Here is a 57,671-nt window from a genome sequence, read left to right on the forward strand (position 1 = left end):
GATAATGCTTGGAAAAGTCCAAAAAATGAAGGATCTTTAACTGTCCCTGTCTTAAATACCGCAACACCCATAATCAATAACAACGAATTAACTATAAATGCAAGTGAAAGCTGGATATTCGAATCCCACGCTGAAAATTTAACTGCTTGTGCTACTTCTTCATCATTATCATGATCAATTTTTCTAGTCTGTGAAACAGCCGAATGAAGATATAAATTATGTGGCATGACGGTGGCTCCAATAATTCCGAGTGCACCAGTCAATGGTGTTTGACTCCCGATACTTGGTGAATTTGCAAATGTCTTTGTAGTTGGTACAAATCCCTTCAAAATATCAACCCATGATGGATTTGAAAGAGCAACCTGATACACGAAGACAAACAAAATCACAAAAATTAAACAAACAACGATTGCTTCTATTTTTCTAAATCCAATCTTAGTTAAAAGTAATAATAACAAAACATCAAAAACAGTAATAAAAACAGATACAACTAATGGAATATGGAATAAAAGGTACAACGCAATTGCTGCTCCAATAACTTCTGCAATATCAGTTGCCATAATAGCTAATTCTGTTAAAAGCCATAAAACAATACCTAATGATTTACTTGTACGTGCGCGAATTGCTTGTGCTAAATCCATCTGGCTCACAATACCAAGTTTGGCGGCCATGTATTGCAACAACATCGCAATCAAACTTGACATTAAGATAACGGAGATTAATAAATATTGAAAATTTTGTCCACCAGTGATGGAAGTCGACCAATTACCAGGATCCATGTACCCGACAGCAACTAATGCCCCAGGTCCTGAATATGCAAAAAGCGTTTTGACAAATCCTTTACCTTTAGGTACCTCAACAGTACCATTTATTTCTTCTAACGAAGGACCATTAGCATATTCAACTAACTTATGCCTTCTACCTTGAGTGTTATTATCGCTCAAAATTATTACCACCTTTCAGATATTAAATAGAACCAAAATGTATTATACACCTTAGTTTGATTATTTTGAACTTTTTTTTAGGCTAACCATAAAATTTGTTTAAATATAAGACAAGTCCTTTTATTACAACCCTAGATCCCCTTTTCCGCATAAAAAAAGTTACAAATTATATAGAAAATTTGCAACTTTAATCAAAATTATTTCTCTTTTATATCACTGCTACTAAACCTGCAGCCAAAATACCACCTACTAATGGACCTACCATTGGAATCCATGCATATCCCCAATTAGGATTAGTTTTGTTTGGTACAGGCAAAATAGTATACGCCAAACGCGGCCCCCAATCACGAGCAGGATTAAGTGCAAACCCAGTTGTTCCACCAAGTGCCTGACCAACTACCGTAATTAATAATCCAACTATCAATGGTTTCAATCCTTGCGTGAAGTTCCCCAGATTCAATAATGTAAATATAAAAATAAATGTCGCGATAATCTCACTTAGAAGATTAAAAAGTGGATTTATAATTGCAGGTGCAGTTGCAAAAATTCCAACAGTATTTCCTTCTTCAACATTTTTGGAGTCCTTAAAGTGTGGATAATATTGCAAAATAACAATTGCTGCTCCTAAAAATGCCCCAATAAATTGCCCTAATAAATATGGTAAAACCTCATTCCACGGGAAAAAGCCAAATATAGCAAAACCAATTGTAACTGCTGGATTAAGATGTCCCAAAGAACCAAATGCTCCAGCAACATACACACCAAATGTTACGGCAAGTCCCCATGCAATCGAAATATACCACCAATTTTGACCATTAGCATAGGATTTCTTTAAGTTAACTCCTGCACCACACCCAACTCCAAAAACAATCAACACAGCTGTTCCAAAAAGTTCTCCCCAAAATCCGCTCATAATTATTCCCCCTTACTTGATTTTTAATGCTTCAAGTTGTTGTTCAATATCTTTAAGCAAGACATCTGCTTCTAACAAAGTTGCTGCCGTATATGCACCTTCCACTAATGCAGTATCGTACAAATTGACCTTTTTTTCTGACATCTCCATAGCTAGCTCAAGGTTCATCTTTGCGCTACCCAAATCATAAAAGGCTAGTAATTTTTTTGCTTCATTTGATTCAAATGCTTCCATTATCTTGTTAGCACTCGTTCCAATCTCATTATCATCAGTTCCACCAGCAAAAGTTATTGACACATTTTTAGCCACTTGTTCCAATAACTTTGGAATTCCTTGTGCAACTTCTGGCACGTGAGAAACAATAACAATTCCATATTCTTTTTTCATTTGATCCCTCCAGCTTCAATAAAACTTTCAAACAGATAGCAACTCGAAACTGCACCCGGATCTAAATGTCCAGCAGAGCGCTCACCTAAATATGATGCTCGCCCTTTTTTAGCAACTAAGTTCTTGGTCCCTTCTGCTGCTTTTTGGACAACTTCTACCACTAATTCATCTTTCCCAAGGTTATCAACTACCGGAGTCCAAACATCAACTAATGTCTTATCGCCCACTGAGGCACCACCGCGTTTTTTAATTCCATCTAATGCATACCTAAACAAATCAGCAGGAGCTTGCGATTCTTCACAATTTTTAGCCATTTCTAAAAATGCAGTACCATATAATGGACCAGCAGCTCCACCAACTTTACTAATCAAAGCCATTGCAATTGCCTTAAACGTCTCTTTTAAGTCTGGGTTCTCTAATTTTTCAAGTCCATCTTTGACACCTTGCATTCCTCGCATCATATTATTGCCATGATCTCCATCACCAATTGGAGTATCCAACTCACTCAAATACGCCTTTTTCTCACTAATCTTTTCATAAAATAATTCCATCCACTTATTTACAATTTCAACTGTTAACATATCCATTTTCTCCTTTACCATGCAATTGTTTCTACCGGATAATTCAAGTATTCAAGCCATTTTTCTTTCTTCAAATCAAATATTGTGAGTGAAATTCCAGCCATATCAATTGAGGTCATATAATTACCAACTTTCATAAATTTTGGTTCAATATCTTTAACTTTAAGTTGATTCAACAAGTCATGACTAAAAATATATTGCTCCATCAATGGTGTTGCTCCCATTCCGTTAACCAACACTGCATATTTATGCGTAACGTCCAACTTCAATTTTTTATCAATCTTCGACAACAATTCCTTAACAAGTTCTTTTGAAGTCTTAATTTTCTCTCTACGATAACCAGGTTCACTATGAATCCCAACCCCATACTCAATTTCATCGTCTGGAAGCTCAAATCCTGGTTTGCCAACTTCCGGAACCGTTGCTGCCGATAGAGCAACTGCAATCGTACTAATATTTGGAAGTGCTTCCTTAGCTAATTGCTCAATCTCATCCAATGATGCCCCTTGATCTGCTGCAGCTCCAACAAGTTTATGAATTAACACAGTACCTGCGACTCCTCTTTTACCTTGCGTATATAAACTATTTTCGACTGCTATATCATCATCAACAACTATCGACTTAACCCTAATATCATCTAATTCCGCCATATCCTTTGCCATATCAAAGTTCATAACATCGCCAGAATAGTTTTTTATAACAAGAAACACTCCTTTTCCCGCATCAACTGCTTTAATTGCCTCATAAATTTGATCTGGTGTGGGTGATGTGAATACTTGTCCGGCTACAGCTGCACTCAACATTCCCTTCCCTACAAAGCCTGGATGAGAAGGCTCGTGTCCACTTCCCCCACCACTAATAATTCCAACCTTACCAATCATTGATTCTTTATCGCTTCTCATAACAGCTTGTGTCTCAGGAATTCTTGCTACAATCTGCGGATAAGACCTTACTAATCCATCAATCATTTCTGGAACAACATCCCCTGGATTATTAATTATTTTCTTCAATTATTCCAACTCCCTTTCAACCACATTCATAAATGTATTCGCTTTCAAAAACATATGTTTTAACCATTCTCCACAATTTAATTATTACCATAAAAGCAGTAATAGTTGTAGTGAAAAGGCTTACTTTTTAAAAATAAAAGGCGGCTTTCCCAACTACAATATTTAAAAACTTACTTTTTGTTAACATATGTTGTATATTGTAACTAGCATAATCTAAGTGAGGTAATAATAATGAGAGTTGAAATATGGACAGATATAGCGTGCCCTTTTTGTTACATTGGTAAACATAATTTTGAAAAAGCATTAACAAAATTTGATAAGGAAGTTGAAATCATCCATCACAGTTTCGAACTAGATCCATCAATCACATCTAACCCAACAGTCTTAGCCCTTGAAGATCTTGCAGCAAAATATAAGATTTCACTAGAAAAAGCTCATGAAATGAATGAACATGTCACTCAAATGGCCAAAACTGCTGGATTAGACTATCGTATGGACAATATTAGAGCTGTTAACACTTTTGACGCTCATCGTCTAGCGCATTTTGCCAAAGAAAAAGGAAAAATGGGGGAGTTACTCGAAAAATTTTTTGATGCTCACTTCACCAAAGAAACTTACCTAGGAGATTCTCGTGAATTGATCAAAATCGCGGTTTCCGTTGGACTTGACAAAGATGAAGCAGCTACCATCTTGAATAATGATAATTTTTCAAAAGATGTACGTGCTGACGAAAAGAAGGCCCAACAAATTGGAATTCAAGGTGTTCCCTTCTTTCTTTTTAACCAAAAATATGCTATTAGTGGTGCTCAACAACCAGAAGCTTTTTTAAAAACACTTCAAAAAGTTAGCGCTGAAGAGAACATTATTATTGAAGCTAATGGAGATTCATGTTCAACAGATGGTTGCATTTAATTTTTATTTATTAATAAATTTATTGAGAGACTAGATCAGAAATTATATTTTGATTTAGTCTCTCTTTGCATTCACATAAACATATTCAAGCCAAACTATATTATTTTATATTTATAACATTTACGTTCTCATATTTCTTACATATACCAAAAAATTACATTTTTCACATAATGCTTTTACATCAAAAAACTACACTGAAATTGTTCCAAATTAAAAATACTAAGGAGTACACTATGTCAATTGAATTATCTAATATTTCAAAAACTTATAACGGTTCTGATTTTGTACTTTCCGATATTTCAGTCAAGATAGAAACAGGAGAATTTTTTGCGATTGTTGGTCCCTCAGGATGTGGAAAAAGTACCCTTTTACGTATGATAGCTGGACTCATTCCAATTACAAGTGGAGAACTAAAAATCAATGATAAAGACGTTACAAATCTACCACCCCAGGAACGATCCCTAACTATGGTCTTTCAAAATTATGCACTATTCCCCTTTTTAAGTGTTAAAGATAATGTCGCATTTGGTTTGAAGGCTCGAAAAATGGAAAAATCTGAAATTGATAGTCGCGTAATTAATGCATTGGAATTAGTTAATCTTTCTGAATACAAAGAACGTAAACCAGGTGAACTTTCTGGTGGACAAAGACAAAGGGTCGCTTTGGCCCGAGCAATTGCGAGTGATGCTAAAATTTGTCTCATGGATGAGCCGCTTTCTAATTTAGATGCCCAATTACGCAACAAAATGCGTTCCGAAATTCGAGAGTTACAACAAAAATTGGGACTTACTCTTATTTATGTCACACATGATCAAGTTGAGGCAATGACCATGGCTGACAGAATCATGGTACTTAATGAGGCAAAAACTCAACAAATCGATTCAGCTTCTGATATTTATGATACCCCTTCAAATACTTTTGTTGCCGGATTCTTTGGAACACCACAAATGAATCTAATTCCCGTAACTTTACACGCCAACAGTCAATCATTAAACAATGAAAGTGGCTTGAATTTTCCTAATAATCATCAATTAAGCAAAGGAAAATATCTCGTTGGAGTACGTCCAAATGCATTATCTATTGATGACAGTGCAACCGTAAATAATGGACTCATAACCACAATTGAATACTTAGGAACCCATTCAATCGTTCACGTAATATTAGACAACTCCTTAGAAGTTTTAGTTGAGACTAAGAGTGCCGAACATTTGACAACAAATCAGCAAATAACAGTAAATGTAACTGGGAAATACTATATATTTAGTGAAGATGGACAAAGTTTATTACTCACAAACGGAGGCTACATTAATGATGGAAAATCAAGCAAAGAGCCAAAACTTCAAGCTCTCTTCTGAAAAAGAAAAAAGTAACATTTCCCTTGGATACAATCCATACGCTAAAGATAAACTATATGCTTTGTTATTCTTAGGCCCCTCACTTTTAATTCTTGCCATTTTTGTTTTTTATCCGATGTTGCGTACAATTTATCTAAGTCTCTTTTTAACAAATAACCTTGGCAATCCAACTGTCTTTGTTGGTATCAAGAACTATCTTACACTTTTAACCTCAAGCTCATATATTAATAGTTTGATTGCAACCTTAATCTATGTCATTGCAGTTTCAATATTAACAATAATAATCGGGCTTATTTTAGCTCAAGCAGCCACTAAAAAAGTTGCAGGCATCAGCTTTTTTAGAACAATTTTTTCTGCCACAATGGGTGTTTCAGTCTCCGTAGCAGCAATTTTTTGGTTATTTATTTTTAACCCTTCAGTTGGTTTGTTAAGTCAATTATTTACTGCGTTAAACCTGACACCTATTAATTGGTTAACTGAACCCGGATGGGCAATGACTGCAATCGTAATTTCAACTGTTTGGATGAATCTTGGCTTTACTTTTCTAATCTTTTTTGGAGCATTACAATCTGTCCCATACACACTTTATGAAGCCGCACAAATTGAGGGAGCTTCTAAAAGTTATCAATTTTTCCATATTACACTACCTATGATTTCGCCAACAATTTTCTTTGTCTCAATTATCACACTAATCGAATCATTTAAAAGTTTTGGTTTAATTGATTTAATGACTGCCGGTGGACCTAATAATGCAACTAATTTACTTGTATACCGTATTTATCAAGATGCTTTTTTAAATGGTAATTATGGTCTATCAAGTACTGAGTCAGTTATTTTAGCTGTTATTATTGCAATTTTCACATTCATTCAATTCAAAGTTCTTGAAAAGCGAGTGACTTACTAATGACACAATACAATAAAAAAGCAAAAATCCAACAATTTATGCATTATTTACTATTAATTATTTTAACTCTATTTATCTTAATACCCTTTATTTTGGGATTTTGGACTAGCTTACTACCAACAGCCGATATCTCTAAAGGTGCATTGTGGAGTAGTCATATTTCACTAGATAATTATGTAACTGCAGTAACACAAACACCTATCATCCGTTATCTTTTTAATAGCCTTATAATTTCAATAATAACAATGTTGGCTCAAATTATTTTCTGTTCATTGAGTGCATATTCCTTTGTTTTTTTAAAGTTCAAAGGCCGTGATTTATTATTTTATGTATTCCTTGCAACAATGATGCTTCCATTTGAAGCTGAAGTAATTCCCAACTTTACAACTGTCCGTACTTTAGGCTTACTTAATCATTATGCTGTCATGATTGTTCCTTTTTTAACTTCAGCATTTGGAACATTCATGTTACGCCAATCTTTTCTTCAGATACCTGGAGAGCTTAAAGAAGCAGGCGACATTGAAGGCCTATCACACTGGCAATATTATTACAAAGTAGTAATGCCCTATTCAAAAATAAGTATTTATACACTAGCAGCCTACAGTTTCCTTTCAAGTTGGAATCAGTACCTTTGGCCAATGTTAACTACATTCAGTGATAACTTTCGTCCTGTCCAAGATGGCCTGAGACAACTTCAATCACAAGAATCATTTAATAATTGGGGAATGATTCAAGCAAGCGCTGCAATTATTATTATCCCTACTTTGATTGCTTTATTTTTCGGCCAACATTACTTCAAGTCTGGGCTTAATGAAGGTGCAATTAAATGAAAAACAAAAAATATATATATTCAATTATAGTAGTTCTTATTCTTGCTATCCTTGGGTTCACTGCTATTCAAAAAAATAGCGTACAAGCAAATTCACGCATAAAAATTGTTTTCTGGCATGAAATGACAGGACTTGGTCAAACACAGCTAAATGAGTTTGTTAAAGAATTCAACAGTTCGCAAAACAAGTATGTAGTTGTACCGCAATTTGAAGGAAACTACAACGAAGCAGTTCAAAAAATTCTAAATACTCACGGAACCGATGCATCCCCCGCTTTGTTCCAGTCAATGGACGTTTCTACAAGTCAGATTTACAATTCTGGGTATATCACACCTGTTCAGAAGTTTATAGATCAAGATAATTATGATACTAGTAAAATATCTGCAGTAGCTCGGGCATTTTATTCAAAAAATGGGAAACAACTTTCCATGCCATTTAACACATCACAACCCGTTTTGTATTACAATGCTACATTGCTCAAAAAATACGGGATAACACCACCACCAGTAAATCCTAGTTATAGTGATATTACGCGTGTTGCTACCGAGTTATATCAAAAGTCAGGAAAAAAAGTAAAAGGTATCAGTGTTGAAATTTATGGTTGGCTTTTTGAACAGTTCTTGGCGAATGGTGGTGAATCGCTAGCAAACAATAACGATGGCCATTCTGGTACTCCAACCTCAGTTAACTTCACCGGCAAGGTTGCTACCAAAACTATGACTTGGATACAATCATTAATCAAAAATGGTACTTTTATGAACTTTGGAGCTGGTTCGAGCGCAGCAGCAAATGAAATGGCAGCTTTTCTCTCAGGAAAAATTGGAATGTTCTTACAATCTTCTGCAGATATTAGCCAACTAACATCTGGAACAAAGGATAAATTAGGCATCACTTACTATCCACATCCTGATAATCAAAAATCTAATGGCGTATCCATTGGTGGTGCTTCTCTTTGGATTTCAAATGACAAATCTAGCAAAGTTCAACAAGGTGCTTGGCAGTTTGTCAAATTCTTAATGACTGCCAAAAGTCAAGCAGCCTGGCAAGTTGCAACTGGCTATTTAGCATTAAATGAAGATTCACAAGATGAATCCATCTTGAAGAATTATTATAAAAAATACCCCGCAGCAAAAATTCCTGGGCAACAGTTAAGAAGAACAAAACCAAACAACACTAACTCTGGGATCTTTATGCAAGGCTTGATTCAAGAAAGAACACTTACACAGACCGCAATGGAACAAATCTACAATGGAAGTAATATCAAAAATTCACTTACTGAAGCACAAAAAGCCATGAATAGTTATGTAACATCAAATAATTTGGCGAATAAAATTAGCCAAAAATAGTTTGCAAATCATTAAAACAAGTATATCGTGCTAAAAGCATCCAGCCTTATTAATTAATAATTTAAAATTACTCTTGATATATTTCATTACAACTAATAATAGTTTTACCATTTACCCTGTTGATAGCTTGCAAAAATTCTAACTATCAACAGGGTTTTTGAATTATAACGCGCAATTTTTGCTCACTATTGAAGGCTAAAATATATCTCACCTAAGCCCTTTCCTAATTTGCTTCCAAGTTATTTTTTATACCCGACGTGAAGTACTACTGCGCCAAAGCTAAACTGTATATAAGTTACATTTCTAATCCCGACATGTTCAAACATTTCCTTCAGTTTTTTGGCAGATACAAATTCCTTCGTTGTCCTTTGTAAATAGTCATAATCTGCATAACTATTTCCTCTGAACTTAGCAATTAGGGGCACGAACTTAAAGAAAACGTTCCAAACACATCTAATAATTGCATTTTGCGGTTGTGACGTTTCTAGACACGCAATAAATCCACCAGACTTTACTACTCTTAACATCTCACATAATACTTGGTTTGCATCTGGTACATTCCTAAGCCCAAAGCCAATTGTTGCCCCATCAAAGGAATCATCTTCAAAAGGTAGAGACATTGCATTACCTTGAACAAAATCTATTTTTTTATTGATTTTTAACTGTTTTTTCTTTTTTTCTGCGCGTCTTAGCATTTCTTTACTAAAATCAATTCCAGTTACATGTCCCTTATCGCCTAATTCATTCTCTAAATCAAAAGTCCATACCCCGGTTCCACAACAAACATCCAGTAACTGGGCATTATCTTTAAAAAATAATTTATTCATTGTTTTTTTTCGCCATTTCTTTTGCGATCCCATACTTATCCAGTTATTCATCGAATCATATTCAGGAGCAACACGATCAAATAAAGAATTCACTTTTTCTTCAGGTGTTTTATTTGTGAGTACCAAGCACTAAACCCCTCTTTTTTCAATAGATTTTGAAACTAATGTTATCACATTTTTAAAAATCAACAAAGAACTGGTCTCTATAATTTTAAAATGTTGACAAATAAAAAATATATATTATCATTCTTGTAACAAATAAAGTAACAAAAAGGAGACGGATATTATGGATTATTCATTATCAACTAAATTAGCCGCTGAATTTTTTGGAACTGCAATCATGGTTGCCTTAGGTAATGGATCAGTTGCAACAGTTGATCTTGAGAAAACTAAAGGTAGTCGTAGCGGTTGGATTATAATTTCTGTTGGCTACGGTTTTGCAGTTATGATTCCAGCCTTAATGTTTGGCAGTATTTCAGGTAGCCAAATCAATCCTGCCTTCACAATTGGCTTAGCTACAGCAGGTCTTTTCCCTTGGGTAGAGGTTCTCCCATATATTGGAGCGCAATTTTTAGGTGCTATAGTTGGGCAGTTAATTGTTGTCGCAGCCTTCAAACCCCACTATGACTTAACAAACAATGCCGATCATATTCTTGGGACTTTTTCAACATCAGATGCTACCCAAAACTACTGGAATGGCTTTATCAATGAATTTTTAGGAACCTTCGTCTTAGTTTTTGGAGCACTTGGAATAACCAATTCTCCTGATTTTTCTAGTGGAAATCAACTTTCCGGTTTTATTGGTGTTGGTCTGCTTGTAATGGTTATTGTTGCTTCTTTTGGTGGGCCAACTGGTCCTGCACTAAATCCAGCTAGAGATTTGGGACCTCGCATATTACATCAAATTCTTCCTTTAAAATATAAAGGAAGCTCAAATTGGAAATATTCATGGATTCCCGTTACAGCACCTATTTTCGCCGGAATAATAGCTTCGTTACTTTATACAAAAATTTTTCTATCAAAATAATTTAAAAACACTTGACATTGAAAAAAAAAAGACCTATTATGACCATGTAATAAAAAAAGTAACAATCAGGAGGAAATTATTATGACAATATTTAATGGATATGAGCAAAGTGACCGTGAACAAAAACTGGATATTTTAAATTTACCTTCACTCGAAGAAGAAGCAAAAAAAATTATTCCAACAGGCGGTTTCGGATACATTAGTGGTGGTTCTGAGGATGAATGGACACTACATGAAAACACAAGTGCGTTTAATCATATACAAATTATACCTCGGGCACTTACCGACGTCGATCAACCTTCAACTGATACTGAAGTTTTCGGACTAAAGTTTAAAACACCTATTATGATGGCACCTGCTGCTGCTCAAGGATTAGCTCATTCACGTGGTGAGGAAGCAACTGCTGAAGGATTAGCTGAAGTTGGGGCACTAATGGCCCAAAGCACTTATTCTTCAACTTCAATTGCTGATACTGCTGCCGCAGGCAAAGGAGCGCCACAATTTTTCCAACTGTACATGAGTAAAGATTGGGAATTTAACTATAGCTTACTTGACGAAGCTGTTAAAGCTGGTGCTAAAGGAATTATTCTTACTGTAGATGCCACTGTTGATGGTTATAGGGAATCCGATATTATTAATAACTTCCAATTTCCTATTCCAATGGCTAACTTAGCTAAGTTTTCAGAAGGCGATGGTAAAGGTAAAGGAATTATGGAAATTTACGCTGCTGCTGCTCAAAAAATTAGCCCTGCTGATGTTCGTCGTATAGCAGAATATACTAAGTTACCTGTTATCGTTAAGGGGATTGAAAGTGCCGAAGATGCATTACTCGCAATTGGTGCCGGTGCTAAAGGAATTTATGTTTCAAACCATGGTGGCCGTCAATTAAATGGTGGTCCAGCTTCAATTGATGTTTTACATGAAGTAGCTGTGGCTGTTAATCATCAAGTGCCTGTTATCTTTGATAGTGGCGTTCGTCGTGGATCACATGTCTTCAAAGCTCTTGCTAGTGGTGCTGATTTAGTAGCTCTTGCACGTCCTATAATTTATGGACTTGCTCTTGGTGGTGCTCAAGGTGTTGCTTCTGTAATTAACCATCTTAATGATGAATTGAAAATTGATATGCAATTGGCTGGTACAAAAACAATTGAAGATGTTAAAAAGGCTAAAGTTATCAGAAAATAATTTTAGAATTTCAGAGCTTCTCTTAGATTGGGATTCCCGTTTATTGACATATGATAAATAAACAAGTACTCTTAGTGCATATCAAGATGCACGGGGGGATTTCTATGACATTGATGAATAATTCAAAAATGCGTATGTATCGCAAAAAATGAACATGCCTGTTTTGATTTATTTCATGATTATAGAAAACTCTGCGTTTTAATTAACTTATATTTAATAGCAGTCTCTAGTCATGAATAATGGCTAGAGACTTTTTTTTAACACTTTATAAACTTTGGGGGCTTACATATGAAAAGAAATAAATTTTGGCTACTTGGAACATTAATATTAACTGTAACTTTTATCTTATCGGCTTGTGGCAATCAAAATTCTTCAAATTCTTCAAATAAACAAGTCTTGACAGTCGCAACAAGTGCTGAGATGGCAACTCTGAGCACAACAAAATATAGTGACACAACAAGTCTTGAGGCATTACAAAATACTTTTGAAGGTTTATATCGGTTTAATTCCCAAAATAAGCCTGTTCTTGCTGGAGCATCAAAAGTCTCAATTAGTTCTAACAAAAAAGTCTATACCTTTACACTTCGAAAAAACGCAAGATGGTCTAATGGTGACCCTGTGACTGCTAAAGATTATGTTTTTGCTTGGCGAAAAATGGTTGACCCAACGGCAGCCTCACCAAATTCTCAACGCTTTGAATCCATAAAAAATGGTGTTGCCATTGCTTCTGGGAAAATGGCTTCTACTAAGTTAGGAATTAAAGCACTTGGAACTTATAAATTACAAATTACTCTTGAATCACCAATTAGCTACTTCTCAGAGTTAATGACAGGTGCTCCTTTCTATCCTCAAGATGAAAAAATCGTGAAAAAATACGGCAATCAATATGGAACAACTGCTAAAAAAACAGTTTTTAATGGGCCGTTTGTTGTAACAAATTGGAATGGCACTAACCTTAAATGGAATTATGTAAAAAACAAAAAATATTGGGACAAAAAAGCGATTAAGCTACAAAAAGTTAATGTGCAGGTTATAAAAGATGCCTCGACTGCAGCCAATCTTTACAAAACAAATAAATTAGATTATGCAATGTTAACGACCGATTACATCAAACAGTATCAAAAGACATCCGGTTTTCACTCAAAAACAATTCCTTTGATTGGTTATATGTCTTTTAACACCCATCGTAAAACTACTGCAAATATTCATTTCAGAAAAGCGATAGCTATGGCGTTTAACAAAGAATCTTTAGTCAAAAATGTTTTGCATACTGGTTCAACTCTTAACGGAATTGTTCCAAAGAATTTTGCATATAATACAACGACAGGTGACGACTATCGTAAAGATGCAGGTAATATGTTAACTTACAATTTAAAAGAAGCCAAAAAACAATGGGCTGAAGCTCGAAAAGAATTAGGTAAAAGAAAAATATCGATTGAATTACTGACTTCTGATACAACTGATTCAAAACAAATTGGGGAATATCTCCAAAGTCAACTTGAAACAAACTTACCTGGTTTATCAGTTAGCCTTCGTTCGATTCCTTTAAAGTCTCGTCTAGCTGCAACCACTGACTATGATTTTGATATTGTCTATGGCACATGGCAACCAGATTATGCTGATCCAGTTAATTTCATTAGTGATGGCGGTCAATATCATTTAGATGATGATTACAATAACCGAAATTTCCGTAATCTTTTGAATGAAGCTGCAACAAAATACGCTACAAATCCTACAAAACGTTGGTCTACACTGATTAAAGCTGAAAAACAGCTAATCAAAACTGATGCATTTACAGCTCCTGTCTACCAAGGAGGAACAGCTTATCTGCTTAAAAATAAAGTCAAGGGACTTCAACTCTCACCATATGGAACAGTTCTTTTTTATAGAAATGTTTCAATTAAGTAAGCTCTAAAAAGCTAACTGAATCATGGCGCTACTACGCTGTAATACATGACCGCTAAAAGTTCTTTGTCATTTACTTGTTGATAGTTAAATTTTTCCATTCAGAATCGGAGGTTAATTACTTTCGATTCTTTTTTTAATTCCACTTCCAGCACCTATTTTCTTGTAATTCACCAACACTATCAAATTGATGAATTTTAACGCACAAATAACTATTAGCAACATTTAAGCAATTTTAACTTGTAAAAAATTAATCAGCAAGATACTTAACTGCTGTCCCATAAGCAGCAACCGACTGCATATCCTGTCCAATAGAACCCGAATCAAATCGCATCATCACAACAGCATCTGCACCAATCTTTGCTGCATTTGCACGCAATCTTTCAACTGAAACTTGTCGTGATTCCTCAAGCATTTTCGTATAATCCTTAATCTCACCGCCAACAATATTTTTTAAGCCAGCACCAATATTGCGAAAGACATTTTTTGACTGTGTTGTCACTCCAAATACCTCACCAAGTACTTCATATTTCTTTCCAGGTATATTTTCCGTTGTAACCACTAACATCTGATTCATTTTCATTTCCCCTTTCTTAGCTACCTTACATTGTATCATCTTAAAGTAATCTTTCATTAATTAAACATATTCTGGCAAACAAAAAAGAGCCGTTTTATAAGCCCTTTAATCAAAAATCACTCTTATTTATAAATGCAACCAAACATTCAATTATTTACTATAGTTTGGTGATTCTTTTGTAATTTGAACATCATGCGGATGCGACTCCCGCAATCCTGCATTGGAAATTTGAATAAATTGAGCATCATCTTGTAATTCCTGTAAGTGAGCTGCACCAACGTATCCCATTCCTGCACGTAAACCGCCAACAATTTGATATACAATATCAGAAAGTGCCCCTTTGTAAGCCACACGGCCTTCGATTCCTTCTGGTACTAACTTATTCGCCTCATTTACGCTGCCTTGGAAGTAACGATCCGAAGATCCATGTTTACTATCCATAGCGCCAAGACTTCCCATCCCACGATAAGTTTTAAAGCGACGGCCTTGGTATATTTCTGTCTCACCTGGTGCTTCGTCAGTTCCAGCCAACATACTACCCAACATGACTGCACTCCCACCAGCGGCTAAAGCCTTAACGACATCACCAGAATACTTAATTCCACCATCGGCAATAATTGTCTTACCATATTCACGCGCTACACTTGCTGCATCGTAAATTGCCGTCAATTGTGGCACGCCGACTCCGGCAACAATACGAGTCGTACAAATTGATCCAGGCCCAATTCCGACTTTAACAACATCAACACCAACATCATAAAGCGCCCTTGTTGCTTCCGCTGTCGCAACATTTCCAGCGATTAATGTAGCTTTCGGGAAATGTTCACGAATTTCACTAATTTTACGAATTACCCCTGCTGAATGTCCATGAGCTGTATCAATCACAATCGCATCAACCCCTGCTTCAAGCAAAGCAGCAGCACGATCAAATGTATCACTTGTCACACCAACTGCAGCCGCAACAAGTAAACGTCCATGTTCATCCTTAGCAGCATTAGGAAACTCAACAACCTTTTCAATATCCTTAATAGTGATTAAACCTGTCAGATTTCCATCTTGATCGACCATTGGCAACTTTTCAATCTTATGCTCTTGCAAAATTGCTTCAGCCTTCTTCAAAGAAGTCCCCTCTGGAGCAGTGACAAGATTTTCTTTTGTCATAACACTATCAATTATAACAGTACGATCTGTAACAAAACGCAAGTCACGATTTGTAATAATACCAACGAATTTACGATTTTGCAATGTCTCTACTATTGGTACGCCGCTAATACGATAACGTCTCATTAATTCCTCAGCTTCAGCAACGGTATTCGAAGGTGTTAGGAAAAATGGATCAATAATAACACCACTCTCAGAACGCTTAACTTTGCGAACTTCCTCAGCTTGTTGTTCAATGGTCATATTCTTATGAATAACTCCCAAACCACCTTGGCGTGCCATTGCAATTGCTGTTGCCGATTCAGTAACTGTATCCATTCCTGCACTAATAATCGGGATATTCAGTTTAATTTTTTCTGTAAGCTTAACCTTCAAATCAACATCATTTGGTAAAACATGACTTTCAGCCGGAATTAATAGAACATCATCAAACGTGAACCCTTTTTTCGCGAACTTGGTATCCCAATTAGACATTACAAAAACGCTCCTTTAAATTTATTTTTATTTTCTAAAATACAAAATATTCTTACTAAAATCAAGTATTCTCATTCATTTATTAGAAAACCATTGAAAAATAATTGAAAAATTATCATTGTTTTAAAAATTTCAAACGTCGAAAAATAACTCATACTGATTTATCCTAAATAAAAAAGGTGTCCAGCCAATTTTTGAACTCAACACCCTACCACGATATTATGCTATTCTTTATCTAACTTTGAATGCCTTGATGTTTCCAACATTCTGATATATACAATTAGACTTACAAACACCGCTGCTGAAACATAATAGAAGAACCAACTCTCATGTCCAATTGTTTTCAACCACAATGCAACATATTCAACTGTACCACCAAAAATAGCAACAGTTAGCCCATAAGGTAATCCAACACCCAAAGCTCTGATTTCTGTTGGAAAAAGTTCTGCTTTAACAACCGCATTAATTGAGGTATATCCACTGACAATCAGTAAACCTGCTAACATCAATATGAAAGCACTAAATGGACTATCAAATGTTTGTAAACCCTTAAAAATAGGGACTGTCAACAGTGTTCCCATAATACCAAACCAATATAATAATGGCTTACGCCCAATTTTATCTGATAAATGTCCAAATACCGGTTGCATTACCATAAAAATGAAAAGTGCACAAAAATTAATTTCAGTTGTTAACCGTGTTGGTAATCCTAATGTATTAATCATAAACTTTTGCATATAGGTTGTATAAGTATAGAATGCAATTGTTCCCCCAAACGTTAACCCGATAACCGTCAATACTTGTCCAGGATACTTAGCTAATTGCTTTAAAGTTCCCTTCTTCTTACCATTTTTAGCAGATTCTTTAAATTGATTAGTTTCATCCATAGAAAGTCTGAGATACAAAACAATAATCGCACCTAAAGCACCTACTACAAATGGAATTCTCCACGCCCAAGCTCGTAATTGCGCATCATTAAAGAAAAACTGTAACAAGATTTGGACAATCAATGCCAATAATTGCCCACTTATTAAAGTAACATACTGAAAAGATGCATAGTAACCACGTCGATTTGAACTAGCCATTTCGGATAAATAGGTTGCTGAAATTCCATATTCACCACCTAGAGAAATTCCTTGCACTAATCGTACTAAAATTAAAATAATAGGTGAAAGAATCCCAATTGTCTCATATGATGGAACAATTGCAATGAGAAGTGAACCACAAGCCATAATCACGACGGATAGTGTCAAAGCAGATCTTCGACCATGTTGATCCGCAAATTTTCCCATTATAAAACTACCAAATGGTCTCATCAAAAAGCCTACTGCAAAAACAGCTGCAGCACTCAATAATTCCACCGTCTGATTATTACTTGGGAAAAATGAATCAGCAAAATAAATAGCAAAAGACGCATAGATATACCAATCAAACCATTCAATCATGTTACCAAGAGAACCCTTAATTATGTTACTTGCAATTTTTCTTTCTTTTTTCTTATCCAAACTTATCCCTCCTATGTAAGTTATGAATTACTTATAATGTGACTAATTATCGCACGTAACATCATGTTTTGCACCCCATAATACTATCACCACTATTAACCTTGTCATGTCAATAAAAGCTTATCTTATAACGTTTTACCAAAAAAAAGTGATTATCCCATCACTCAAGCTTTGGTTTTTAAATTAAATTAGTATTTTTAATGTTCTTTTTATTAATAATCAGCTGAAAAAAGTTACTTTATTAAACTAGAATTATAAAATTTTGAGTATTCAATTATAGAAATTGGGAATTTGAAACAAATAAAGTGTGATCTGCATCAATAAATCTTGGATACAACTACCCAATTTTACTAATCCACATCACACTTTTAATATAATTTATAAACAATAATGTTCCTAAATATTATTTTCTTGATCTAGCATCTTCTTGATAACTGGAACCTGACCCAAAGTCGTAACTTCATCTTTTGATAGGACCACTAAATTAGTTTTCGATTGAGCTAACTCAGTAAATGCATGAATACTTTGATCTTTAAAGTAATTTTCATTGACAACTTTTAGACTTTCTTGAATTTTATTAATACGATAATTCTCGGCATCTGCCTGTGTCCTTGTTGCTTGCGCTTGTGCCTGTGCAGTCTCAACAAGTGCACGATTGCGTGCATCAGTTGTCAGTTTAATGTTTTGCGCCTCGCCTTGTGCTCGTGCAATTGTAGCAATTCGTTCACGATCGGCAGTCAACTGTTTATCCATCGCTTCTTGAATTGAGGTTGAAGGCGTCAATTCATCTATATTTACCCGATCTACATTGATTCCGTAAACATTTGTCAAATCCCCAATTGCGGCTGCTAAATCAGCATTAATTTTAGAAGTAGATCCTAGCGCGTCAGTTAGTTCAAGACGCCCAATAATATCTCGCAAATGTCCTCTCACTAATTGTGCCATTGATTCTACTGAATCTGTATTTTCATAGACATATTTCTTTGCATCAGTGACATGATAATTAAGCGTCACACTTGCTTGGATATCTGCATTATCTTTAGTTATAACCGAATATTGTGATAATTGAAGTGGTCTCATTGCTAAGTTAACGGTTTGTATTCTTTGAAAGACTGGAACGTAAAAATGTAATCCTGCATCTACATTGCGGCTGTATTTCCCTAATGTTTCGACAAGTCCCTGACAGTTTTGTTGCACAATTTTAATTCCAAACATTTGAATTCCCCCATTTTATAATGTAAATTATTAATTTATCGGTCTTAAAGTCAAAATATTTCCATTGGCCTCAATTACAATATAGTTTTTTTTTGAATCAAAATCCAGATTACTTTCGATTAAGTAGCGGTAAAAAATACCCTTTACTTGAACCAAACCATTGTCCGAATCAATTTGCCGACTACTTACCACCTGTCCAACAAATTGACGATTCTCTAACGAGACAGCAACAGATTGCTTTTTGCCATCCAAAAAATCTTCAATAATTGTTTGCATCAAACTATTTACACTCCTATTTTGTTCCTTTGCTTTTTCTTCAAGTCTATTCTTCAATTCTTTTGGTAATCTCAATAAGAAAGTCGTCATCTTATCCACTGGACTTCACCTCACAATCTTAATTCTTTCAACAACATTATGATATCACATTGATATCAAATTGCAATGACTTTCTATCTTTTTGTAATATCTATAAAATGACCATATTTTATTGGTTCATTTATTTTTAAATTCATTGAAACAACCGCTCTTGGCTTTTTACCCACTTGCTGAATCAATTGTTCTCTTACTGAATCCAAATCAACTTGTGCATCTCCTAAATAATAAAACTTCTTACCTTCCGCATCACTTTTTTTTAGAAATAGCCGGATTTTCACCTTGAAATTCATATTACAATCATGGGCTAATAATTGTTGGACTTCTTTGGAATCAATATGTCGTGGGCTTCTGGTATACCATTTAATTAGTCCTGTATTAAAAAATTCATTTTCATATCGGGCACTACGATTCTTTTCTGGATTATCCTTTTCATACGTAATAAAAATAGGACACTCATCTTCTCCAACACGATACCCATACATTGGAGCACTCACATCTTTGCTCCAATTCAGCAAACGGCAAACATCTTTACGTGAATATTTTTGGTAATAGGTAAACGGTTGTTTTGCATTAAAATTATTAGCCTTATTGAGTCCTGTTGCAACAACATCAATAAATAATTTGTAAAAAATATCTGAGTTTTTAAGACTCTCTTCGATCTTTGAATTAAATCTATACTCCCCATTTTCATGTTTGACAATCGGTCTTTTTCCGTATTTTTCTGCCTTATTGTCCTTACCCGACTTGATATCAAAAAAATTCAAACTTAAAATATTAGTAACCGATTCTATTACCTCAAGATTCAAATAACAATTATTTTCTTGAAGAATTTGCAAAAAATCTTGATCTTTTACTTTTTTCTTCAACAATAATTTCAATAATAACAGTTCATGTCTTCTCATCCCGTTAATCAATTCTTTTGTAACAAAGCTCAATACTTGGCCTTCATATTCGGATAAATCAACCTGCTCTTTCATTTTCTTCAAAAATGTTGCATAGCTATCAAGTTGACTATTATCAGCAAATACTTCTGCATCAATCCCACCAACTCGCTGAAAATCTAGTAATAAAGGAATTCTTCCTAATTTTTGCTTTAATTCTTGATAATCGGCACGTAAAGTTGCAAATGAATCTAGCTTTGCAACTTGAATAGCCTCATATATTTTTTGCCTAGCAACTTCAGTAAAATTAATGGTTGATAAGCCTAATATTGGTTGTAATGCTAAATCAGCACGCGCATTGTCTTTGCTCCGCGAAATATCTCCGGTTAATGCTGTTGGAATTAAATAATTATTCTTATAGTTACCAATAAAATCTATAATAGTTAAAAATTCCTTACCTTTATACTTACGTAATCCCCGTCCTAGTTGCTGGATAAAAACAATACTTGATTGTGTATTTCTAAGCATCACCACTTGATTTATACAGGGAATATCAATTCCTTCATTAAATATATCTACCGTTACTATATATTCTAGTTGTCCTTGTTCCAGTTGTGAAACTACTTGGTTACGCTGCTTAATTGAATCACTGCCATCTAATTTAACTGCTGGATGTCCATTTTTTGTTAAATATTGTGCAACCTCATCAGCTTCTATTACATTGCTACAAAAAACAAGTCCATGAACCTGCGTTCCAGAATACCCATAGTATTCAAGTTGTTTTAAAACATAGTTAACTCTTTGCTTTGTAACTAATAGTCTGAGTGGTGTTTTATCATCAATCATCCGTCCCTCAAACTCATAATCTTGAATTCCAACGTAATGAAATGGCGTCAGCATTTTCTCTTTTAATGCATCATGTAAACGAATTTCATAAGCAATATTATAATCAAACAATTGATAGATACTGTAATCATCGGTTCTTTCAGGTGTTGCAGTCATTCCTAGACAAAAAATTGGTGTAAAATAATTCAAAATTCTACGATAGGATACCGAGCCACTTCGATGAGCTTCGTCAATTAGAAGATAGTCAAATTGATTGGGTGTAAAACTTTCTAGAACCTCTTTTTTAGAAATTGTTTGCAGGGTTGCAAATAAATATTTAGCATGCTCTTCATGGCGATTCCCCGATAAAATTCCATAGTCGCTATCTTTTCCACCCAACACACGTTTAAATCCATCTAACGCTTTTTGTAAAATTTGTTCACGGTGAACCACAAAAAGCATTCGTTTTGGTTGTACCTGTCTAACATCCAAGGCAGCCAAATATGTTTTCCCGGTCCCAGTTGCAGAAATTACCAAGCCTTTTTTCTCACCGATTTTACGTAAGTCAGCCAATTCTTTCAATGCAGCTGATTGCATTCTATTAGGAACAATTTTGTTTACAAATTTATTTTCAATAGTCACCCGTGACTTAGCCATTTGATTAGCTTCAAATAATCTACGGTATTCTTCAATCCATTGTTCAGTGAGCATTGTCGCTTGTTGCCACTCATTGTTAAATTGATTCAAAATTTGTTTTGTCACCGCACCTGTTTTGAGTGCAGAAAAATGCAGGTTCCATTCTACGTTTCTTAACAAGGCTGCACGTGTTAAATTTGAACTTCCAATAATTAACGAATAATAATCATGATGTTCAAAAAAATAGCCTTTTGCATGAAACCCTTCACGAGTAACAACTCTGACAGTGATATTTGGAATTTTGAGTAATTCTGTAAACACTTTTGGTTGATTAAACATCAAATAATTTGAAGTTAGAATCATCCCCGTAATTTTTTTAGTTGCCAAATCTGCCAAAATAACCTTTAACGGTGTTAATGCATCTTCAGTGATGAAAGCAATTGCAAAAGAGAAACTTTGACACGTTTGCAATTCATACCGAATGTGTTCCCACAATGTATCATTAGGTTCATTGCTTACTAGCTGTGGCAATAGTTCACTAGTAGCTCCACTTTGGTGATTATCTAAAAAGCCAAAAGTTGTTGCTAATGAAAGTTCCCTTTTAATATCTTCATTTTCCATCATATTCCACCTTACTCAAATCCCACTCGCTCAATTTTGCTAAAACTCTCTGATTTGCAGGTAGCCAATCTAATTTTTGGAGAGCTTGCTGGTTTACCCAAAAAAACTCATGGTAAATTTGGGGCCGCAAGATTTTTGTCTTCAACTTGGCAAAATAAAAGTACAATAGTACATCTGCAAATTGATAATGATAGGTATAGGGTTCAATGACACTTTGACCGATTATTACCTCTACACCAAGTTCTTCGAAAATTTCTCTTTTTAAAGCTTGCAATATCGACTCATTGGTCTTCACCTTTCCACCCGGGAACTCCCAATGTCCACCTAATATTGTGGATAATCTCTTTCCGACAAAAATTTTTTCGTCTTGATCTAAGATTACCGCACAAGCCACTTTTTTCAGCATTACTATCCCCTTCAAATTACATATAATTAACTTCATAATACTTTACTGTTATCCTGGAGACAACCCATGTGAGTCACATCCGTAAGCTTAAATTAACTAATATTCCCTAATTGGTAACATTTGACTAATATTAAAACGAATATTATATTTAGGTATATATTTTAAAAATACATTAACTATTTTTAGGAGGGGATTCCTTTGCCAATTTTAAAAAATATACTAAGCTGGCTTTGGCCCATTCTAATTGGGATTTTTCTTGCATTTATCATTAAAACCTTTTTACTAAGTTTTGTAACAGTTAATGGAAATTCGATGTATCCCAATCTTAAGTCCGGTGAATATGTACTTCTATTAAAAAGAGCAACAATTAAACATAATTCAGTTATAGTATTTAACGCTTATGGTGTGGACAAACAAGAACCAAACGTTACTACAAAGACAAACTATATTAAACGGGTGATTGGTCTACCCGGTGATATAGTCGAATATAAAGATAGCGGTAAATTATATATAAATAACCAGTTAATTTCTCAATCATACATTACAAAAAAGCAACAAACTAACGGGACTTTGAAACTTTCATCAAATCTCAAAGCTTCTGCCAATGTGACTTTGGGAACTAATAAAAAATTTACAGTCCCACGTGGAAAGTACTTGGTACTAGGTGATAATCGTAAAATTTCAAATGACAGCCGTTATTATGGATTCGTACCCAAAAATAAAATTATGGGTGTAGCTAAAGCATTCATTTGGAATAACAAGCACCAATTAATTAATTCTTTCAAATAGCAGTTAATATTTCCTCGGTTATAACTTTTTCTTGTCCCGTTCTTTTTTCTAAAAATATTAATTTTTATTATTGTCTTTCATCTATCTTAAACATAAAACACATAGGAGTAATCTAATGTTACCTTGGAAAAAAATGATTACACATCCCACGAGGTACACCAAATTTATAAAATTTGAAACAATTGTATCATGGCCATTTAATCTCTTATTGTTTTTCATCAATTTTATGGTTGCTAAATTGGCAATCATCATTATTATTTTATTTGTCCTGAATTGTCTGTTAACGATAATATTTTATTGGTTAGACTTTAAAGACAGACATAATAAGAATTCCGCTATGAAATACTGGAAGTAGGAGCTTTATATAAATCTAGCCTATAAAAAATAGGTTAAAGACATATCTTTAACCTAACTTTTTTATGATTATTTCTGCATATTATCTTTGGCTTTCATTTTTTCTAATTCCTTTTGTGCTTTTATCTTGCGCGCTTCAAGCACCTGCATCCAGATTCCATTTAATATTGCTTCTCCCACAACTAAAACTACTAAGATTTCGATTATCTGCCCTTTTCCTTTAACTACAAATACATAAATCATCAAAATTAAAAATAAAATTCCAGGAACAGCCCCAAACCACTTGGGCAAATATCGTTCTAATACATAAATAACCGCCACAACAATCATTCCAAATATTAATCCTTTTAAGTCAGTCATCTTTTTCCTCCTGATAATCAGCTATAATTTGCTTGGCCAAGTCCAATGATAATTTATCATCTATTACCATTTGCATTATTTTTGTCTCAAAAAAGCCAGATTTATTTTGCTCAATTAAATTAATTTTCTGAATAATATTATTTAATCGTATCCTTATAGTTGGATAACTAACTTGATATACTTTAGCTAATTGTTTCAAAGAGCCTGAAGCTAATACAAGCTGCTTAATAAATTCTTGGTCTTCATGTTCTAGATTAATGAACCAATTCATTTTTCTCCTCCTCTTTTTAATAATGTTTATTATATATTAACATTGTTAAAGCTAAAGTCAAGCTTATATTAATTTTATAAAAAAAGATGAGCATTCTTTATCTCATTTTCTCAATTTAATATTAAAGGGATTTCGAACCACATTTCCAATTAAAAGTAATGTTTATTCATTTATATGCTATAATATCAATATAAAATGAATATAAAGGGTATTGTGGTGGGATTAATGGATAAAAAAACAAAAATTGAAATACTAAAGACGATCCTTGCAATTGAATCAATCAATAATAATGAAGCACTTGTAGCAGATTACATTGCTTCTCTTTTTAGTGAATATCCTGTAACTGTTGAAAAAGTAACTTATGCACACAATCGCGATAATCTTGTTATTACAATTGGTTCGTCAGGACCTATCCTTGGCTTTTCAGGACACATGGATGTTGTTGCTCCAGGTAATCTCACAGACTGGGTTACTCCCCCATTTGAGCCTACAATCATTGATAATCGTATGTTTGGACGTGGCGCTGCAGATATGAAAGGTGGTCTTGCTGCACTAGTTGTCGCTTTACTTGAATTACTCGAAAAAAATATTAAATTAAAGGGTAGAGTTCGTCTTCTTGCAACTGTTGGAGAAGAGACTGGAGAATATGGAGCCGCACAATTAACTAAACTTGGATATGCAGATAATCTTGCTGGCTTAGTGATTGCCGAACCAACAGATAATATGCAAAGAATTGTTTATACTTCCCGTGGAGTTATTGATTATAAGGTTATTTCAAAGGGAAAATCTGCGCATAGTGCGCGCCCACAATATGGTATCAATGCTATCGATAATCTTTTAGCATTCTACGAACTCGCAAAAAAAAGATTGTCTGCTTTTACTGAAACAGATACAATCCTTGGTGGAATAACTCATAATATTACTGTTATTAATGGTGGCGAACAGATTAATAGCATCCCTTCATCAGCTGAATTAATGGGCAACATTCGGACCATTCCGCAATACCCTAACCAAATTTTTTTCGAGGCGTTAGAAAAAATAATAGTTGAATTAAATGAAAAAAAAGACTTCGATTTAAGTATCAGTTATAGCTTTCCTGAAGAGGCAATTCCAGGAGAACCTGATTCAAATATCATTCAAATTGCCCAAAAAGTTCATCAACAATATTGGAAAATCCCCGTTAAAGTAACTGGCAGTTTAGGTGCAAATGATGGTGCGGAATTTCTTCAAGCAAAGGGAGACTTTGCCAGTATTGTATTGGGTCCTGGGTCGCACACATCACATCAAAGCAATGAATATATTGAACTTGATACTTATTTAAAAGCAATAAAATTCTATCAAAACTTTGCAGTCACCTTTTTAAATGAACAATCACAGGTGATTTAAAAAATAATAAGCATTTTTTTTGTTAAAGCTCTCTTGCTACGATATTGTTATATTAAGTAACAATATCAATCACCCAAGGAGGGCTTTTTATGACTACAAATTCTTATGATTTTGACGTTTTATATTTAGGGAGTGGACATGGTACTTTTGATGGTGCAATTCCGCTTGCAGCTCAAGGAATTAAAGTTGCTGTAGTTGAAAGTGGTTTGATTGGTGGGACTTGCCCTAACCGTGGCTGCAATGCAAAAATCACGCTAGAATCACCCGTTGCTTTGGCACAACAAGTTGATGAGATGCAAGAGCTTGTTGGCAATTCTCTAAAACTTGATTGGGCAGCAACTGTTGCACACAAAACAGAAGTAATCGCTGAACTGCCCAATTTTATTGCAACCTTAATGGAGAATAATGGTATTACAATTATTAGGGGACGCGGTCATTTTATAGATACGCACACAATCATTGTAAATGGTCAAAAAATTTCAGCTGCAAAATTTGTCATTGCAACAGGTTTGCATCCTCATCAACTCGATTTACCAGGGCGACAAATTATAAATGATAGTAGTGCCTTCATGAACCTAAAACAATTGCCTAAACGGATTGCAATTATTGGGGCCGGATATATTGGTATGGAATTTGCAACAATTGCCACAGCATTTGGCTCTGAGGTCACTGTTTTGATGCGTTCTGATACAGCATTACGTAGTTTCCACCAACCATTTGTTAAAAAAATTATCGACAAGCTAAGAGCAGATGGTGTTACGTTCATTAAAAATGCTAAAATAAATTCATTTTCAGATGATCAAGGTGATAAAATCATTCATTACAATGATGTAGAAAAAGTAAAAGTAGATTGGATTTTAGATGCGACTGGCAGAATTCCTAATACTACTGGCTTAGGTCTGGAAAAAATCGGAGTAGATTACGATGATTCAGGAATTATCGTCAACGAATTTTTACAAACTACTGTTCCTCATATCTATGCTAGTGGAGATGTTATCAAAAAGAAACAACCCAAGCTAACCCCAACTGCAATTTTTGAATCGCTCTATCTTATGAAAACATTCACTGGTAATACAAAAGAAGCAATTGTATATCCAGCAATTCCTTCAACCGTTTTTACAATTCCACGAATTGCAAAAGTTGGTATTTCGCCTAAAGATGCAGCAAACAATTCCGAACTAACCATCGTTTCAAATGATATCCTAGACAACTGGTACCGCCATGTAGAAAAAGAATCATTTGGTGAAAACAAATTGATTTTCGATCAACAAAAACGTTTGGTTGGCGCAACAGAAATAAGTAACCATGCAGAAGATGTAATCAACACACTTTTACCAGCAATAGAATTCAAGTTAACTCCGACACAAATTGCAAAAGTTGTTCATATTTTCCCGACAATTGGGTCTGCCTCCTGGGAACTACTCTAAAAAGAAGATAAACTTAATATATAATGATTGGCTCAAATTTGAGCCTAAGAATTGGAGCAAAAGTTTCATTTTGGTCCTTTTTACAGTGTCTATATACATCCGCTAAATTTGTTGGATTTAAAAATCATTTTGGCTTGTCAATATAAGTAAAATAATATAAAATAAGATACAATAATTAATTTAACTTAATTGGAGACTGACACTATGACCACTAATCAGCTACACTTTGACTGGAAATATGGACTTTATTCGAATATTCCGTTTTTTTTAATCATTTTTCTTTTTTTATTCTCAGCTTTTAAAATTCTGATTCTATTAATATTGCTATTAGTAAGCTACTATTTCTTTTCTCATTTATTTGAAAAAAAACATGATGATTATATTCGGAAAAATCGAACCTTCCACTCAAAAATTTCTTTCCTAAGTTTGATATTTTTAATAATTGGTGAATTACTATTAATCTTTTATTCCAACAATTACAATACTTGGCACTTCATAGCAGTGTATACTTATGGCCTTTTTTGGTCATTTATTAAAGATTCATTTTCAATTGCCAAACAATAATTAATCTTCTTTCACACCTCTTGTCAGTCAATATTGCGTCCTAAAATACTTTATTAACTTCTTTACAAAAAGACTCCACGAAGCATGCCTTCAATATTCCAATATTTTTTTTATTCTATAGTCAGCTACTTGAAGATGATTTATCCCTTCCAAATTCAATAAAGCAATTTTCCTTTCAATCCCACCAGCATAACCCGTCAATGAACCATTGCTTCCAATAACACGATGACAAGGAATAATAATCGAAATTGGATTATGCCCCACAGCTCCTCCAACTGCTCGAGCAAAGCTGCCTGTTTGACTATCAGTATCTAACATTTGTGCGATATCTTTATAACTTGCAACTCTTCCGTAGGGAATTTGTTCCAATTTTGTAAGCACATTCTTTCTAAATACCGTAACTTCCGGTTTTAATGGCACTTCTTCAACTGCAGGTACTTCTTTGTTGAAAAAACTCTTTAACCAAGCCTCGGCCAATTTTAGTGGCTTTACCTTTCTCGTTGATGCTTCATTCAAATTATACTTAGCACCATAATATTTCTGATCCTCAAACCAAACACCTAATACATATTCATCATCACTTAACAGTAATACTTTACCTAACGGGGATAAAAATTCGCTTTTATACAGCAATACTCAGCTCCTCCATTCTACTAATCTTTAAATCCAAAATAATACAATTATGTGGTATTTTATCACTTTTAAATATACCAATTCTTTTTTTGCTTAAAAATACCATTAATTCAGTTTTCAACCGATAATCCATTATAGCAATTAAAAAACCAGACAATTATAAATTTGTCTGGCTTTTTAATTTGATTATCATCATACAAAAAATTTTAGTTACACTTCATTAATACCTACTTTTTCTGGTTAAAAAAGCGATAACACAAAAAAATCACTTAAATTTAAAATATTTCTTCTTGAAACTTCAACTTAATTCCATTAGGATCAACCAGTACAATTTTTGTATCATCAATCTCATAACTATACTTCTTTTCGTCTAAATGTGATTTTATCCTATCTAATTCGAGATTATCTGGTACAAAAAAAGTGTAGTAATCTAATCCTAGATCGTTGTCTTCCATAGCTGGAATATCTCTACCCATCCAGATGTTTGAACCAATATGATGATGGTAACCTCCGGTAGCAAAAAATTTTGCTTGTTGTCCAAAGTCAGTTTTTAATGACAATCCTAAAATATCAGTGTAAAACTCCTGCGTTTTATCTAAATCTGCAACTTTCAAATGTACATGTCCAACAATTGTACCTTCAGGAAAGCCTGACCATTTACGATCTGCTTCTTTAATTACGCCTTCAGCATCCATTTCAATCGTAATCGCTGGAATTTCACCATCTGGACCGATATCCCATTTTTCCCTAGGTTTATCATGATACACTTCAATCCCGTTACCTTCTGGATCTGTAAGGTAAATGGCTTCACTATATCCATGATCACTTGCTCCAATAATTGGGGCCTTGCCTGTTATATATTTTATCAATGCATTTCCCAAATCGCGCCTTGTAGGTAAATGAAATGCTACATGATATAATCCTGTTTTTCTAGTAATCGGCAATGGATTATCAATCTTTCTTAATATTAATAGGGGTGTTCTCTCATCGCGAGCACCTAATACACTAATTGCTTCATTGCTTGAAATAATACTCAAACCAATAACCTCTTTATAAAACTCAGTTTGACTCTTCAAGTTAGCAACTTTTAACGCAACCGTACCTGTATGTGTTTTTTCTGATAATTGAAATGCTGGAATAATTGCTGCCATTTTCTTTTCCTCCATTTGTATAAATTATAAAGTTATTTCTCATTATACATACTTATCAAAAGTAAGCAATTGTTTATTCCTATATTCTTTATAATTACTTGAATAAGCGTAATTTCTATTCTGTTTTACACCTAACATTCCACTAAGATAAGCTTACAACTGTATTAACATAACCTATTAGGTAGTATTTTATAGTTGAGTAACTACTACTTTTCAAGTATAACAATCCATCAAAAGTATCTTATATCTTTTCCCAAATTATTTGAATTACATACAAACTTAATTCTCTGCAATTAATTCTTTCTTTTAGTAAGAGAACAATATAATATGTTATATGGATACTATATTAATTTATTCTTATGTATAGAGAGGTTTCATTCGTGAAAAGTTTTAAATTTAGAGCAATCGTTTTAGTCTTAATTGCTTTTGTCCTAGGGTGTAGTGAATTTATTGTTGTTGGGATACTCAACGATTTATCTCATCAATTCAATAAATCTGTCACCTCAGTTGGTTATCTTGTAACAATTTTTGCCTTCGTCTACGCCCTATCGACTCCCATTTTGACTGCATTAATTGGTAAGTTTAGATACTATTGGTCACTTTTTTGGTTTATGATCATTTTCATTTTAAGTAACATTTTAAGTGCATTTTCTCCCAATTATACCGTATTGACTGTCTCACGTATCATGACCGCATTAGTTTCAGGGATTATCATTTCTTTAGCTTTGACCTTTGCAAACTTAATTGCTCCACTTGAAAAAAGAGCATGGCTTGTTTCGTGGGTATTTTCTGGTTTTAGCATTGCATCAGTTTTTGGTGTTCCCTTAGGCACTTGGATTAGTACCACTTTTAATTGGCGTGTTTCCTTCATTGTAATAACAATTGCAAGTATTCTCACGCTACTTCTTTTTGCATTAAGCATGCCAAAAGACCCACGTGCAACTTCTAGTAAACTACTCACACAACTTCTTTTAATGCGTGATTCTCGAATATTGCTTGGTTGTTTATTGGTAATGCTAAGTGCTAGTGGAATCTATGTTTTTTACACTTATTTACGACCTATCTTAACTTCCGAACTCGGATTTCCCATAGACAGCCTTAGCATTTTACTATTCGTATTTGGGATAATGTCTATTATCAGTAATCAAGCTAGTGGAAGACTCGCAGAAAATAATGGTTTATTAAAGATGCCCACAGTCTATCTCCTAGAAGTGATTTTGTTTGGGCTAATGGCTATCACCACACATGAAAGATGGATTGGTTTAATTATCATTTTGCTACTAGGCATCACTATGTACTTATTAAATGCCCCCGTACAAGTTCATTTTTTTGGAGTTGCTGAACGCGATTATCCACAATCCTTAGTGCTTGCATCATCCTTAAATTCAATCTTTTTCAATTTTGGAATATCACTTGGTTCCGCAACAGGCGGCTTTTTGGTTGCTAACCACGGATTGAGGGCAATTGGCCCAGGTGGAGCATCCTTTGCAATCTTAGCAATTATTACCGCTATTTTTCTAAATAGAGCAAACAAAAAATTTTTAAACGTCTAATACATCAAAAAAATAAATTTTAGATATAGTCAGGTTATATTATATTAAATCGACAATTACAAAAAAACGAGTAACTTTTAAAATTACTCGTTTTTTTGTACTTTTATTTTAGAATGGTGTACTTTTTATATCATACTTCTTTTTTAAGAAATACCTTAATCCAAACACCAAAGCAGCTAATATAACATAAACAATGGGTTCAAGCGATTGATTGATAACTCCAGGAACATTAACAACAATTGTATACGCGGATACCCAGACAATCACCAAGACAAGTGTCAATAACATTGTCTTCCAAAAAGGAATTTTTTTCTTATTGGTTCTTCGATCTCCTGCAACACGGTAGAAATAAGCCATCGCTATACCCGCAATTACAGAAGTTACAATAAGTGTCAAAAAGCCACCATTAATTTGTGATGATTTTGGTGAGAACTGTTGTAAAATTGCATACATAATACAAAACATCATGAACATCATCAACCCATTATCAAGTGCTATTTTCCAAAATGGGGTTGCAACAGGTTCTTTTTTGGGTCCTTTTATTATTTCATCTGCTTTTTCATTTACCGGACCATATAATTTAGTTGCCGTAATTCCTTGATGTTGCTTTTGCACAAGTTCTTCTGTTAGTGATTGCAAAGCCTCTTCAATTTTTTGGTCCGTAACTTTTTTTTCTTCGAGTGTTTTTTTGAGCTTGAAAAGATACTCCGCATTACGTTTTGTTAGCCCAAGTGCACTCTTATTCTCAACTTTTTCAACTACATCTGTTGTTTCAACTGTAGTTTGACTATTTTCATTGCTATTTTCCGTCACAGTAATCGCCATCCTTTTTATAAGCCTATACATTAAACCTGAATTCAACAATGTCGCCATCTTGGACCACATATTCTTTTCCTTCAGATCGTAATCTTCCTGCATCACGAACTGCAGCCACACTACCATATTGGTCCAAGTCTTCAAATGAGAAAGTCTCTGCTCGAATAAAACCCCGTTCAAAGTCAGAATGGATAACACCCGCAACTTGAGGTGCCTTCATCCCTTGCTTGAATGTCCAAGCACGAGTTTCCTTCCCACCAGCTGTGAAAAACGTTGCTAGTCCCAACAACTTATATGATGCTTTAATCAGTCGATCTAATCCTGACTCTTCCACACCTTCTGCTTCGAGAAAATCTTTCTTATCTTCTTCATCTAATTGTGCAATTTCTTCTTCTGTTTTGGCACTAACAGCCAACATTTCCGAACCTTCATCTGTTGCAAATTTTTTAATTTGTTGAACATATTCATTTTCATCTGGATTAGCCATATCATCTTCTGCTATATTAGCAACATAGAGCACTGGCTTTGACGTTAATAAAAATAACCCTTTTACAATTTTTCGTTCATCGTCTTCAAAATCCAGCGACCGTACAGGCTCTCCTGCCTCTAAAACAGGTTTAATTTTCTGTAAGACATTAAATTCTGCAACTGCTTCTTTATCTTTAGTACGTGCAACTTTTTCAACACGCGCATAACGTTTATTGATACTTTCTAAATCTGCCAAAATCAATTCTAAATTGATTGTGTCAATATCATCCAACGGATCCACTTTGTTGCTGACATGAGTGATGTTATCATCATCAAACGCCCGTACCACATGAACAATTGCATCAACTTGGCGAATATTTTCAAGGAACTTATTACCCAAGCCTTCTCCTTTACTTGCACCTTTTACAATACCCGCAATATCAGTAAATTCAAAGGTGGTCCGAATAATTTTCTTTGCAGGGATAAGCTCATCAATTCTTGCTAAACGCTGATCTGGCACCTCAACCATTCCAACATTTGGGTCAATTGTTGCAAATGGGTAATTGGCCATTTCTGCACCAGCTTTTGTAATAGCATTGAATAGCGTTGACTTTCCAACATTAGGTAATCCCACAATTCCAGCTGTTAATGACATAATTATTTCACTCTTTCTTATTCTTCAATATTTGCTTTTTTCAATATTTTTTTCAGTTTACGATTAAATTCTCGGCGAGGTAACATTACTAAATGACCACAACCTGTACATTTTATCTTGATGTCCATACCTAACCTAACAATTTCCCAATTATTAGTTCCACATGGATGTGGCTTCTTCATCTCAACAACATCATGCAGTTCATATTCATTTTGCATTTTCATACCTCCATCTTATCCAGATATCAATCAAAATTTATTCCAAGTATGTCCATGATTCTGTTAAAATCTGCCGTCGACAAATAATCAATTTCAATTTTGCCTTTTCCTTGTTTAGAGCTAGTTTTGACAGCAACTTTTGTCCCAAATTTTTCACGCAGTGCATTCGCACTTTGCTCATAATAAATAGCATTGGGATCCTTCTTTATTTTCTTCACAGTCTTTTGCTCTTCACCGTTTATCTTAGCAACCAATTGTTCCAACAGCCGAACTGTTAGATTTTCTGCCAAAGTTTTCTTTGCGACCGGAATAACTTGTTTTTTATCCTTCAAGGCTAATAACGTCCTAGCTTGTCCCATCGATAACTCTTCTTTTTGTAACATTTCCTTAACTTCTTTTGGTAATCCTAACAATCGTAAATAATTAGCAATATACGGTCTGCTCTTACCCAATTTCTCTGAGACTTGTGTTTGTGTTAATTTTAACTTATCCATCAACGTATTGTATGCTTGAGCCTCTTCAAGCGGTGTTAAATCTTCACGTTGTAAATTCTCTAAAATTGCAATTTCCATCATACTTGCTTCATCAATTGCACGAATAATAGCTGGGATTTTCTCCTTTTGTGCAATTTTCGAGGCTCTAAATCGGCGTTCACCAGAAATTATTTCATAGCCCTTTACACTTGATTTGCGAACGATAATTGGCTGAAAGACCCCAGATTTCTTTATGGAAGATGACAATTCGATTAATGCACCTTCATCGAAAATCTTACGAGGTTGATATGGATTGGGTCTAATCTCATCTAAGGACAATTCTGTAACAACCTCTTTGCCATCATCAACTTGTTCTAAATCTTGAAAAAGTGCCTCAATTCCACGGCCAAGTCCCTTATTATTTTTATTCACCATGATTAGCCAATACCTCCCTAGCCAATGCCATATATTCCTTAGCACCTTTCGATGTAGGATCATAGTCGACAATCGCAAGTCCGTGACTTGGAGCCTCAGACAAACGAACATTTCTTGGAATTACAGTCTGATAAACCTTATCTTTAAAGAACTTTTTAACTTCTTCAACAACCTGTGTACCTAAATTTGTCCTAGCATCAAGCATTGTCATCAAAACTCCCTCAATATCTAATTCAGGATTAAAATGTTTTTGTACAAGTTTAATTGTATTCATTAACTGACTAAGGCCTTCTAAAGCATAATACTCACTTTGAACCGGAATCAAAATGGAATCACTTGCACTAAATGCATTGATTGTTAGTAGGCCCAAGGAAGGTGGACAGTCAATTAGGATATATTCATAACTGTCTCTAACTTGCTTAAGCGCATCTAAAAGCCTAGACTCTCTTGCCATCTGAGATGTTAATTCAATTTCAGCACCTGATAACTGAATTGTTGCTGGAACAATATCTAATCCGGCGTGACTCGTGGTAATAATTGTACTAGCAATTGGATATTCATTAACTAAGACATCATAAATATCTTTTTCAATTTCTGTTTTTCTTACCCCAACGCCACTTGTTGCATTTCCTTGTGCATCTGAATCAATTAATAAAACTTTTTTACCTAAATCTGCGAGACACGCTCCCAAGTTAACACTTGTTGTAGTCTTACCCACTCCACCCTTTTGATTAGCAAGCGCAATTACAATTCCCATATTTTTTTACCCTCCTATAATTCTAATTGTCTTCTTACTGCTTTTTTTCAACTGGAATGTCAATTACGATTCGATGAAAGCCGGGAACCTCTTCTTCATGTGTCTTGACCTTCATTCCATTTTCCTTAATCAGCTTGATTGACCTCTTAATTGTATTTAACGCAATGCGTGTATCATGAAGTGCCTTATTTCGTTGTGGCTTTTTCTTAGTTTGCTTAACTGGCTGTTCTTTTTTTTCTAATTCTTTAAGAACAAGTGCCTCTGTTTCTTTAACTGTAAGTTGCTTAGCAATAACCTGCTTTATTACTTCGATTTGCTTTTCGTCTTCCAAGCTCAACACACTGCGTCCATGACGTTCCAAGACCTTTCGTTGCATAATCACCCGTTGGACATAAGGTGCTAACTTGAGTAATCGTAATTTATTCGCAACAAATGATTGACTCTTGCCAAGTGCTTTAGCTAACTCTGTTTGCGTCAATTTATTTAATTCCATCAATTCATGATAGGCTTTGGCCTCTTCAATTGCAGTAAGTCCTTCACGTTGTAAATTTTCAATTACTGCAAGAGAGGCTGCCTCTGTATTATTCATATCTTTAACAATTGCCGGAATTTTATTCCATTTTAATAGCGAAACTGCCCTAAAACGTCTTTCCCCAGCAATGATTTCGAACTCATTTTCCTGATATTCTCTTACAATAATCGGCTGCAATAAGCCGTGATCGCGAATTGTATTAGCCAGCTCCACAATTTTTTCTTCTTCAAAAACTTTACGTGGTTGAAATCTATTAGGTACAATCTGCGAAAGTTCAATTTCTCTCACTAACTGCGTCTGAACTTCTGTTTTTTTATCTTTATTCCAAAATGAAAATGCCACAATCTACTACCTCCCTATTAAAGGTTTCTTACTCGGAGTTCCCGCTTTTCTAGGATACTTCACAGGCGTTTTTTTTGTTTTATTAATCTCAATAATATGCCGCTCATCGCCGGTTACAGGCAGTATTAATTTATCATCCTTAACAAATTTTCCGCCTAAAAGCTTGATTGCAAACTGCGCTTCATTAAGTTCGTCTTTTGCTTTTTGTGATTTCAATGAGATGAAGCTACCACCAACTTTCACCAAAGGAATGCATAACTCAGCCAAAACATTAAGCCGTGCAACAGCTCGAGCCGTTACGATGTCAAAGCTTTCACGAAATTGACTGTTTTTTCCTGCAAATTCTTCTGCGCGTGCATGATAAAAAGATACGCCAGTTAATCCAAGGTTATTAGCTAACTGGTCTAAAAAAAGAATGCGTTTATTCAAAGAATCCACAATTGTGACCTCAAGTTGCGGAAAAGCTATTTTCAGAGGAATTGACGGAAACCCTGCCCCCGCTCCAACATCACATAATGTTAACGCTTCTTCTTGTAATCGCGGAATTGCTACACCTGTCAAAATTGAATCGAAAAAATGTTTTAGATATACTTCATTTTTTTCAGTAATTGCCGTTAGATTAGTATGCTCATTAAAATCAACTAGCAACTGGAAGTATTGTTCATATTGTTCCATTTGCTGGTTATCTAGCTCTATTCCTAAGTTCAAAAGTGCCTGTTTAAATTCTGTTGGATTCATATCGTCCCTCATAATATCTATCTGTGATTTATCAGATTCGTTTACATTTTGTGAAACACAATTGTTTCACGAGCTACTATTAGTTTATGATACTTTTGCTTTGAATTCAAGGTTTTCTAAACAACAATCTTTTTGATTTTTTGCTTGAAAAATAAAAAACCTGCCAAAATGACAAGTTTCTTTATTAGTTCTTCATAAATATCTTTATATTCTATAACCTCTCATATAGCATATACAACTTATCTATATCTCTGTCTTCTGGGAGTAATTCCTGCAACTGATTAATCATCAACAATACACCATTTTTTTCACCTTGATTAATCATATCCAAGATATGTGCTTTAACTTGATTACCTAATCGTTGCATTTCAGCAGCAATCTGCTGTTGCTTTGTTTCAAGTCCTTGATATTTTTTAACAAGATGATTTACAATTGTTTTTGCTTCTTCATAGCAATTCAATCCCCATCTAAGGTTAGCAAAATACAATGAATAGTTACCATCTTTTTGTTCTTCCAAAGATCGTGCAAGAAAAACCGCAAATCTTGTTTCTGCAGGTAACAAATTAGACGGTTCACCTGACAAAAGTTCTGTGTGATACAGATATTTTGCACAATTTACAACACTTCTTGCGTAAAAAGGTAATTGCTCTTCAATACTCTCTGGTAAAATCTCGTCACTAAAAACAAATTCATGATAAAGCAACTGCAATAACGAGTCTCTGCGCTGTGATTCTGGCCAAATGTTCATAATCTTTTGGGTAAATTCAGGAATCTCATCTTTTTTCGAACTCATTTGATGAACTACTGCAAGTGAAGCCTGATACCAGTCTTCTTGACTTATTCTATCAATTGCAAAAGCTGGATCAATTCCTTTGTTGATCAATTCTGTAAATAATTCTTCATTAGGTAAGGCACATGTTATCTTTTTTTTCTTAAGCGTTCTTAAAAGGACTTCAAACTCCCCTTGATTACGCACGATCAATAGATGCTGCAACAAGACAAAACTATCATCTGAGTTCAACTTGGCAACAAAGACGGCAAGCTTCTGTGCATCAATGCTATCTTTTTGCTTCAAAATAACAATGTCACGTCCAAAAATATCTGGTAGTTGCCCATCATTATTCACTAACATATCATGTAACTGTTGTAATCCCTTAAAATCATTCTCAAAAAACAATGCTTCTAGCACTGTTCCAAGTAGACGTACAGTACTATCAAGATCATCTTTCCAAGGGATATACCTCGCAAAATGAATAATTGTACGATAGTTTTTCTCAGCCAGTGCCTTGATAAAGATTTTCACTATCATCTTTATTCCCATCTCAATACTAACAAGGTCTCTAAAGTATGCAGACGACTGATTAACAAATTTACTTGGATGCGCAACTAGCCACTGTATATTAACCATGTAATCTTCTAAGTAACTATTTGCTTCTGAAAATCTTTCCATGCTTGTTAATGTAAGAAAGATTAATTGATCAAGAACACATTTTTGATACTGACTTTGCTTAAACTCTCTAGCATACTTATCTTTGATAGCCAGTGCCTCTTCCCAGTTATCATCGATTAAGTGTATGTTAATCATATAACACATGAGAGTGAACGCATCATTTTTATTCGTCGGATTCTTATTGTCCTCTGAAAAAAAATTCGTTAACCCCTCCTTAGCAGTTCTAAAAGCAATCTCCCGTTCTTCCTTTGTATCCTTCTTCATACCCGCAACCAACTGGGCCCATAAGTGCATATCATAAGGACTGCTTTCAAGTTCTTTATACATAATGCTCTCGTTACGTTCAAGCTTTCCTTCAAGACTTTTACCCACATACCCAAAATGATGCATAAAGACTTTTGTTGCCTTGGTTGGAATGTAGATAGGTGACAGGTACTCATGAATTGGACTCTTAAATTCCGTATTCTCAGTCAAACGAACACAACGTGTCTCAATATTTTTAGAATAACTTGTGCCTTCTATATTCGAATAGTTTTTTCGGATATATGAAAGTGAGCCATACTTCGAATATTCCTTTTCATTATTGAAAAATGTGATTAACTCTGAAACATCATCAAACCATTCATCATCATCTAAAAACATAAACCATTTGCCCCGCCCGCGCTTCAAGCCAACATTGCGTGCTGCAGCAAAATCATTGGTCCATTCATAAGGAATCACTAAATCAGCATACTTGGTTGCAACCTGCAGTGAACCGTCGCTATCTTCAATTCCGACAGTATCAACAATAATCAGTTCACTGGGTACTTGATTCAGTATTGGTAATAATGAATTCATGCACTTCTTAACACTATCCAAGTGATTGGATACAAGCAGTGAGATTGTAAGGATTGGCTGACTCCATTTAATTCGCCCCATTAACTCTTTCCTCTTTCAAAGATTATTTTGCTGGATTAACACCTGTTGCCACGATTCAAGTAATTCACTCAACATATCAATGATTGGTCTTATTGATTCCTTTTTCTTGGTTAAATTCGCCTTAACTAATTCACTCGTCATAAAGTCATATAACTTAACGAGGTCCGCTGGGATTTCTCCTGCAACATCTGGATTAACACTTTGCTTTAATTCATTAATGATGTCTTGTGCCTTAACTAATTCATGATGTGCACTATTGTTATCCGCGTTATCAAGTGCAAATTCTGCCCGTTTCAGACTTTTAATTGCACCTTCATACAAGAAAATAACGAGCCTCTCAGGCGAAGCACCTAAAATTTGACTGCTTAGATAAACATCTTTTGCTTTACGCTTGTCTGTGTACATTTTTATACTCCTTTAGTACTTTATAAGTCCATATCAATTAATGATGGTCCTTCTTCTTGTTGTAAATAAGTCATTACCGTACTTCTTTGTGACTGATTTAGCTTCTGAATATGCTTCATTGTTGATTGTTTTTCATTCTTAATCTGCGTAATCAGCTGCCTATAGTTATATTGTAATTGTTGATATTCTTGGAAATCACCCAATCTAGCCGGTGTATCCATTTGCTGTAACATCTCCAATAATGCATTCGTCTCATTAAGTACTTCTTCGTACTCTACAAACTCTTGCTCTAGACTACTGCTAAGTAATCTATTTATTTGTGCTATTATTTTCTTATAATTATTCACTTTATCCCCTTTTAGCTACTGCTACTACTTGAAGAAGATGTCAGACTTGTGACATAGCTAAGCTGTGTCTCTGCTTTCATCATCGCAGTATCAAGTCGTGTATAAATATCAACATAGTGATCTTTCTTAGCTTCCAATGCCGAAGTAAACTTGTCAATTTGATCATTCAAGTCAGAGATAGTTGAGGTGTACCCTGACAACTTAACTGCAATAACACCCTTATTTGTCGAAGTATCTGATAAGTAACTATTTGCCAAGGTTCCAAGGGTAGCTGCATACCCCGACTCTGAAGTTGTTGTTCCTGTAACACTCTTGGTTGACTGATAGAAGAAATTCTTGACTGCATCAGGATCACTAGCTAGCTGCTTTTTAAAAGTATCCTCATCAAAACCAACTGTCCCATCATTATCGGTAATTGAGATTCCAAGTTTACTAGCATTTATGGCTGTCCCATTCGTAGCTGAAGATGTCATCAAACTACTTAATTGACTTTGAAGCCGGGTTAACTCACTATCTCCTACTAGAACACCTTGGGTATTGTCCGAACTGCTTGGGTCACCAACATCCAAGTCACTGCTTATGAGACTCATCATGCTATTGTATTGACTAACTAGTGTACTAACGGCCGAAGTCGCTTTGGAGGTATCATTCGTTAGGGATAACGTTACAGCATCACTGCTGCTTTTTGAGAGATTAATTGTAACTCCCTTAATCGCATCAGAAACGGAATTAGTGTTACGTTCGACGGATACCCCATCCAACTCGAATTTGGCAGCTTGTCCAGTCGTGGTGGTAGTCTCGTCACTACTTATTCCAAGTGAGCTCAATAAATTATCGCTATCAGCCGAAATTGCTAGTGTCTTTGCTCCTGCATCATTTTCTGCTAACACCAAGTGATTATCTACTAGGCTAGCTTTGACTCCAGAAGTTTGGGTTTTGGCATTAATCTTATCAACCACATCGTTCAATGAATCCGTAGCGCTAATGGTAATATCGTCTGATGAAGTAGCGCTATCATCAACTGCAGATGTGCTACTCTTCAAAGTTAATGTTCCACTAATACCAAGTGCAGTAGCTTTATCGGTAGATACTTGACCTCCAACAACTTTGGTATTTGTTGCCAACTGGTTAACTACCAATGAATGTGTGCCTTCATCAGCATCAGAAGTTCCTGAAATTGTAGCTATGCTTGAATCAGAAGTGGTCGCAACCTTTGTTCCAAAGGCATCGTCAGATTCGAGTGCTTGAATATCAGTCAAAAAATTAGTTAACCGACTCTTGACATCTCCCCATGCAGTCTGTTGCGACTGAATCGTCGTAATCTGTGTTTGTGCCTTTGTCCTATTTGTGTATGAAGTATCAGCCTCCAATAAGGACTCAATAGTACTTGCCGTGATACCTGAATATTGTCCCAATGTAGTGCTAATTCCGTCAGTAGTTGTCACGCTAGTCAATAATATCAACCCTTTCGCTTCTTTGAATACTAAATTATCAAGTCATGTGTAATTATGTGTTTATAAACAATCCTTATGTATACGACAAAAGCCGAATCTCCATTCGACTTTTGTGCACTATTACGTTTCAATAAAATATCGTTGTCAATCTTAAACTTGAAGCAAAGTAAGTACTGTGTTAGGCATTGAGTTAGCTTGTGAAAGCATTGATGTAGCTGCCTGTGTTAAGATGTTTTCCTTTGTAAATGTAGTCATCTCAGAAGCCATATCAACATCACGAATTTGTGAGTTTGCATCTGACAAGTTCTCAGAAGTTGTTCCCAAGTTGTTGATTGTATGTGTCAAACGATTTTGTGCGGCACCAAGATCGGCACGTTGTCCAGAAACTTGACCAACTGCTGATGTAAGAGCTGTTATAGCTTCAGATGCCTTACTAATATCAGCTGTCTCTTGTGCTGCGGTTTTATCAGTAGTTAAAGTCTTTGCATTAGCTACTACGTCACTAGAAACATCACTCCATGTAGAAGATGTAGTTAATGATGAAGTATCAACACCAATTTTTGACAAGTTTGCAAGATCCGTAGTTGTTAATGTTGCTGTTGAACCAGAAGTAATTGCTGCTACCGCAGAAGCTGCTGTCTGGACTGCACTAACTTCAGTAGAAGAAGCAACTAACGATAATGAGTCAATACTTAGTCCGCTTGCACTCATGTCACTGATTGAAACCGAAAGTGTTTGGCCAGCATTTGCACCAATTTGGAAACTAAATGTGTTATTACCACTCAAAAGGTTTTTGTTATTGAATTCTGTATCCTTGCTGACACGTGTAATTTCACTTTGAAGAGCACCAAATTCTTTTTGGATATCTTGACGATCGCTGTCTGATAAAGTACTGTTAGCACTTTGAACAGAAAGATCACGCATACGTTCAATCATTGCTTGGCTTTCGCTAAGTGCACCTTCAGCTGTTTGAATCAATGAAACACCATCTTGGGCATTACGAGTAGCCTGAGACATCCCACTGATTTGTGACTTCATGTTTTCTGAGATAGCTAATCCGGCAGCATCGTCACCAGCTTTGTTGATACGTGACCCAGATGAAAGCTTTGCCAAAGAATCACTCTTGGCTGTTGTAGCAGCATTTAAGTTGCGAAGTGTGTCCATCGCAGAGATATTAGTATTTATACGCATATATAATTCCTCCATTTTTTACGAGTTTATTTTGAGGCTTCCCCCTCATGTTTATAGATATCGGTCGCATGTTGAATTGTTTAATACTATTACTAAGAAATATCCATAAAATTTGCTCTTGTCTGTATCCAATATTATGTAGCACATAATTTATCAATTTTTTGCTAAAATATAACTGATAATATTACTAAGAGGTGTATACATGAAAATATTTATTGTTGGAGCCACAGGACGTGTCGCTACTAAACTAATTGAACAATTGGCTTTGGAAGGTCATGAGATTTTGGCGGGTGCAAGATCCCCAGAGAGAGTTTTAAAGAGTCCGTATGTTACCCCGCTGAAGTTAAACTTACATGATGAGCTTGAAACCTTATCAGGAATTATCAAGGATATAGATGTTATTTACTTTGTTGCTGGCTCACGCGGAAAAGATTTATTACAAACCGATGCCTTCGGTGCTGTTAAAGTAATGCAAGTTGCAAAACAAAACCATATTAATCGATTTATTATGCTTAGTTCTGCTTTTTCTTTAGAACCAGAAAAATGGAAGAGAAAAGGAATGGAGAGTCTGTTAGACTATAACATTGCTAAGTTCTTCGCTGATAATTATCTTGTCCACCAAAGTAAGCTAGACTACACAATCTTACAAGCCACTGCATTAATTGAGGAAGAAGGCTCTCACAGAATTGATCTTAATGAAAAGAGCGGTCTAAAAAATACAATTCAAAATGTGGCTGAAACACTGGCAGCCCTCATCAAAGCTGATAACACTCGTAAAAAGATTATTAAAATGAGCGATGGAGAAACTCCTATTAGTGAAGCTTTGGCACAAATATAAGTTCTAGTTGTTTGATTTCATTTTTATAAAAGATGAACAAAAAGAGACTAATGAAAACTCATGAGCGTTTTTCACTAGTCTCTTTTTGAATGGCATAGTCCTTTAAGTTGCCATAAAATCATATATTAAATTAATGAATGTATATCGTAATAACCGTAAATAGGCAAAAAAAGATGCCAGGAACATTGGAAATTATTACAGGCCAATCTTTATATGTTTTATTCCAGCCATAGCCAGTCCAAAGTGAGGCATTTACCATTGCTACAAATAGCTGTAAAAAGCCAACTGGATGTCCTGAAAAATTACTAATAATTTGAGGAATATATGAAATATACATCGCAATGCACATAATAGTTGCCAATTTACTTAGTATTTTGAGACGCTTAATCCTATCAGCTGATACTGCGTCTTTTCCTTCTGGATATTTTGATGTGTCAATTCTCATATGCTTTTCTCCTTATTGGTTAAAGTATACATTATAGCTTAACATTCTTTTTTAGAAACATAAAAAATAGTATGGGAGAAAAAACAACTAAGTAATATTTGTACAATCCTATGTTAGTCAAACTACAGTTCACTTTTTCGTTGCTCCGATGGCAATTTTTTATAAAATTCAAAATATTTTTTGTAAAAAAAGCTATAGTTTGAAATTCCGACAGCCTGTGCAATTTGATTAATTGGAAGTGTCGTTGAGGTAATCAGAACATTAGCCTGTGTTAATCTTTTTTTTAGCACTGTTTCTGAAAATGATTTTCCAACTTCTTTTTTAAAAAGATTACTGAAATAATTTTTATTGTAATTATATTTTTCAGCTACTTGTCTCAAGTTAATATCAGTATAATTTTTATCAATTTCGTCTAAAACCTCAATCATTATTTTTCTTGTTTTACTTTGTGGTTCATCTTCTAAAATGCGATAGTTTCTGACTAAATTTGTAATTAAAATTTGTAAATAGGCCTTGATCACAGTATCCGAAAACTCTCTTTTCAAAAAATATTCTTCAATAATTTCATCCATTATCTTTGAAATCTTGTAGTTTTTTGCCGTTCTAAAAATCAAGAAGTCTTGCTGTTGAGTTGATTTCATCGAGCTTTTCAATAAAAAATCATATAAAACACTGCGACTTCGCCTTAGGTCTTTCAATAAATCAATGTTGATATTGCTATTTCTAAATAAAATGTTAATCAACAAGTCACTCTCACCAAGTGTCCCAATCGAGTGTGTTGCTCCAACATCTAATAATAGTAAATCTCCTTTATTCAACACAATCTTTTCTCCATCTACTGATTGAGTCGATTTTCCCTCAAGCATGTAATTAATTTCTAAAAAGGAATGTGAATGGGTTGGATAAGGTGCAAATCTATTGTGCTTGCTTACATAAATATCCTTGTTCTTAAAAAAATAGTTATTTAGAACCTTAAAACTGTTGGTTTGACCTATTCGTTCAATTGTATTTGCTGGTATCTCTTCTAGATAACACTCATCTTGTTTTTGTTTAGTTTCAATTGGATTTAAAGTTTTTAACATTGCCATAACTCTTCGATTTAACATTTTTTCATCTCCCTATAATTACTCAAAAAGTCAATAAAAGTACATAATTTTAACAACTCTTTGAACATTACCTTTAAATAGTGGGTACCAAGAAAGCGTATTCATTTATAGCTTAACAAATCTTAAAAGAAAGTCAAAGTCTCATTGCGATACTCCTTATCTTAAATCTTGTCTCATGTTAAAGTTGTTTTATCGCTTATAAGACACTCTAAATCATCCAATTTAAAATCATTGTAATTGTCACAACAGAGAAGATGGTACTGACTAAAGTACAGATAGAAACATATTGTGGTTTTTTGTCAAACTCAATTGCATATAGTGTAGTGTTTGCCGCACTAGGCATCGCTGCCATTAGTACAAGTACAACCATCATACTATGACTAAGCATCAACACCGTTGCTATAAAGTAAGCTATCAGCGGAGATATTACTAATCGAAATAAGCTAGCCCACCCTGCTGTACGCCAATCTACTCTTTTAAGGTGAATATCTGCCAATTGCATTCCTAAAACTAACATGATGATTGGTATTGTTGCATTCCCTATTAAGTCGACACTCTTCATAAGAAAATTGGGTACTACAATATTACACTTGTTTAATATAATTGCTGGTAATATAACATAGTTCATTGGTTGCTTAAAAATATTCTTCAAAGCCTCTTTTACACCTGAACTCTTATCAGACGCTACATATATTCCTACTGTTCCCATCAATATATTATGAAAAATCATAATTACCATTCCATATTGCAGTTCCTTGCTACCAAATGCAAACATTATTATAGGTATCCCGAAATTCCCACTATTCGGAAAACAAATTGATAACAAAAATGCGTCTCTTTCATTTGAATCTAAACTCCAAAAGCGACTAAACGCCACTCCCATAATAATTAACAGTATCAATATTATACTTGTCACAATGATAATGGTTACGAACTTACTATTGATAGAGTACTTATAAAATGTTTGAAATACCAAAAAAGGAAGAAGCAAATATATTGCCATAGTTGAGAGCGGCTTAATAGAAATTTGCGTTTTTACTTTGAAAATATATCCACTAACAAAAATTAATATGACCGGCAGCATCACATTCTCAAAAATATTCATCCTTTCATCCCCACCATGTAATCTACATTAAAAAAATAAAGCCACTGTAACTTTTCATAGTTACTTGACTTTATTCTTATTGTTTTCCTTAAAGAAATGCGGGATTTGCAACAACATTAAACGCTGTAGCTAGTTCCTTCAATTGTTCATCAGAGATAGACTGTCTAATTTCTCCGCCCTGTGCCCCAATTTGTGAATAGATTGTTGCAGCTTTTTCAACTGTTTCAATCAAGCCAAATGTCTCATCTAAGTCTGAACCTACTCCAAACAATCCATGATGTGGCCACATTACTACACGAAAATTTTGCATTTTACTTGCCGTTGCCTTGCCAATAGCTGTTGTGCCCGGTGTCATATATGGAATCAAACCTACACCTTCTGGAAAGACTACCAAAGATTCTGCTTGCATCTTCCACAAAAGTCGTGAGATATGTCCTTCATTTAAATCTTGTGTGAATGACAATGCAATCACATTTGTTGGATGACAGTGCATTACAACTCTGTGAGTCTTGTCGAATTTTAATCTTTCAATATGTGTCATCAAGTGACTTGGAAATTCTGATGTTGGCTTACCGCCATCTTCAAAGCCCCACAATAAATCTGCCTTTTGTCCATCAGGCGTAATCTGAACCAAACCTAAGTCAAGTGTTGGTTGATTAACTACATTTCTGAAATACCGTCCTGTTCCAGTAACCAAGAAATATTCCTTTGCTAATGGAGATGCATCAAAGCCAAGCATAAAAGTTTTTTTTACTTCTTTAACATCATCAAAATCAGCTAAATCGGTACTATTGATTCTCAATGAAACATTGCCACCATTGCGTTCATCCCAACCATGTGCATAGGACTCATGCGTGATCTCACACATTTTTTTTACAAATTTTGAATTTACAAATTTAGTCATTATACTTTTCTCCTTAGTTTATGTCTGTTATTTGAATTTAATTTCTTTTAAATAAAACGTCTTTCTCATACTGATGAATATCTTCCAGCCAGTCAGCTCCAACTGGTGTCTCATTTTCTAAACAAAATTCATCCCAAACTGCACCAAATGGATACGACTTGAGCTCTTCTGTAACAGCTAAACGTGTTGTAAAATCATAATTCAATTCTGCCTTCTTCAATTGGTCAATTGGTGCCAACATTGCCTGCAACAAAGCTTTTTGCGTTGCACGTGCTCCAATTACCCAAGCAGCCACGCGATCAATGGTTGCATCAAAGAAATCAAGTCCAATATTTGTTCGTTCTAATTGGTTGTCTCGTACCAATGAACGTGCAATTCGTATCAATGCATCGTCCATAATCACAACATGATCACTATCCCAACGAACTGGTCGTGACACATGCAACATCAACCCTTTGCCAAATGGTAAGAACGCTGAAAACTTATCTGAAACATCTTCTGTTGGATGCCAATGACCTGCATCAATCGTCCATAACTTATTACGACTAATTGCGTAGTTATTATAGAAAAGATGTGAACCAACTGTATATGACTCAATTCCAGTTCCAAAGAGTTTTCCTTCAACTGCCTCAATGGTATTTTTTTCTTCATACTTTTTCGCAAAAATTTCATCGAGCGATGCAATTAAACGATCTCGTGGACCTTGCTTGTCAATTGGATTATCTTTGAACCCATCTGGAATCCAAAAATTATTAACTGATTGTTGTCCTAACTCTTTACCAAAATAATTTGCAATTTCTCGCGATTTCTTACCAACTTCAATCCAGTAATCACGAATTTGTTTTTCAGGACTAGCAAGTGTGAAATTATGTTTTACTTTTGGATGAGAAAAGAATGTCGGGTTCATATCAAGACCAACACCTTCTTTTTTAGCCCAGTCAACCCAGTATTTAAAATCTTCTGGTCCAATTTCGTTGAAGTCCTTCTTTTGGTCAGTTACTGCATATAATGTATGCAACTGGACTTTATGTTGACCTGGAATCAAGGTAAGTGCCTTATGCAAATCAGCTGTCAATTCATCTGGTGTATGTGCAATTCCTGGAAAATCTCCACTGACCCCAATTCCCCCTGTTAATTCTTGATCAGGGTTTAAGAATCCATGAATATCATCGCCTTGCCAGCAGTGCATTGAGAGCTTAACCTTCTTTAATTGTGCAATCACTTTATCTGTATCAACACCAATTTCTGCATATCTTTCTTTAGCTATTTTGTATGCCTTTTCAATATTTTCTGCTTTAACCATCTAAAATTCCCCCTTTAATCTAAATGAAATACTTCATGTAAGTCTAAAGTTACTGGACTTTTATCTTCATTAGTATCCATGATTGGCTCCATATATGCCCACCATTTTTTACACTCTTCAGATTCCGCAATAGCATTATATTTCTCGACATCGTCAACCTCTAGGTAGGCAAATAAATTTCCAGTCTCTTTATCAAGAAATATTGAGTAATTATGTGCCCCAGCGTCTTTTAAGGCTTCTCGCATTTTTGGGAAAAGATTATTATGTCTTTTCTCATACTCTTCATACTTATCGCGATAAACATGCATTAACTGTCCCATTCTAACTGTCAACCAAATTACCTCCTCTATATTTTTCATTCTTCAAAAACTTTTTGTAATCATCTAGGATATTAGGATACTTTTCTCTCTCAGGAACAAACTTGTTTATTTCGAATGATTCACTAATTATTTGACGAGCAAGATAAATATTCAAAATATCACCTTTCGTAATCATTTGAACCACAATGTTCCCAATTGCCGTTGCTTCACTTGGACCTGCATATACATCAACATCACTAACCGTTGCTGTTAGTTGATTCATTAGATCGACATTTGAACCGCCACCAACAATGTTTAAACTATCAATGTGGTAACCCAAAATGTCATCAAGAATAGATAATTCACTTGCATAATATAGTGACAAATTTGAGTAAACAGCCATTGCGAGTTCTCCCGGTGTTTCAGGAACCTTCTGTTTAGTTTCACGACAATACGCTTGAAGTTCTGCTATCATATTCTCTGGATTCTGAAAACGAGCAGCATTTACATCTATGAATTGTTGGAATGGTGGTTCTCTTTTTGCCAAATCTGCTAAATCTGCAAAACTGTACTGATTACTCAACTCTTTTTTTATGTTTTGAATGATCCACAATCCCATAATGTTTTTCAAAAAGCGATAAGTCCCGTACGCTCCCCATTCATTCGTATAATTTTGTTCAAAAGCTTGTTCTCCATTTTCTGGAGTATTAAGTTCTGCACCAATCAGCGACCATGTACCAGAACTTAAATAGGCCCACCGCTGGCCCAGAGCAGGAGTACCAATAACAGCAGAAGCAGTATCATGTGTTGCTACTGTAACTACCTCAGTTTGAGGCAAATTATATTTTTTAACCAATTTCTGACTAACATTGCCTAGAATCGTTCCAGCTTCTACTAATTTTGGAAACTGAGATTGCCTTACATTAACACTCTTCAATAAATTATTATCGAACAGGCCCTCACGTAGACTTAGCATCTGTGTTGTTGACGCATTTGTAACTTCAGTAACTGCTTTTCCAGTTAAAATAAAACCAATATAGTCTGGAATCATCATTATTTTATCTGTTTTGGCTAATAATTCTTTATCCTCTTCAAATAATTGATAAAGTGTATTAAAATCAAGAAACTGAATTCCAGTTTTTTGATAAATATACTTTTTTGATAACGATGTTGTTAACTTCTCTATACTTTCATGCGTTCTATTATCGCGATAAGAAATCGAATCTTGTAATTTATCTCCTTTTTGATCAACCAAAACATAATCAACAGCCCATGTATCAATCCCTAAAACAACTGAATCATATCCAGCTTTTTTGATTTTACCTAATCCAATTAGGATTTCTTCTATTAATTTGTCAATATCCCAACGATCATGTCCTTTATTGTGGACAAAACCATTTTTAAACCGATGAATTTCTCTCAGACTCAATTTTTTTTCAACTAGTTCTGCAAGCATTAGTCGACCGCTTGAAGCCCCTATATCAACAGCAACATAAGTTTTACTCATAAGTCACGTCACCTTCATCCTTAACTTGAAAATTTTAGTCTTGCTCATCACCATAACGTTCTTTTGTAATTTGTGATAAAGTTTTACCGCGTGTTTTAGGTGTCCATAATATCCCAACAATTAGTGATACAAGTAACAAAGCAATCATTGCAGTTCCAGCAATTTTAAATCCTAAAGTAGATAAAATAATTGGAAATACAATTGACCATATACCTGCTGTCCCACGAACAATAAAGAACATAAAACCTTGCGAACCTGCCCGATATTTAGTAGGAAACAATTCAACAGCCCATAATGCATACCATGCTTGAGCACCAATTCCAGCTGAAATTCCCCAAATGATAACAAATGCCAACAACGATGCCCAACCAAAACCAATATATGTTAGAATTACCCATGAAATCACTGCCATGCTTGCTCCTATGAAGAAGAATGATCGATGATTAACTTTATCTCCTAAAAGTGCAAATCCGAAATATCCAGCAAGTGCTGTGAAAATCCATAATACTGCTTGTAACATATTTGCTTGTGTATTATTCAAACCACCAACCGTTTCATATACGAACGGCATAAAAAATCCCATTGCACCCGCAACTAAGTTCCAAAATACGTAAACTCCACATAAGAATAGAATACTTTTAACTGATATCATATTGACAAAAAGATCACGATAAGGATGATTCTCAACTGTAGATTCCAAATCCTTTTTCTTTTGATCGATCCAATCCTGTGATTCTGGTAATTTTTTTTGTAAATTCCATGCAATAAAAGCTACTACTGTCAAGAATGCAAAAAGTAATCTACTCCCCAGCAAGCCCAGTGGAGCCAATAAAGTACCTGATACAAAAATGATTATTGGTCCCATTGACCATGCAAATTGTGAGATACCGATATTATGGGCCCGATTAGTGTCACCTGAAGTCTCTCCAATATAAGTCCATGAGGCAGGAACTCCCGCACCAACTGCAATCCCTGTTACTAAAAACCCTAATAAAAGCATCGGGAAATTAACTGAAAAAACAACTATTAGTGTTCCTAACATATAAATCAACATATCGTACGTATAAATCATCTTTCGTCCATATTTGTCTGAAAGTCTTCCACCAATAATTGCACCTAACGCTGACCCAAATGCATTAGCACTTAGGGCTCCCAACAATCCAACATCAAAATCAGATAATCCAAAAGATTTTTGCCATAATGTTAAACCTGATGCACCTGCTACAATTGAGCCAGAATCCAGAAAATTGGTTAACGATACAGCCCAAGTTGACCCATTTGAACTTTCTTTTGCCATGCTGCCACCCCTTGTCATTTTTAGGATATCCATTTTGTATACAAGTAGATTACACCATTTTATGTATGCGCTTTCAATATCAAAAAGACAGTCTTTATATGTCATATATACATAATTAAAACTCGAAAAATAATATAAAATAGCGGCTTTTAACAAGATCCTTTTTTGGTCATATTCCAGCAAAAGTTTCCTCTCAAAAAATCCAAGCAAAACTATATTTTGAGCTAGCTCTCCTTAATTTTCCGTGAAAAAAAAGTTCTACTGTTAACTGATTTTCATCAATTAATAGCAGAACTAATCATTAAATTTTTTATATTTACATAAATTTTCTTGAATCATGAGTAACATAACTTCATTAATTATTCTGGTTGGTACTCCTCATCAATAACCAAAACAGGTTTAATTGTCTTTCCCGTAACTGAGTCATTGTTTGCCTGATTAATATCCGCAAATTTATAGAATTTTTCGGTCTTATCAAAATCAAACATTCCTAATTTATAAAATTCAATCAACCGTGGAACATCAATTTGTGGAATTGAATCACCCATATTGACACCAACAACTTTACGATCAGAAGTGCACAAATCATTCCATGAACTCATTGTTATATTATTTGCAGTTACAGCAATCAAAGCTGCTGTCCCACCTTGTGCTAGCGCATTAATTGCTTGTAGCATAACAGACTCAATTCCTGTTGTGTCAACAGTAAAGTCCACCCCGTAACCATTCGTTAATTTTTGAATAGCTGCGACTGGGTCTTCCTCCTTACTATTGATTGCCTGAGTTGCACCAAGTTCTCTGGCTAATTTAAGCCTTTCTGGTACAACATCTACCGCAATCACTTTTGTGCATCCTGAAATTTTACCTGCCATCATTGCTGCTAAGCCAACTGCACCAGTACCAAAAACAGCAATTGTTTGCCCTGGCCTTGGCTTCAAAGTATTAAAAACAGTACCACTACCAGTTACATAACCGCAACCCAAAGGCCCAAGTTTACGCAAATCAAGTTCTTGGTCAACCTTAACAGCATTACGTTGATTTACAACCGTATGTGTTGTAAAAGATGACTGGTTAAACATATCACTGATATGCTTGCCATCTTCAAGAAAGTGATCAGTTCCATTTGCGCGTACTCCGCTCAAATTATATTTGGCATAGCTTCGACACTGTGTCGGTATTCCTTTCAAACAATTGTCACATGTGCCATCAGAATAAAACGACAAAACTACATGATCACCAACTGCAAAATCTTGTACTTGCGAACCGACCTTCTCGACAATTCCAGCACCTTCATGTCCTAAAATTACTGGATAACCTAAGGAAGCATCGCCTTTACGAATAGCTTCATCTGAATGACAAATCCCACTTGCAACTACCTTAATTTGTAAATCTGTTGGTCCCATATCTGCCAGCTCAATATTATTGTTGATTACAAATGGATCACCAATCTTATCAACTACTGCTGCACTGATTTTCATGACATGTATTCCTCCTTGAATTAGTGAATTATTTAACTAGTTAGCTTCATTATATTTATAATAAAAGCGTTTTCAATGACAAATTAACATCTGTTAAATAACAAATTTACATATTGTAAATCACTAAACTTCAAAATAATGCTGAAAATGCAATGTTTAATCTAGATACTAACTTAATATAAATAATTATTAAAAATTAGTTATTTGTATCACAAAAGCAACAAGATCTAATTTTTTCTCTTAACAAATATCAAGATAACTAACTGTATCACTAATACAATTATAAAAAAGACTGCTAGAACACTCAAAGAAACTAACCTTGTCTTTGGTGTTTGGACTGTACCTGAACCATCAATCCTTCTCGTCAACAAAATAAAACTCAGCACACCAAAAATTAGTAACCAAACTAAGTTACTCAACCACCACAGTTTCAATTTCATATCGCTAACTACTCCTTTTTTTGGTAGTAGTATGTACTAAACAATTGCCATAATAGAATTAGACTGCTTATAAAAGTTGTAGTTTGAAAACTAAAATCATTTAAAATATCATTAATAAATGTACAACTTAAGAATACAGTTAGACTACATATCTGCATTAAAATCTGTATTTTACTATCTGCGAACTTAGTTAAAAAAACTAGTATGACACTCAAAAAGATTAATCCGTCCATTACTAACAATGCCCGTGAATTTGAAGATATAGTCAATCTGCTAGTGATTACTGTTACTAATAACAGTAACGGATAAAGCGAAGTTATAGTAAAATTACTTTTTTCAACCTTTGCTTTCTCTCCTCCACTAATCAGTTCATCCGTTGTAGTTCCATAAACATTCGCCAATTTTTTTATCAGTATAACATCTGGTAAATGTCTCCCAGTTTCCCAATTAGAGACTGCCTGCCGTGAAACATGTAATTTTTTGGCAACAACAGCTTGAGTGAGCCCATTTTCTTGTCGCTTATGCTTTAAGAGTTCTGATATCTTAGCTACAACCATACATACTCCTCCTCAAAATTAACGTGTCTCTATTATAGTAGCAAGACAGACATCCTGTCATCGCTGTTATACTCTTATTTCTTGTCTATAATTAAGACTTCCTTTTTATCAACAATCTTGTTATTCTCATCGAAGCTTATTTTCAACACATACGGGGTAAAACACTGTAACCTGATAAAATCTGAATATCCAAATTCATTATCGAAATGATTAAGCATAGCACTTAAGGCCGCTCCATGAGTTGAAAATAATATTGTTTCTACTTGATGCTGTTCAAGAATCTTACTAAGTACCTTCATATTTCTTTGCTGTAAACTATTCATTGATTCGCCGTTTTTTTCATGGAAATCAAAATTTTCCCATCTTTTTTTAAGTAGCAAATCCCCATTTTCACCAATATCGCCCCGAACTCTTTCTTTTAAGCGTTCGTCTATGTGTACTTTAAGTTTTTTTTCAAAAACTAGTGGTTCAATTGTCTGTAAGGTTCTCTTGTAGGGACTTGAGATACAAAAATCAAAAGAGATATCCTTAAGCACATCAAGTACCGCTAAAGAATCATCTCTTCCGACTTGAGTTAATGGCATCGTTGCATCATCTGCCCAAGAATAATCAGGCAATGCATGACGAACAAAATAGATATTCGTTGTATTCGTTAGCATATAATTCTCCTTTGTAAAAGCTAATATTTGGAAAGTATATGCTGAAAATAAGTTATATGCAACATTTTCTCATATACAAAAAAGCCAGAGTTTCAACTCTGACCATGGCATATATATTGGTTATTCGAGTACTACTTCATATAATCCATGACAGATGTCTGCATCACTTTTGTTCCCATTGCAAGAGTTGCTTGGTATGTCGCCATCTGGCTAGTATACTCCACATACTTTGAAGCAACGTCTACATCTTGCTTATTCGATAAACTATCTGTCAAGTTAGTATTCTCTGTCTCGTTACGTGATTGCGCAGATGTTAGTTGATTTTCAAGTGATCCTAACTTTGACCTGACATTAACAAAGTTTTGCCGATATCCTTCAAACTTAGACATTATATCATCTGAGAGTGAAGTAGTATCACCCTTATTTAATGCCGTCACTAAATCATTAAAAAAAGTTCCCAAATTCTGTGGATCTGTTGATGTTCCAGTTTCATCTAGAAACTGACTTCCATCGGTTACTAAATTCACAGTCGTTCCTTTAGATATTTCACGACTCAAGTTATCATCTGTCCCACTATACTTAATCCCTGTAATATCACCATTTTCATCTTTTTCAACTGAAAATGGTTGAGTCGTTGTATTTTGTCCTGCAAAGACATATTTACCACCATAATTTGTATTTAAGGAGTCCACAATGCTCTCAATATTTTGCTGAATTTCATTTTTATTTGCTTCGAACTCTTCACTATCAGAAGTGCCATTTGCAGAAGATTGAATTAATGTTTTAATTCTTAACATTGCAGTATTAACATCTCCCAAAGCCGAGTCTTGTGTTTGAGTCCATGTTAACGAATCTGAGATAGTTGTCGAATCACTTTCATTTTGTGAGATCAAATCTTTTAAATTCATTATTTGAGAAGCAGCAAGTGGATCATCCGAGGACTTATTAACTTGCTTAGAACTTGACAATTGACTCATTGTCTTTTGCACATTGTTAGAATTAACAGAAAGGTTAGATAAAAAGTCACTATATACCATGCTGCTAGAAATCCTCATATTGCTCACACTCCAGTATTATTGATTAAAGTATCCAACATCTCAGAAACAACTGACAATAGGCGTGTATTTGCCTGGAACCCCTGCTGATACTTAATAATGTTAGACATTTCTTCATTTAAAGATACCCCCGAAACTGAAGAATCCTTCTCTTCAAGTTGCGTTAATACACTTTGTTGTGCAGTTGCAGTGTTATCAGCTGCCTGTTTAGAAATACCATTCTTGGTAACAGTATTATTGAATTCATCTGCAAAAGTCGAGCCTGTTTGACTGTTAGTAAAACTCATTGAATCGCTGTTATAGATAGCAAGTTCTGTATCAGAAATAGGAAAATCAAGTTTTGTACCTGTCAATGCCACAATAGCAGCTGCCTTAGTCCCATCTCCAGAAGCAGTAGTCTTACCTGCACTAATTCCTGTAGAATTAGCACTAATATCGGAGCTAACTGCAATATTTGCCGCATAATTGTCTTCATCTGTTCCAAGAGTAAAGAATCCTGATGTACTTGAAGAACCATTCGTATATACCATGTTAGTTGTCTTAGCAATTGTCTCTGCAAAATCATTTAAATCTTGCAGTCGATCTTGCGTTTCCCCAATCGCCGCTTGCAACCCACTGATAGTTCCCGAAGAAATATTAAGTTTTTGGTAATCACTGGATTCTGCAGAGCTCGAAAGGACAACTGTTCCCACTGGATACTGAGTACCTGTTGTACTCACATTACTGGTATCTCCACCAACCGATAATGTTGAACCATTTGAATTACTTGTAGTAACAACGCTAAGAGTCGACATACTTGTACTTGTTAGTACATCTTGACCGTCAAGTTGAACGAAAGCACGCCCATAATTATCCGTTGTAGTGGTTATATTAGCCAAACCTGATAAATCTTTCAAGACAGAATCTCTTGTATCCAGTAAATCATTAGGTGTTTCTCCTCTACTGGACATGTTATAGATTTGATCATTCAAATTCTGTAACTGCTCAACTTTATTGTTGAAATCCAGTACATTCTTATTAACATTTTCTACCGTACTACTTGTCAAATTGTTAATATCATTTGCCATACTATTTAATGTATCAGTGAAGGTACTAGCATTCTCTGCTACCAAGGTTTTAGCAGTATCTAACTCAGGATTATTCGAAAGCTCTGTCCAACTGCTTGTCAAAGTTGATAGTTGTGTCAAAAGACCATTATCAGAAGGCTCATTAAAAATATTCTCTAAGTCACCTAAGACATCTGACTTTTCTGTTGCATATTGATAATTAGAATTGGCAGCTTGAATTTGTGTACGTACAAAATCATCAACAATTCTTTCAACACCTGCTGATTTTACACCTGTACCAAGCGTTCCCACCCCAGGTACTGTATACGCACTATTTGTCTCTAAATTGACAGTTTGCCTAGAATATCCATCTGTATTTGTATTCGCGATATTGTGACTGCTAGTCTGTAGTGCAACTTGATTTGCACTCAATCCGCTCGTTGCAGTATTTAATGTTCCAAATAATCCTACCATATCTATTACCTCTCATTATATCTCTTCATCAACAAAATTAGTCCTTGGCTGTGCATATATTTGAGCACCCTTTGAGTATGTACCAGTAGGACTACTAAGATTCTTCTTAATAGCCTCCATCAGCATAGTTTGATAGCCAATTGCTTGTTTCGTAAGCAAAAGATTCTCTTCTTGCTGCGTTTTAATCTTAGTGATTAATTCGCGTGTCTTCTCCGAAATTTCTCCCTGATATTCTTCTATAACTTTTACAAAGCTTTCTTTTTTTGACAGCAGACTTGTAAGACTTTCTCCATCATCTTTGATTAGATAGTCTTTTTCCTTCTTTAATAACTTAACAAAGCTTTCTAAATGCCACTCGAATTCTTTTATCTGCATACTAGTCTCCCTTTTGTATATCCACCTGTGCCATCATTCGCTTAGCAATATCCTCCGCCGAAATCTTATAGTTTCCACTGTTAATTGCGTTCTTAAGACTTGCCACCTTTTTCAAGTCAACTTCAGGTTCGACTTGAGCTCCTTGTAATATCTTTTGTGCTCGTTCCGACAATTCAACACTTGTCGATTCTTCAGCTGAATTACTAGTAGTTTGATTTTGTTTTGTGCTTATCTGCGTATTTTTTGTAAACTTAGCAGCCTGTTCTCCATATATATTAGTTCCCTGATAGCCTT

At 34.8% G+C, this 57,671-nt stretch carries 58 protein-coding genes (2 of these 58 running past the window's edge); 13 read left to right on the top strand and 45 right to left on the bottom strand.

Annotated elements, in window-relative coordinates; all coding sequences use genetic code 11:
- The 5 genes from FC80_RS02545 to dhaK form a co-directional block, all read right to left on the bottom strand.
- Window positions 1-944, bottom strand: partial view of an Nramp family divalent metal transporter gene (locus FC80_RS02545; RefSeq protein WP_057828584.1) — the 5' portion only. It extends 634 nt beyond the left edge of the window; the window shows 944 of its 1,578 coding nt (coding positions 1-944); its start codon is at window positions 942-944; its stop codon lies off the left edge, out of view.
- A gap of 208 nt (window positions 945-1,152) precedes the next feature.
- The gene (locus tag FC80_RS02550) at window positions 1,153-1,857 is read right to left on the bottom strand and encodes an MIP/aquaporin family protein (protein ID WP_057828585.1); all 705 of its coding nucleotides are present in this window, start codon (window positions 1,855-1,857) and stop codon (window positions 1,153-1,155) included.
- Window positions 1,858-1,869: 12 nt separating this feature from the next.
- On the bottom strand, window positions 1,870-2,244 hold the full coding sequence (dhaM, locus tag FC80_RS02555) for a dihydroxyacetone kinase phosphoryl donor subunit DhaM (protein WP_057828586.1): 375 nt from the start codon (window positions 2,242-2,244) through the stop codon (window positions 1,870-1,872).
- Window positions 2,241-2,825, bottom strand: coding sequence for a dihydroxyacetone kinase subunit DhaL (gene dhaL / locus FC80_RS02560; RefSeq protein WP_057828587.1), 585 nt, complete (start codon window positions 2,823-2,825; stop codon window positions 2,241-2,243). Before dhaL ends, dhaM begins: the two co-directional genes overlap by 4 nt.
- 14 nt (window positions 2,826-2,839) lie before the next feature.
- Window positions 2,840-3,835 (bottom strand): dihydroxyacetone kinase subunit DhaK, encoded by a 996-nt coding sequence (gene dhaK, locus FC80_RS02565; RefSeq protein ID WP_057828588.1) that lies wholly within the window; start codon window positions 3,833-3,835, stop codon window positions 2,840-2,842.
- Between the two features lie 231 nt (window positions 3,836-4,066).
- On the opposite strand from dhaK, the gene FC80_RS02570 reads away from it, so the two are divergent.
- The 5 genes from FC80_RS02570 to FC80_RS02590 all read left to right on the top strand — a co-directional run bounded on the left by FC80_RS02570 (window position 4,067) and on the right by FC80_RS02590 (window position 9,182).
- The gene (locus tag FC80_RS02570) at window positions 4,067-4,747 is read left to right on the top strand and encodes a DsbA family oxidoreductase (protein ID WP_057828589.1); all 681 of its coding nucleotides are present in this window, start codon (window positions 4,067-4,069) and stop codon (window positions 4,745-4,747) included.
- Between the two features lie 233 nt (window positions 4,748-4,980).
- Window positions 4,981-6,102, top strand: coding sequence for an ABC transporter ATP-binding protein (locus tag FC80_RS02575; protein ID WP_057828590.1), 1,122 nt, complete (start codon window positions 4,981-4,983; stop codon window positions 6,100-6,102).
- Entirely contained in the window at window positions 6,059-7,006 is a 948-nt protein-coding gene (locus tag FC80_RS02580) for a carbohydrate ABC transporter permease (protein ID WP_057828699.1), read from the top strand. Before FC80_RS02575 ends, FC80_RS02580 begins: the two co-directional genes overlap by 44 nt.
- Window positions 7,006-7,836 (top strand): carbohydrate ABC transporter permease, encoded by an 831-nt coding sequence (locus FC80_RS02585; RefSeq protein ID WP_057828591.1) that lies wholly within the window; start codon window positions 7,006-7,008, stop codon window positions 7,834-7,836. Before FC80_RS02580 ends, FC80_RS02585 begins: the two co-directional genes overlap by 1 nt.
- A complete protein-coding gene (locus tag FC80_RS02590; protein ID WP_057828592.1) occupies window positions 7,833-9,182 on the top strand; it encodes an ABC transporter substrate-binding protein in 1,350 nt (449 codons plus the stop codon). The genes FC80_RS02585 and FC80_RS02590 overlap by 4 nt, the downstream gene beginning before the upstream one ends.
- 239 nt (window positions 9,183-9,421) lie before the next feature.
- Here the strand turns inward: FC80_RS02590 and FC80_RS02595 are convergent, their stop codons facing one another.
- Entirely contained in the window at window positions 9,422-10,135 is a 714-nt protein-coding gene (locus FC80_RS02595; protein ID WP_057828593.1) for a demethylmenaquinone methyltransferase, read from the bottom strand.
- Between the two features lie 160 nt (window positions 10,136-10,295).
- Here FC80_RS02595 and FC80_RS02600 point away from each other — a divergent pair, with 160 nt between their 5' ends.
- The 3 genes from FC80_RS02600 to FC80_RS02610 all read left to right on the top strand — a co-directional run bounded on the left by FC80_RS02600 (window position 10,296) and on the right by FC80_RS02610 (window position 14,129).
- A complete protein-coding gene (locus FC80_RS02600) occupies window positions 10,296-11,036 on the top strand; it encodes an MIP/aquaporin family protein (RefSeq protein WP_057828594.1) in 741 nt (246 codons plus the stop codon).
- A gap of 81 nt (window positions 11,037-11,117) precedes the next feature.
- Window positions 11,118-12,221, top strand: coding sequence for a lactate oxidase (locus FC80_RS02605; RefSeq protein ID WP_057828595.1), 1,104 nt, complete (start codon window positions 11,118-11,120; stop codon window positions 12,219-12,221).
- Between the two features lie 288 nt (window positions 12,222-12,509).
- The gene (locus FC80_RS02610; protein ID WP_057828596.1) at window positions 12,510-14,129 is read left to right on the top strand and encodes a peptide ABC transporter substrate-binding protein; all 1,620 of its coding nucleotides are present in this window, start codon (window positions 12,510-12,512) and stop codon (window positions 14,127-14,129) included.
- Window positions 14,130-14,376: 247 nt separating this feature from the next.
- Here the strand turns inward: FC80_RS02610 and FC80_RS02615 are convergent, their stop codons facing one another.
- From FC80_RS02615 to FC80_RS02645, 7 genes are all read right to left on the bottom strand, one after another.
- Complete coding sequence (locus FC80_RS02615) at window positions 14,377-14,694, bottom strand: heavy metal-binding domain-containing protein (RefSeq protein ID WP_157055576.1); 318 nt, start codon at window positions 14,692-14,694, stop codon at window positions 14,377-14,379.
- Between the two features lie 159 nt (window positions 14,695-14,853).
- Window positions 14,854-16,338, bottom strand: a complete 1,485-nt coding sequence (gene guaB, locus FC80_RS02620) for an IMP dehydrogenase (protein WP_057828598.1) — start codon at window positions 16,336-16,338, stop codon at window positions 14,854-14,856.
- A gap of 224 nt (window positions 16,339-16,562) precedes the next feature.
- Entirely contained in the window at window positions 16,563-17,783 is a 1,221-nt protein-coding gene (locus FC80_RS02625; protein ID WP_420806305.1) for an MFS transporter, read from the bottom strand.
- 456 nt (window positions 17,784-18,239) lie between these two features.
- A complete protein-coding gene (locus FC80_RS02630; RefSeq protein ID WP_057828600.1) occupies window positions 18,240-19,058 on the bottom strand; it encodes an SPFH domain-containing protein in 819 nt (272 codons plus the stop codon).
- Window positions 19,059-19,088: 30 nt separating this feature from the next.
- Window positions 19,089-19,424 (bottom strand): Arc family DNA-binding protein, encoded by a 336-nt coding sequence (locus tag FC80_RS02635; RefSeq protein ID WP_057828700.1) that lies wholly within the window; start codon window positions 19,422-19,424, stop codon window positions 19,089-19,091.
- Between the two features lie 83 nt (window positions 19,425-19,507).
- Window positions 19,508-22,396: a DEAD/DEAH box helicase gene (locus tag FC80_RS02640; protein ID WP_083486903.1), complete on the bottom strand. Its 2,889-nt coding sequence runs from the start codon at window positions 22,394-22,396 to the stop codon at window positions 19,508-19,510.
- Complete coding sequence (locus tag FC80_RS02645) at window positions 22,386-22,802, bottom strand: (deoxy)nucleoside triphosphate pyrophosphohydrolase (protein ID WP_057828602.1); 417 nt, start codon at window positions 22,800-22,802, stop codon at window positions 22,386-22,388. Before FC80_RS02645 ends, FC80_RS02640 begins: the two co-directional genes overlap by 11 nt.
- Window positions 22,803-23,000: 198 nt before the next feature.
- On the opposite strand from FC80_RS02645, the gene lepB reads away from it, so the two are divergent.
- Window positions 23,001-23,591, top strand: a complete 591-nt coding sequence (lepB, locus tag FC80_RS02650) for a signal peptidase I (RefSeq protein WP_057828603.1) — start codon at window positions 23,001-23,003, stop codon at window positions 23,589-23,591.
- Between the two features lie 423 nt (window positions 23,592-24,014).
- On the opposite strand, the gene FC80_RS02660 is transcribed toward lepB, so the two are convergent.
- The gene (locus tag FC80_RS02660) at window positions 24,015-24,305 is read right to left on the bottom strand and encodes a hypothetical protein (RefSeq protein ID WP_057828605.1); all 291 of its coding nucleotides are present in this window, start codon (window positions 24,303-24,305) and stop codon (window positions 24,015-24,017) included.
- Window positions 24,298-24,576 (bottom strand): DUF2089 family protein, encoded by a 279-nt coding sequence (locus FC80_RS02665; protein ID WP_057828606.1) that lies wholly within the window; start codon window positions 24,574-24,576, stop codon window positions 24,298-24,300. The genes FC80_RS02660 and FC80_RS02665 overlap by 8 nt, the downstream gene beginning before the upstream one ends.
- A 225-nt stretch (window positions 24,577-24,801) precedes the next feature.
- Here FC80_RS02665 and FC80_RS02670 point away from each other — a divergent pair, with 225 nt between their 5' ends.
- A complete protein-coding gene (locus FC80_RS02670; protein ID WP_057828607.1) occupies window positions 24,802-25,962 on the top strand; it encodes an ArgE/DapE family deacylase in 1,161 nt (386 codons plus the stop codon).
- Between the two features lie 89 nt (window positions 25,963-26,051).
- The gene (locus tag FC80_RS02675) at window positions 26,052-27,389 is read left to right on the top strand and encodes a dihydrolipoyl dehydrogenase family protein (RefSeq protein WP_057828608.1); all 1,338 of its coding nucleotides are present in this window, start codon (window positions 26,052-26,054) and stop codon (window positions 27,387-27,389) included.
- 654 nt (window positions 27,390-28,043) lie between these two features.
- On the opposite strand, the gene FC80_RS02685 is transcribed toward FC80_RS02675, so the two are convergent.
- Window positions 28,044-28,583: a methylated-DNA--[protein]-cysteine S-methyltransferase gene (locus FC80_RS02685; RefSeq protein WP_162260502.1), complete on the bottom strand. Its 540-nt coding sequence runs from the start codon at window positions 28,581-28,583 to the stop codon at window positions 28,044-28,046.
- 278 nt (window positions 28,584-28,861) lie between these two features.
- Window positions 28,862-29,737: a VOC family protein gene (locus tag FC80_RS02690; protein WP_057828611.1), complete on the bottom strand. Its 876-nt coding sequence runs from the start codon at window positions 29,735-29,737 to the stop codon at window positions 28,862-28,864.
- 380 nt (window positions 29,738-30,117) lie between these two features.
- On the opposite strand from FC80_RS02690, the gene FC80_RS02695 reads away from it, so the two are divergent.
- Entirely contained in the window at window positions 30,118-31,290 is a 1,173-nt protein-coding gene (locus FC80_RS02695; protein WP_057828612.1) for an MFS transporter, read from the top strand.
- A gap of 108 nt (window positions 31,291-31,398) precedes the next feature.
- Here FC80_RS02695 and FC80_RS02700 read toward each other — a convergent pair whose 3' ends face one another.
- The 12 genes from FC80_RS02700 to FC80_RS02755 form a co-directional block, all read right to left on the bottom strand.
- Entirely contained in the window at window positions 31,399-32,175 is a 777-nt protein-coding gene (locus FC80_RS02700; RefSeq protein ID WP_235807222.1) for a DUF1129 domain-containing protein, read from the bottom strand.
- On the bottom strand, window positions 32,129-33,229 hold the full coding sequence (gene ychF, locus FC80_RS02705) for a redox-regulated ATPase YchF (RefSeq protein ID WP_057828613.1): 1,101 nt from the start codon (window positions 33,227-33,229) through the stop codon (window positions 32,129-32,131). The genes FC80_RS02700 and ychF overlap by 47 nt, the downstream gene beginning before the upstream one ends.
- A 17-nt stretch (window positions 33,230-33,246) precedes the next feature.
- On the bottom strand, window positions 33,247-33,447 hold the full coding sequence (locus FC80_RS02710) for a DUF951 domain-containing protein (RefSeq protein WP_057828614.1): 201 nt from the start codon (window positions 33,445-33,447) through the stop codon (window positions 33,247-33,249).
- A gap of 26 nt (window positions 33,448-33,473) precedes the next feature.
- Window positions 33,474-34,352, bottom strand: coding sequence for a ParB/RepB/Spo0J family partition protein (locus tag FC80_RS02715; protein WP_275453095.1), 879 nt, complete (start codon window positions 34,350-34,352; stop codon window positions 33,474-33,476).
- Window positions 34,345-35,112, bottom strand: coding sequence for a ParA family protein (locus FC80_RS02720; protein ID WP_057828616.1), 768 nt, complete (start codon window positions 35,110-35,112; stop codon window positions 34,345-34,347). The genes FC80_RS02715 and FC80_RS02720 overlap by 8 nt, the downstream gene beginning before the upstream one ends.
- 34 nt (window positions 35,113-35,146) lie before the next feature.
- Window positions 35,147-35,986, bottom strand: a complete 840-nt coding sequence (gene noc, locus FC80_RS02725) for a nucleoid occlusion protein (RefSeq protein WP_057828617.1) — start codon at window positions 35,984-35,986, stop codon at window positions 35,147-35,149.
- Window positions 35,987-35,992: 6 nt separating this feature from the next.
- On the bottom strand, window positions 35,993-36,724 hold the full coding sequence (gene rsmG / locus FC80_RS02730; protein WP_057828618.1) for a 16S rRNA (guanine(527)-N(7))-methyltransferase RsmG: 732 nt from the start codon (window positions 36,722-36,724) through the stop codon (window positions 35,993-35,995).
- Window positions 36,725-36,935: 211 nt separating this feature from the next.
- Window positions 36,936-39,092, bottom strand: coding sequence for a glycosyltransferase (locus FC80_RS02735; protein WP_057828619.1), 2,157 nt, complete (start codon window positions 39,090-39,092; stop codon window positions 36,936-36,938).
- A 15-nt stretch (window positions 39,093-39,107) separates the two neighbouring features.
- The gene (gene fliS, locus FC80_RS02740; protein WP_057828620.1) at window positions 39,108-39,497 is read right to left on the bottom strand and encodes a flagellar export chaperone FliS; all 390 of its coding nucleotides are present in this window, start codon (window positions 39,495-39,497) and stop codon (window positions 39,108-39,110) included.
- A gap of 20 nt (window positions 39,498-39,517) precedes the next feature.
- Window positions 39,518-39,844: a hypothetical protein gene (locus FC80_RS02745; protein WP_057828621.1), complete on the bottom strand. Its 327-nt coding sequence runs from the start codon at window positions 39,842-39,844 to the stop codon at window positions 39,518-39,520.
- Between the two features lie 11 nt (window positions 39,845-39,855).
- Window positions 39,856-41,307 (bottom strand): flagellar filament capping protein FliD, encoded by a 1,452-nt coding sequence (gene fliD / locus FC80_RS02750; protein WP_235807223.1) that lies wholly within the window; start codon window positions 41,305-41,307, stop codon window positions 39,856-39,858.
- Between the two features lie 141 nt (window positions 41,308-41,448).
- Window positions 41,449-42,489: a flagellin N-terminal helical domain-containing protein gene (locus FC80_RS02755; RefSeq protein WP_057828623.1), complete on the bottom strand. Its 1,041-nt coding sequence runs from the start codon at window positions 42,487-42,489 to the stop codon at window positions 41,449-41,451.
- Window positions 42,490-42,691: 202 nt separating this feature from the next.
- Between FC80_RS02755 and FC80_RS02760 the strand changes: the two genes are divergently transcribed.
- On the top strand, window positions 42,692-43,327 hold the full coding sequence (locus FC80_RS02760; protein WP_057828624.1) for an NAD(P)H-binding protein: 636 nt from the start codon (window positions 42,692-42,694) through the stop codon (window positions 43,325-43,327).
- 130 nt (window positions 43,328-43,457) lie between these two features.
- Here the strand turns inward: FC80_RS02760 and FC80_RS02765 are convergent, their stop codons facing one another.
- From FC80_RS02765 to flgM, 16 genes are all read right to left on the bottom strand, one after another.
- Window positions 43,458-43,772, bottom strand: a complete 315-nt coding sequence (locus FC80_RS02765; RefSeq protein ID WP_057828625.1) for a SemiSWEET family transporter — start codon at window positions 43,770-43,772, stop codon at window positions 43,458-43,460.
- 122 nt (window positions 43,773-43,894) lie between these two features.
- Window positions 43,895-44,878 (bottom strand): AraC family transcriptional regulator, encoded by a 984-nt coding sequence (locus FC80_RS02770; RefSeq protein ID WP_057828626.1) that lies wholly within the window; start codon window positions 44,876-44,878, stop codon window positions 43,895-43,897.
- Between the two features lie 208 nt (window positions 44,879-45,086).
- Window positions 45,087-45,983 carry an AEC family transporter gene (locus FC80_RS02775; protein ID WP_057828627.1) on the bottom strand — a complete coding sequence of 299 codons (897 nt, stop codon included), beginning with the start codon at window positions 45,981-45,983 and terminating at the stop codon, window positions 45,087-45,089.
- An 88-nt stretch (window positions 45,984-46,071) separates the two neighbouring features.
- Complete coding sequence (rhaD, locus tag FC80_RS02780) at window positions 46,072-46,887, bottom strand: rhamnulose-1-phosphate aldolase (RefSeq protein ID WP_057828628.1); 816 nt, start codon at window positions 46,885-46,887, stop codon at window positions 46,072-46,074.
- A gap of 37 nt (window positions 46,888-46,924) precedes the next feature.
- Window positions 46,925-48,190 carry an L-rhamnose isomerase gene (locus tag FC80_RS02785; RefSeq protein WP_057828629.1) on the bottom strand — a complete coding sequence of 422 codons (1,266 nt, stop codon included), beginning with the start codon at window positions 48,188-48,190 and terminating at the stop codon, window positions 46,925-46,927.
- Between the two features lie 14 nt (window positions 48,191-48,204).
- Entirely contained in the window at window positions 48,205-48,522 is a 318-nt protein-coding gene (gene rhaM, locus FC80_RS02790; RefSeq protein ID WP_083486905.1) for an L-rhamnose mutarotase, read from the bottom strand.
- A complete protein-coding gene (rhaB, locus tag FC80_RS02795; protein WP_057828631.1) occupies window positions 48,512-49,996 on the bottom strand; it encodes a rhamnulokinase in 1,485 nt (494 codons plus the stop codon). The genes rhaM and rhaB overlap by 11 nt, the downstream gene beginning before the upstream one ends.
- Window positions 49,997-50,030: 34 nt before the next feature.
- Window positions 50,031-51,293 carry an MFS transporter gene (locus tag FC80_RS02800; RefSeq protein ID WP_057828632.1) on the bottom strand — a complete coding sequence of 421 codons (1,263 nt, stop codon included), beginning with the start codon at window positions 51,291-51,293 and terminating at the stop codon, window positions 50,031-50,033.
- Window positions 51,294-51,652: 359 nt separating this feature from the next.
- Entirely contained in the window at window positions 51,653-52,771 is a 1,119-nt protein-coding gene (locus FC80_RS02805; RefSeq protein ID WP_057828633.1) for an NAD(P)-dependent alcohol dehydrogenase, read from the bottom strand.
- Between the two features lie 227 nt (window positions 52,772-52,998).
- Window positions 52,999-53,211: a DUF3923 family protein gene (locus tag FC80_RS02810; RefSeq protein WP_057828634.1), complete on the bottom strand. Its 213-nt coding sequence runs from the start codon at window positions 53,209-53,211 to the stop codon at window positions 52,999-53,001.
- Window positions 53,212-53,219: 8 nt separating this feature from the next.
- Window positions 53,220-53,768 (bottom strand): helix-turn-helix domain-containing protein, encoded by a 549-nt coding sequence (locus FC80_RS02815; protein WP_057828635.1) that lies wholly within the window; start codon window positions 53,766-53,768, stop codon window positions 53,220-53,222.
- A 74-nt stretch (window positions 53,769-53,842) separates the two neighbouring features.
- Window positions 53,843-54,427 (bottom strand): histidine phosphatase family protein, encoded by a 585-nt coding sequence (locus FC80_RS02820; protein ID WP_057828636.1) that lies wholly within the window; start codon window positions 54,425-54,427, stop codon window positions 53,843-53,845.
- A gap of 131 nt (window positions 54,428-54,558) precedes the next feature.
- Window positions 54,559-55,482 (bottom strand): flagellar hook-associated protein FlgL, encoded by a 924-nt coding sequence (gene flgL, locus FC80_RS02825; protein ID WP_057828637.1) that lies wholly within the window; start codon window positions 55,480-55,482, stop codon window positions 54,559-54,561.
- A gap of 5 nt (window positions 55,483-55,487) precedes the next feature.
- On the bottom strand, window positions 55,488-57,002 hold the full coding sequence (gene flgK, locus FC80_RS02830; protein ID WP_057828638.1) for a flagellar hook-associated protein FlgK: 1,515 nt from the start codon (window positions 57,000-57,002) through the stop codon (window positions 55,488-55,490).
- A 15-nt stretch (window positions 57,003-57,017) separates the two neighbouring features.
- Complete coding sequence (locus tag FC80_RS02835) at window positions 57,018-57,377, bottom strand: flagella synthesis protein (protein WP_057828639.1); 360 nt, start codon at window positions 57,375-57,377, stop codon at window positions 57,018-57,020.
- Between the two features lies 1 nt (window position 57,378).
- Window positions 57,379-57,671 carry the 3' portion of a flagellar biosynthesis anti-sigma factor FlgM gene (gene flgM / locus FC80_RS02840; protein ID WP_235807224.1) on the bottom strand. 10 nt of this gene lie beyond the right edge of the window, so 293 of the gene's 303 nt are visible here — the last part of the coding sequence; its start codon lies beyond the right edge, outside the window; its stop codon occupies window positions 57,379-57,381.

It is taken from the genome of Liquorilactobacillus cacaonum DSM 21116 (assembly GCF_001436735.1).
In the GTDB taxonomy this organism is placed as follows: domain Bacteria; phylum Bacillota; class Bacilli; order Lactobacillales; family Lactobacillaceae; genus Liquorilactobacillus; species Liquorilactobacillus cacaonum.

Bases quoted from the DNA above. Each gene is read 5' to 3' on its own strand.
- FC80_RS02550 (WP_057828585.1), bottom strand. From the start codon at position 1,857: ATGAGCGGATTTTGGGGAGAACTTTTTGGAACAGCTGTGTTGATTGTT.
- dhaM (WP_057828586.1), bottom strand. From the start codon at position 2,244: ATGAAAAAAGAATATGGAATTGTTATTGTTTCTCACGTGCCAGAAGTT.
- dhaL (WP_057828587.1), bottom strand. From the start codon at position 2,825: ATGTTAACAGTTGAAATTGTAAATAAGTGGATGGAATTATTTTATGAA.
- FC80_RS02570 (WP_057828589.1), top strand. From the start codon at position 4,067: ATGAGAGTTGAAATATGGACAGATATAGCGTGCCCTTTTTGTTACATT.
- FC80_RS02575 (WP_057828590.1), top strand. From the start codon at position 4,981: ATGTCAATTGAATTATCTAATATTTCAAAAACTTATAACGGTTCTGAT.
- FC80_RS02580 (WP_057828699.1), top strand. From the start codon at position 6,059: ATGGAAAATCAAGCAAAGAGCCAAAACTTCAAGCTCTCTTCTGAAAAA.
- FC80_RS02585 (WP_057828591.1), top strand. From the start codon at position 7,006: ATGACACAATACAATAAAAAAGCAAAAATCCAACAATTTATGCATTAT.
- FC80_RS02590 (WP_057828592.1), top strand. From the start codon at position 7,833: ATGAAAAACAAAAAATATATATATTCAATTATAGTAGTTCTTATTCTT.
- FC80_RS02600 (WP_057828594.1), top strand. From the start codon at position 10,296: ATGGATTATTCATTATCAACTAAATTAGCCGCTGAATTTTTTGGAACT.
- FC80_RS02605 (WP_057828595.1), top strand. From the start codon at position 11,118: ATGACAATATTTAATGGATATGAGCAAAGTGACCGTGAACAAAAACTG.
- FC80_RS02610 (WP_057828596.1), top strand. From the start codon at position 12,510: ATGAAAAGAAATAAATTTTGGCTACTTGGAACATTAATATTAACTGTA.
- FC80_RS02615 (WP_157055576.1), bottom strand. From the start codon at position 14,694: ATGTTAGTGGTTACAACGGAAAATATACCTGGAAAGAAATATGAAGTA.
- guaB (WP_057828598.1), bottom strand. From the start codon at position 16,338: ATGTCTAATTGGGATACCAAGTTCGCGAAAAAAGGGTTCACGTTTGAT.
- FC80_RS02625 (WP_420806305.1), bottom strand. From the start codon at position 17,783: ATGATTGAATGGTTTGATTGGTATATCTATGCGTCTTTTGCTATTTAT.
- FC80_RS02630 (WP_057828600.1), bottom strand. From the start codon at position 19,058: ATGTTTGGAATTAAAATTGTGCAACAAAACTGTCAGGGACTTGTCGAA.
- FC80_RS02635 (WP_057828700.1), bottom strand. From the start codon at position 19,424: ATGACGACTTTCTTATTGAGATTACCAAAAGAATTGAAGAATAGACTT.
- FC80_RS02640 (WP_083486903.1), bottom strand. From the start codon at position 22,396: ATGGAAAATGAAGATATTAAAAGGGAACTTTCATTAGCAACAACTTTT.
- FC80_RS02645 (WP_057828602.1), bottom strand. From the start codon at position 22,802: ATGCTGAAAAAAGTGGCTTGTGCGGTAATCTTAGATCAAGACGAAAAA.
- FC80_RS02660 (WP_057828605.1), bottom strand. From the start codon at position 24,305: ATGACTGACTTAAAAGGATTAATATTTGGAATGATTGTTGTGGCGGTT.
- FC80_RS02665 (WP_057828606.1), bottom strand. From the start codon at position 24,576: ATGAATTGGTTCATTAATCTAGAACATGAAGACCAAGAATTTATTAAG.
- FC80_RS02670 (WP_057828607.1), top strand. From the start codon at position 24,802: ATGGATAAAAAAACAAAAATTGAAATACTAAAGACGATCCTTGCAATT.
- FC80_RS02675 (WP_057828608.1), top strand. From the start codon at position 26,052: ATGACTACAAATTCTTATGATTTTGACGTTTTATATTTAGGGAGTGGA.
- FC80_RS02690 (WP_057828611.1), bottom strand. From the start codon at position 29,737: ATGGCAGCAATTATTCCAGCATTTCAATTATCAGAAAAAACACATACA.
- FC80_RS02700 (WP_235807222.1), bottom strand. From the start codon at position 32,175: ATGTGGTCCAAGATGGCGACATTGTTGAATTCAGGTTTAATGTATAGG.
- ychF (WP_057828613.1), bottom strand. From the start codon at position 33,229: ATGTCATTAACAGCTGGAATTGTGGGATTACCTAATGTTGGAAAGTCA.
- FC80_RS02710 (WP_057828614.1), bottom strand. From the start codon at position 33,447: ATGCAAAATGAATATGAACTGCATGATGTTGTTGAGATGAAGAAGCCA.
- FC80_RS02720 (WP_057828616.1), bottom strand. From the start codon at position 35,112: ATGGGAATTGTAATTGCGCTTGCTAATCAAAAGGGTGGAGTGGGTAAG.
- rsmG (WP_057828618.1), bottom strand. From the start codon at position 36,724: ATGAATCCAACAGAATTTAAACAGGCACTTTTGAACTTAGGAATAGAG.
- FC80_RS02735 (WP_057828619.1), bottom strand. From the start codon at position 39,092: ATGGGGCGAATTAAATGGAGTCAGCCAATCCTTACAATCTCACTGCTT.
- fliS (WP_057828620.1), bottom strand. From the start codon at position 39,497: ATGTACACAGACAAGCGTAAAGCAAAAGATGTTTATCTAAGCAGTCAA.
- FC80_RS02755 (WP_057828623.1), bottom strand. From the start codon at position 42,489: ATGCGTATAAATACTAATATCTCTGCGATGGACACACTTCGCAACTTA.
- FC80_RS02760 (WP_057828624.1), top strand. From the start codon at position 42,692: ATGAAAATATTTATTGTTGGAGCCACAGGACGTGTCGCTACTAAACTA.
- FC80_RS02765 (WP_057828625.1), bottom strand. From the start codon at position 43,772: ATGAGAATTGACACATCAAAATATCCAGAAGGAAAAGACGCAGTATCA.
- FC80_RS02770 (WP_057828626.1), bottom strand. From the start codon at position 44,878: ATGTTAAATCGAAGAGTTATGGCAATGTTAAAAACTTTAAATCCAATT.
- FC80_RS02775 (WP_057828627.1), bottom strand. From the start codon at position 45,983: ATGAATATTTTTGAGAATGTGATGCTGCCGGTCATATTAATTTTTGTT.
- rhaD (WP_057828628.1), bottom strand. From the start codon at position 46,887: ATGACTAAATTTGTAAATTCAAAATTTGTAAAAAAAATGTGTGAGATC.
- FC80_RS02785 (WP_057828629.1), bottom strand. From the start codon at position 48,190: ATGGTTAAAGCAGAAAATATTGAAAAGGCATACAAAATAGCTAAAGAA.
- rhaB (WP_057828631.1), bottom strand. From the start codon at position 49,996: ATGAGTAAAACTTATGTTGCTGTTGATATAGGGGCTTCAAGCGGTCGA.
- FC80_RS02800 (WP_057828632.1), bottom strand. From the start codon at position 51,293: ATGGCAAAAGAAAGTTCAAATGGGTCAACTTGGGCTGTATCGTTAACC.
- FC80_RS02805 (WP_057828633.1), bottom strand. From the start codon at position 52,771: ATGAAAATCAGTGCAGCAGTAGTTGATAAGATTGGTGATCCATTTGTA.
- FC80_RS02810 (WP_057828634.1), bottom strand. From the start codon at position 53,211: ATGAAATTGAAACTGTGGTGGTTGAGTAACTTAGTTTGGTTACTAATT.
- FC80_RS02815 (WP_057828635.1), bottom strand. From the start codon at position 53,768: ATGGTTGTAGCTAAGATATCAGAACTCTTAAAGCATAAGCGACAAGAA.
- FC80_RS02820 (WP_057828636.1), bottom strand. From the start codon at position 54,427: ATGCTAACGAATACAACGAATATCTATTTTGTTCGTCATGCATTGCCT.
- flgL (WP_057828637.1), bottom strand. From the start codon at position 55,482: ATGAGGATTTCTAGCAGCATGGTATATAGTGACTTTTTATCTAACCTT.
- flgK (WP_057828638.1), bottom strand. From the start codon at position 57,002: ATGGTAGGATTATTTGGAACATTAAATACTGCAACGAGCGGATTGAGT.
- FC80_RS02835 (WP_057828639.1), bottom strand. From the start codon at position 57,377: ATGCAGATAAAAGAATTCGAGTGGCATTTAGAAAGCTTTGTTAAGTTA.